This window comes from Pikeienuella piscinae (genome assembly GCF_011044155.1).
In the GTDB taxonomy this organism is placed as follows: domain Bacteria; phylum Pseudomonadota; class Alphaproteobacteria; order Rhodobacterales; family Rhodobacteraceae; genus Pikeienuella; species Pikeienuella piscinae.
Map to the genome: position 1 here is coordinate 2,980,001 of NZ_CP049056.1, position 54,317 is coordinate 3,034,317.

Sequence of the window (54,317 nt, forward strand, 5' to 3'; positions counted from 1 at the left end):
AACAGCTCACTGGTCTAGATAAGTTGTCCTGCGGCGAAGATGTAACGGGGCTCAAGCCATGAGCCGAAGCTGAGGATTATGCTTGCTTGCAAGCATAGTGGTAGCGGAGCGTTCCGTATGCTGTGAAGGGTGTCCGTGAGGTATCCTGGAGCGTACGGAAGTGAGAATGCTGACATGAGTAGCGACAAAGAGTGTGAGAGACACTCTCGCCGAAAGTCCAAGGGTTCCTGCTTAAAGCTAATCTGAGCAGGGTGAGCCGGCCCCTAAGCCGAGGCCGAAAGGCGTAGGCGATGGGAACCAGTTTAATATTACTGGGCCAGAGGATGGTGACGGATCGCAGGTGTAGTTCCTCCTTATCGGATTGGAGGGGCTGCTGAGTGGTTCCTGGAAATAGCCCCTCATATGACCGTACCCTAAACCGACACAGGTGGACTGGTAGAGAATACCAAGGCGCTTGAGAGAACGATGTTGAAGGAACTCGGCAAAATACCTCCGTAAGTTCGCGAGAAGGAGGCCCGGCTTGCAGGCAACTGTGGGTCGGGGGCACAAACCAGGGGGTGGCGACTGTTTACTAAAAACACAGGGCTCTGCGAAGTCGCAAGACGACGTATAGGGTCTGACGCCTGCCCGGTGCTGGAAGGTTAAAGGGAGGGGTGAAAGCTCCGAACTGAAGCCCCAGTAAACGGCGGCCGTAACTATAACGGTCCTAAGGTAGCGAAATTCCTTGTCGGGTAAGTTCCGACCTGCACGAATGGCGTAACGACTTCCCCGCTGTCTCCAACATCGACTCAGCGAAATTGAATTCCCCGTGAAGATGCGGGGTTCCCGCGGTTAGACGGAAAGACCCCGTGCACCTTTACTACAGCTTCAGAGTGACGTCAGGCATGTCTTGTGCAGGATAGGTGGTAGACTTTGAAACCGGAACGCTAGTTTCGGTGGAGTCAACCTTGAGATACCACCCTTGGCCTGCTTGGCGTCTAACCGCGAACCGTGAATCCGGTTCCGGGACCCTCTGTGGCGGGTAGTTTGACTGGGGCGGTCGCCTCCTAAAGAGTAACGGAGGCGCGCGAAGGTAGGCTCAGAGCGGTCGGAAATCGCTCGTTGAGTGCAATGGCATAAGCCTGCCTGACTGCGAGACTGACAAGTCGAGCAGAGTCGAAAGACGGCCATAGTGATCCGGTGGTCCCTCGTGGATGGGCCATCGCTCAACGGATAAAAGGTACGCCGGGGATAACAGGCTGATGATGCCCAAGAGTCCATATCGACGGCATCGTTTGGCACCTCGATGTCGGCTCATCTCATCCTGGGGCTGGAGAAGGTCCCAAGGGTACGGCTGTTCGCCGTTTAAAGAGGTACGTGAGCTGGGTTTAGAACGTCGTGAGACAGTTCGGTCCCTATCTGCCGTGGGTGTAGGAGATTTGAGAGGAGTTGCCCCTAGTACGAGAGGACCGGGGTGAACGAACCACTGGTGGACCTGTTGTGGCGCCAGCCGCAGTGCAGGGTAGCTATGTTCGGACAGGATAACCGCTGAAGGCATCTAAGCGGGAAGCCCCCCTCAAAACCAGATCTCCCTGAGAGCCGTGGAAGACCACCACGTCGATAGGCTGGAGATGTAAGCGCTGTAAGGCGCTCAGTTGACCAGTACTAATCGCTCGATAGGCTTGATTCGATCCAGTAGACGAAAGATCGGAGTGCACGCATTTGTGCATACGCCGATGATTGATGAAACTTGGAAAGTATTTGCGGTTTTTCTAGGTCTGGTGGTCACAGCACGAGGTAAACACCCGATCCCATCTCGAACTCGGCCGTTAAGACCCGTTGCGCCAATGGTACTGCGTCTCAAGACGTGGGAGAGTAGGTCGCCGCCAGGCCTTGAACAGCCGCAGGTAAGCATTTCTCTCTATTACGATATGATCGCGTGCTCTGTGTGCGTGTTCAACATCATACCCAGCGCGGGGTGGAGCAGCCCGGTAGCTCGTCAGGCTCATAACCTGAAGGTCGTAGGTTCAAATCCTACCCCCGCAACCAAATTTTCTGACAAGATGTCAAACACTTAAGCCGCCTCCGGGCGGCTTTTGCGTGTCGCGGCGCGTCGCAAACCCGTCCCGATCACTCCCCAAAGATTCCAAAGGCTTACGACCGGCCCCGATTCCTCCGTGCGACACGGATGCGACACGGGACCAGGACAATGTTCGCAAGGCGTTCACGGGTGACGGAACTTGCCCTCTGGGGGCGGCTGGGCGCGGCTCCGCTCGCGGAGAAACGCGTTGGAGCCAACAACGCGTTTTGCAGCGGGTCATACGGCCATTGCCGCGATATAATGCTCAGAGCCCTTTCGAGGATTGGATACGGACGACTGAGATGCCGTTGGTCGCCCCTGCGATCTGCCGGTTGAGGTCCGCGAGCGCCGCGGCCATCTCGCCGTCGCTGGCGTAGGTGACGCGCTTGCCGTCATATTCGACGGTGCGGACGCCCCGGTAGCGCGCGGCCATCAGGGCGTCTCGCCAGGCGGCGAGCTGGGCGAGGTCAGCCATGTTCATGCCCCGGCGTTCATGAACCAGCCGCGATGGTCGATGAACCCGGCACCGAAATCGAGGATCACCCGGATCTCCACCCCGTCCACGTCCCAGCCCGAGCGGCTCTCGACTTGCGGGCCCTCGGCGCCCGAGAGAGAGGCGAATTCAAGCCCGTCGATCTCGCCGGGGTCGGCAGTGACATACCAGCGCGTAGGCGAGGTCAGACGCGGCTCGACCACCAGCGAGAGCGACCCGGAAAACGGGTTCACATCCGCAGCAGTCGCAGGCGCGATGGAGGCCAGCCACTTCTCGGCATCGGTTTCCAGCGCGGGTGGTACCAGCAGGTTCTTCGGCGTCACCCGGATCGTGCGGTCCTCGATGCCCTTCTGGGTGCGCAGCGCCAGCCGTGCAGCCGACAGCGTCGCGTCGGAAATCGCAGCCCCGGCCGCGGCCTTGTTGCCGTGGTCGGCGTGGAACAAGGTCTTGCCGTCCGACATCGTAGGTCCATTGCCGTTTCCCGCCTCCAGCAGGGTGACGAGGATCCGTGCCTCGGTCTCGGCGGCGGCCTGGCCCATCCGGCGGGCGAGGTCCGCGAAGGCGCCGAGGTCGTCGTTCACCAGCACCTGCCGGGTGATGCCGATCTTGCGCGCCCAGGTCTCGACCTTGTATGCCTCACGCGCCTCGGCCATCGTCCCGGCCTTGATCTCGCCATGCTCGTTGAGCTTCTCCAGCAGCGGCGCCTCGCCCAGCATGATCTTGTTCACCGAGCGGAAGTCCCGCGCCATCGTTTGGCGGCCGAGGCGGCGGATGCCCGAGGGCGCCGCCTGGTAGGCGTCGCGCAGCACGCGGCTCACCGTGTCCCCGAGGATGATGGGGAAGTCGGACGTCGTGTGCAGCGCGCGGGTCACGAGGCTCGCGGGCGACAGGGCCATGGTGGATTCGCCGCGCAGTGTCAGCAGCTCCTTCGCCATGTCCACGGGCGTAGCGTAGGCATAGCGGCGGGCAGGCTCGCTCAGTTCGTGGCGCGGGTTGATACGGGCATAGAGCGCCTCGCCCATCTGGCGGGCGCGGACTGCAGGGTCGTCATGGCTCTCGCCCATCTCGACGCGGACCTGTTCGGTGCGGATCGCGGGCGCGGAGCGCTTGGCCAGCGCCTCGAAGGCCGCGCGGCGGGCGGTGTCGGGATCGGCCCCGGCGTCGATCTGGCTGTCGATCCAGGACTGGTCGAGCCCGGCGATGCGGGCGATGGAGCGGATCTCGGCGCGGGCCTCGGTGGTCGGCGCCGTGTCGGCGGCCTCTCGGGTGGTTGTCTCGGTCATCTCTGTCTCCATGCGAATGTGGGCGCCGGGGTCGGCCGGCGTCGGCACCAGGGAAATCTCGTGGGGCGTCCAGCGCTCGGCTGTCAGCACGCGCGCGCCGTTCTCGGTCGACTCGGACCATTCCTCGACCGAGTAGCCGACCGAGACATGCCGCAGGATGCCTGCCAGCACGTCCTGCCAGATCGGCTCCACCTCGGGTCGGGCCGAGAACTGGATGAGCGCCGTGCCGCGCTTGCCATCGACGGCGGCGCTGCGGACCGTGCCCAGCACGTCGCGCACCGCGGTCTGACGGTGTGCGTCGAGGACGCTGGCCCCTTCAAGGCGCGACAGGTCCACGGCCTCGGGCGCGAGGCTCAGCCGTTCGATGTATGGCCCTGCCATGTCGCGGCGGCGCACGGGCGCGCCCGTGGACCAGACGACTTCAACGTTGCGTTCTTCAACGTTGACCGTCTGTGGTCGGAGCGTCGCCCGGCGGGTGTGCAGTTCTACGGTATCAGCCATTTCCGGCCTCCTTCTGTTGCGACGCCACAGACTGGTCGAAACTCAGCCCCAGTTCCTCCGCACGCTCGCGGTCGGCTGCGATCTCGGCATCGACCTGTTCGGCGTCGTAGCCGCGCTCGGAGATCGCCTGGGACCGGCTCTTGAGCCCGGCGCCGATCGCCAGGATCTCGGCCTGCACGTCCTTTCATCGGATCGACGTAGTCGAACTTCGGCGGCAGCCATTCACAGCCCAGGTAGGCGTCCGGGTTGCGGTCAAAGTCCCGCGCGGGAAGTTCGCCGGTCAGCACCGCGAGCCGAACGAACCGCTCCCAGACCGGACGGCAGAACAGATGCACCACCACGTTGTGTTGCAGCTGCTCGACCCGGCGGCGGAACTCGATAAGCCCGGCGCGGATGGAGGAATAGGTGACGCCTTCGAGATCGCCCGAGACCAGTTCGTAGGGCAGGCCCAGCCCGGCCGCGACGGCGCGGAGGTGGTTCTTCACGAAGGGCGCGTAGGCGTCGTGCTCGGTCGGGTTCGAGAAGCGGATGTCGGCGCCGGGCGGCAGCGGGATCAGGCTGCCAGGCTCCATGCCCACGGTCAGCGCGCCGCCGGTGTTGGTGCCCGAGAGCCCGCCTGCCGTCCCATCGGGATCGGTGATGAACCCGGTGAACAGCGCTGCGACCTTGGCCTTGACCAGCGCGGCGTCCTCGAACTGGTCGAGCTCGTGCATCCGCGCATTCGCAGTCTCCATCTCACGCGACAACCGTCCGAAACCTCGGGCTCCAGCCTCGCCAACACCCTCCAGCTCGGCGCGCACCTGCCGTCCGCCCACCGCAGCAAGGCGGACGCTGACTTTCTTCTCAGCCATCGTGACGTTCCATCTGTTCGTTGAGCTTTGCCACCATCGCCGCCTCGATGACCGGCAGCAGTTCGGCTGCGGCAACCGGTGACATGCCCAGCGCATTGGCGAGCGCAAGGGCGGCGGTCAGATCCCAGCCGATCACTGCGCCGGGCAGTACCCGAAGCTGGCCGCCAAGACGACCGCCAAGGTCCCAGACCTGCCAGCCTTCAATCGTAAGGGGTTGGTTCAGCCGCGCGGGGCAGTCTTCGCAGCGCCTTGTGCAGGCCTCGCGGGGTTCGCAACCCTCGCAGTATCGGTTGCCCCCGCCGAAGGACCAGTCGGCGAGAGCGCGGAGGCGTTTTTTTCCTGTTCCAGCAGCAGGCCCTTCGAGACGTAGCTCAGCTGGAAGGCCTCGAAGATCGGCCAGATGTCGACAAGCGCGTCGATGGCCTCTGGGCTGGGCTCGATTGCATTGCCGTCGGCATCACCCACGCCCTCCCAGGCTAACACCGCGCGGCGGCCCAGCGCTTTCGCGAAGGCGACAGCGCGTTCCTCGTCGGTGGCCTCTTCGGGCACCGCCTCGACCTCGGGATCGCTGCGCGTCGCCACCATCAGTGCGGTTGTCAGTGGACGCAGCTGCACCCGCACGCTGGTAGCCAGGTCGTGCCAGCGCGGTTCATTCGTCAGATCGAGCGTCAGCATTAGTACGTCTCCACATCGTTGATCAGGGTGGCTGTGCACATCCGGCCGACCACGCTGTCGCGCGCCGCCTGCCAGTCGAAACTGGCCTGCACGCCTTGTGGCCCGGAGATCTCGATCCGCGGGCGCGGCAGGTAACGCACCAAAAACGCCGACATAGTTGGAAAGATGCTCTCAGACAAAACGCACAAGTCTCCGTTAGGTTGGGGCGCGCCGTCACTCAGGCGGTGCCGAAGCATCGCCACCCGGCGAGCGCGACGGCCCGGTTCTGCTTGAAGTCGTGTCGTCGGTGGAGGTGGCGCTCCATGTTGAAATGATTGTGGGCCGAGGAATGAATGGCGGCGAAAGTCTACAAGAATCTCATACGCCGGAAGCGAAGCATCACCCGCTCGCGTCGTCGAAAGGACTGATGCGAGTTCTCGATCCGGTTATTCAGCCAGCGGCCTGTGACCTGCTTGCCCGGAACACCGAGTTCCCGCATTGCAACCCGATATGACGCCAATCGGTCGGTCACAATCTCTACGGGCCGCCCATGACGCTTCATCAGTATTCTGAGCAATTTCAGAGCAGCGCGCCCGTCTCGGCGCTTGGTAACTACAGCCTCCAGCACTTCGCCCTCGTGATCGACAGCGCGCCAGAGATAGCGGCGCTCACCGTTGACCTTCACGAAGACCTCGTCGAGATGCCAGCGCCAGGTCGAGAAGGCGCGCATCCGGTCGAGGCGCTTGCGCCGGATCTCGGCGGCGAAGATTGGGCCGAAGCGGTTCCACCAGAAACGGATCGTCTCGCGGCTAACCTCGATCCCGCGCTCGTGGAGAAGATCCTCCACGTTCCGCAGCGATAGCGGGAAGCGGATGTACATCATCACCGCCAGGCGGATGATTTCCGGGCTCGTCTTGAAGTAGCGGAAAGGGCTGCGCGTGCTCATCGGAGGGCGCTGACGGTGGACACGACGTTCCGCAGCGATAGAGGGAACCAGACACACATCATGACCGCCAGGCGGATGATGGCGAGGCTCGTTTTGAAGTAGCGAAAAGGGGCGGCGTTTCATCATCTGCGAACGCTGCTCAACCCCTGACTCGCCGGAGGCTGAGTGCCCTTGAAAGGGCCTCTGGACAGATCAACTCGACTCAGCTAGGTAAAATATATGATATAAAATACCCAAGGGAGACGCTATGAGAACCTGGATCACACGAACCGCAGTCGCAGCCACAGCCGGAGCGCTGTTCACATCATCGTTCGCGTTCGCGGCACCGGCCGACCACTGGAAAAGTGGCGATAACTGGGATCTCGTTTTTGGCTCGGCGACGGCCACCGGCTCCTATTTTGCGGGGATGTCGGCGGTCGCGGCCCTGCTCTCCCAGGAACTGCCGGATGTGCGGGCGACCGCGACTGTCAGCCCGAACTCGACGACCGAGGTCTACCCGCAGATGATACGGGGGGAACGTGTTGGCGGCGTCGCCAGCATGGACCTGACCCTTGCGTATAACGGCAAGGGGCCGTGGGAGGGCCGCGATGTCCCGGTGCGCGGATGGGCGTTCGTGCAGGAGGGTTTCTTCGACGTCTTCCTGCTGAAGCGGTATGGCAAGACCAAGGTATCGGAGCTGGCCGACTCGGGGCTGACGATCGCCGCCGCCTGCGCCCCGCCCGAGCCCGACCGACCGGAACGCTGGGACCAGCCGTTCACCTTCTTCAAGATCCTGATGGAGGCGCACGGCCTCAACCCGTTCGAGGACGTGAACGTCGTCCCTTACTGCACGTCGCAGGCCATCGAGCAGCTTGCGAGCGCCAATATTGACGGGCTGTCCCATACGCGGGCTCTCGGCGACGCCGCGATGATGGAGCTGAATACAAAACAGGACCTGGTGCTGCTTCAGCCGGATGAGGACGCCATCGAAGAAGTGATGGCGAATTATCCGGTCTACACGAAGACAGTGCCCGAGGACGTCTACCCGCAGCTCACCATTCCCGATCCGAAGAAGGGTTTCTTCCACGGCGTCTACTTCTTCCTCCACGCTGATCTCCCCGACGATCTCGTCTACGATATGACGAAAGCCTTGTGGGAGAATATCGATGTGCTGAGGAACGCGCATCCGGCCTACAAGGCTGCGACGATCGAGAACGCGCTGCAGGGGATGCCGATTCCGCCGCATCCCGGGGCGCTCCGGTATTACAAGGAAATCGGCGTGCCGGGCGTCGAGCGGTTCATCGAGTAGCAGAAAGCCAGCAACTGACGTGGCGGCCGCTGTCACGGTTGCCTGGGCATGGCCCCAGCGCAGCCGTGACAGACGAACGTTCCATAGCCCCGGCCAGGGCGGCGAACACTCGCCGCTTCAGGAAGGGACGCCTCCAAAAGGCTGCTGGAAAAGTCCGAGACCGCTCATGATGACGCCGACCGGGACCGATTTCGTATTCTCTCGTGGCGTTGATGAATAACGTCTCACGGCGGGCGCAGAGCAACGAGATGAGGCCGGCGCTCCAAAACTGCCTTTCAGCAGTTCGTCAAGCCGCCTGCGAAGCGTTCGGCCCACCTGCGTCAGCATTCCCTCATCCCATTCTTGGGCAGGAATTCGCCGAAGGAACGTCCTATGACTGAAGTAACTAGCGACTCGAGCCCCGTATCGGTGCGTTTCCAACGCGCCATAGCGGTGGCGCTCGGGCTGGCCGTGTTGGGCGCGGCCCTCCATGCGGCGTTCTTCGGCGCGCCGATCGTCTACGTTCAGAGACCGCTTTTCCTCTTCGCCGTCGTTGCTTGCGCCACGCTCCTTTATCCAAGCGGCTGGCTGCGGGAGGGGTCGCTCCCGGAAATGGCGTTCAACCTGGCGATCATCGGCGTCGCCGCGGGCGCGACAGTTTATCTGGTCCTCAATTGGGATGACCTGTTGTGGGAGTCGTACCTGTCGAATAGCGAGCGCCTGATCGCCGCGGCGCTCCTCCTCACGGTGTTCGAGGGCGCCCGCCGCACGACCGCGAAGCCGCTTATTTACGTCGCCTCACTGTTCGTGCTGTACGCGGTTTACGGCAGATACTTTCCAGGCATCCTGCAGCACGCCGGCGTTACATGGGAGAACGTGCTCAGGGTCACCGTGCTCGGCACCGACGGTCTGTTCGGCACGCCTCTCGGCTTCGCCGCCGGCTTCGTCACGGTCTTCGTGTTCTTCACCGCCCTGCTCAACGTGTCGGGCGCAGGGGCCTACCTTCTGAACCTCGCCTTCGCTCTCGCCGGTCGATGGACCGGCGGGCCGGGCAAGGTCGCAGTGCTGGGAAGCGCGTTGATGGGCATGGTGAGCGGCAGCGGCGTGACCAACGTGCTGACGACCGGAACGATCACCATCCCGATGATGAAACGGGCGGGCTACACGCCCGCCTTCGCCGCGGGGGTCGAGGCTGTCGCCTCGCAAGGCAGCCAGTTCATCCCGCCGATCATGGGCGCCGCCGTCTTTCTGATGGCGGAGTACACCGGAGTGCCGTTCCTTGTGCTCGCCGGCTACTGCCTCGTGCCCGCCTTCCTCTATTATCTCAGCGTCTTTGTTCAGGTGCACCTGCGCGCAAGCAAGATGAATCTGCGCCCGATGAACGAGGACGAGATCCCGACCTTCGCCGACAACGCCTTCAAGAGCCTCATCGTCTTCGGGCCGATAACGCTTCTGATCGTTCTCCTTTTCAAGAACTTCTCGACGGATTTCTCGATCGCCGTCACCTTCCTCAGCCTCTTCGCGACAACCTGCCTGCTGCGCGAGACCCGGGTTTTCACCGGTGAGCGGGTCAAGGCGGTCAGCCTCGACGGAGTGCAGACGCTGGCGACGATCTCGGTTGCGCTGGCGCTCGCGGGCGTGGTCGTGGGCATGATCCTGCTTACGGGGCTCGGGGCGCGCCTCACAACCATGATCGGCGCGATCTCCCAGGACTCAATGTTCCTCGCGCTCCTGGCCACCGCCATCGTCGCGGTTGTCCTTGGCATGGGCGTCGTCACGGTGGGCGCCTACGTGATCGTGGCCAGCCTTACGGCGCCTCTGTTGACGGACATGGGCGTCCCGCTCGTCATCGCGCACCTCTTCATCTTCTACTACGCGACCTTGAGCGGCCTGTCCCCGCCCGTGGCCGTCGTGATCTTCGCGGCGGCCGGCGTCGCCGGCGCCCCGGCCATCAAGACCGCCTGGATAGCCATGCGGCTTGGCTTCGTGGCGTGGTTGGTGCCGTTCATGTTCACCTACTACCCGAGCATCATCGGCCTCGACGGGATCACGCTGAAAATGGTCATCCATGTGTTGACCGCGACGGTGGGGGTGATCGCGTTCGGCGTCGCCTTTGAGGGCTGGGCCTTCACCCGCGCGACAACGGTGCAGAGACTGCTCTGCGCCGCGGGGGGCGTCTTGCTGTTCTATCCGGCCGCTTACCTCCTGCCCGCCGGCGCGGGGCTGCTTGCGATCGCGCTAATCCTCAATCGCCGCAGCCTTCCTGCAGCCTCCGTAACCTGACCTTCGCCAAGGAACATAACAGATGACTAAGGTCCAACCATATTCGGGGATCAGAATCCTGGATCTGACCCATGACCTCGGGCGATACGCCACTCGTCTATTCGCCGACCTCGGCGCCGAAGTTGTCCGCGTCGAGCCGCCGCAAGGCTTGCCGGATCGGCATAGATCCGCCGAACGCGCGCGCGAAGAGGGCGAAAACACGCCCGACTGGGCATTCCTGTTCTTCAACGCAAGCAAGAAGAGCGTCGTTCTGGATTTCGACACGGAAGAAGGCCGCTCCGACTTCGCGCGCCTGATCGAGCCGACGCAGATCGTCTTCCTCGAGCGCGGCGGCCCGCTGGCGGATGAGCTTGGATGGGTGCGGTCGCTGAATCCGACGGCGGTCATCACGATTGTCTCGCCCTATGGTCTTGGAGGACCGCTGACGGACGCGCCGGCCTGCGACCTGACGATGCAGGCCAGCGGCGGCATCGCTTGGCTTTCCGGCCGCCCGGGCGAGCCGCCGCTCCGACTGCCGGTGGCGCAATCGGCGATGATCGCGTCTGTCTACGCGGCCTCAGCGACGGCGGTCGCCCTCTTCGACGCAGAGCGGGGGGGCGTCGGCCATCTGATCGACGTCTCGGCGCAAGAGTGCATCGCGCATTCGCTGCAGAACGCGATCCAGGTCTACGATCTGGAGGGGCGGGTCTCGCAGCGTGGCGGAGAGGGAACCCGCGATGCGAGCGAGGACATCTTCAGCTGCCGCGATGGGTACGTCTTCCTCGCCTCGCCGCCAACGCTCGGCGTGTCATGGAAGTCCCTGGTCGAATGGATGCGCGAGGTGGAGCACCCGTCAGCCGAGGAATTCTCAAAGGAGCGTTGGCTCGACCGTCCCTGGCGCACCACCGCCGAGGCGCGCACGATCTTCCGCCGGACCTTCGAGGCTTTCATCCGCGACTTCACAAAGGAAGAGGTCACACGAGAGGCGATCCGGCGGAAGATCGTGATGTCCTCGGTAAACCGCGTCAGGGACGTGCTCACGGACCCGCAGCTCCAGCACCGCGACTATTTCGTTTCGCTCGCCGATCCTCGCCTGGAGAAGCCCGTCCTGTTCCCCGGCGCCCCGTACCGGCTGTCCGAGGACGTGTGGTCGCTGTCGCCGGCGCCGGAGCTAGGTCAGCATAACGACCTTCTGAAGGCGGCGTCCACTGCATCGAACCGGTGAATGAAAATTACAAAGGAGTGCGCCATGAAACCCGATTTTCTCCGTGGAATCCGCTTCACCGACCTGACCTGGGCCGGCGCGGGCCCTTTCGGCACCAAGCTCTTCTCGGATTTTGGGGCCGAGGTTCTGAAGATCGAGAGCACCTCCCGGCTTGACCCCGTGCGCCGCGGCGGTCCCTTCAAAGACGCCAAACCCGGGGTCAACCGCAGCGGCTACTATGCTTCCCGCAACACCGGGAAGAAGAGCGTGTCCATCGACCTGAAGAGCGATGAGGGCCGGCGGCTGGTGCTGGATCTGGTCGCCCAGTCGGACGTCATCAGCAACAATTTCGGCCCGGGCGCGATGGAGCGGCTTGGGCTGAGCTATGACGACGTTCGCAAGGCCAAGCCCGACATCATTTATCTTTCCATGCCGATGTATGGCGAGAGCGGCCCCCGCGCGTCGATGCTGGGCGTAGGGATGACCATCAGCGCGGTGACGGGGCTTATGTGGATGACCGCCTACGGGCCGGATGATCCCGTCGGGCCCGGCACGCACTATCCGGACCATGCGGCGAACCCGTATCACGCCGCGTTCGCCGTCCTCGCCGCGCTGCGTCACCGCCGCCTGACCGGGCGCGGCATGAAGATCGACCTGTCCCAGGTCGAGTCGACCGCGAATTTTGCGGGCCCCGCGATCGTTGAGGCGGCCGCTTCAGGACAGGAGCCGGAGCAGATCGGAAACCGCTCGCGCACCGACGCGCCGCATGGGATCTATCGCTGCCAGGGTGACGACAGCTGGTGCGCCATCGCGGTGGAGAGCGATACCGAATGGCTGGCGCTCGCCGCCGTTATCAGGCGCCAGGACCTCGCGGCCGATGCCGACCTGCGGTCGTCGGCCGGGCGGTTGGCGCGGTCCGCGGAACTGGACGACGCGGTCTCCGCCTGGACGCAGGGGCGCCCGCCCCGCGAAGCCGCGGAGATCCTTCAGTCGGCGGGCGTCGCCGCCGCGCCCGTCGCCTCGTCGAAAGAGTTGATCGAGGAGGACCCCCAGCTCGCCGCGCGCGGCTACTGGCAGCAGGTCGACCACCCGGAGATGGACGAAACGCTCTTCACCTCTCCGCCCTACCGGCTCGACGGTGAGCGCGTCGAGTTGGCCGGCCCGCCCCTCCTTGGGGAGCACACCCGCGAGGTCCTCAGCGGCGTATTGCGCCTGTCAGACGAGCAGATTCGCGCGCTGGCCGAGAAGGGAGTGCTGGGATGACCGCCAATTACGGAAGCCGCCCTGGAACCGGGCTCAAGCGCACGGCCGCGATCGTCGGCGTCGGCCATAGCGACTGGGCGGGCGACTGGAGACGCGTGCGATCCGGCGAAAAGCCCTCCGACGCCTATGGCTACGGGGTCGCGGCGTTCAGGAACGCGCTGGCGGACGCCGGGATCGCGCGCGATCGGATCGACGGCCTGATCGTCGGGCCCACGACCGCCTACGAGCGCATGGCGGAGATTCTCGCCATCGACCCGCGATGGGGCGATCAGGCCGACGCCGTCCTCTCTGTCATTCAGGCCTGTATGGCGATCGAGAGCGGCATGGCCGAGGTGGTGGCTCTCGTCTACGGCAATGACCAGCGCTCGGCCCAGACGCAATATGGCGGCCCCAACGCCATGGGGGGCGACGCCTTCCTGTCCTATGTCTACCATTCCCCGTGGGGACTCACCTCGCAAGGCGCGCTCTACGCGCTGACGCTCCAGGCCTACAAGCACGCGCGCGGCTTCACTGAGGCGGAACTTGGCGAGGTCGCAGTCGCCCAGCGCGGCTGGTCGTCGCTCAATCCGAACGCGATCATGCGCAAGCGGATCACGGTCGAAGACTATCTCGCCTCTCCGTATATCTGCGAGCCGCTTCACCTGTTCGACTACTGCCTCATCAATGACGGCGGCGTCGCGCTGATCATCGCCGAGGCCGAACTCGCGAAGAAAATGACCGAGCGCCCGGTCTTCATCGAGGCGGTCGGGCGGCGCGACCTCAACCAGGCCGCCACGAGCCTGGAGCCGCGTCTCACAGACTTCTACCTGCCGGCGCAGCAAGACGTCGCGGAGCGCGTCTTCTCGACCGCGAACATCGAGCCCAGGGACGTAGACGCCTTTCAGGTCTACGACAGCTTCTCCGTGCATGTGCCCCTGGCGCTTGAGGGCTATGGCTACTGCGCCGTGGGTGAAGCCGGGCGGTTTCTGCGCGAGGAAGGCGTCGGCCCCGGCGGCAAGCTGCCGACCAACACCAGCGGCGGCCATCTGTCTGAATCATACATGCAGGGTTGGAATCACCAGATCGAATGCGTCCGCCAGCTTCGCGGCGAGTGTGGCGCGCGGCAGGTCCCCGATTGCCGCTACGTCCACTACTCGTCCGATGTCGCCGGCAAAGCGGTTTCCATCATCTACGGCCGTTGAGAGAGCCATGAACATATCCGAGATCCAGACGCCGCAGCCCGTCCTCGGGCTGTACGAAGAACCGATGTGGGAGAGCATCCGCGCCAGGAAAATGCGGCTCCAGCGTTGCAGCGACTGCGGCGCCACTCGATATCCGCCCGGGCCGACCTGCCCGGCGTGCCTGTCCGCGAACGCCGAGTGGGAGCCCATCTCGGGTCGGGGCGTTATCGTCTCCTGGGTGGTGTTTCATCGCCAGTATCTGCCCGCCTACAGCGCGCCCTACAACGTGATCGCGGTGAGGCTGGAGGAAGGGCCGATTTTCATCAGCAATCTCGAAGGCGAGGAACCCGAGGACTCGTGGATCGGCCGGCCGGTCAGGATGGTGTACAGGGCGATGCCCGACGGCTTTCTCCTTCCACGCTTCGTTCTCGACGATGCGACAGATGCAGGATCCCCCCATGTCTGATGAAAACCGGACCGTCATCATCACCGGAGCTTCGCGCGGCATCGGGGCCGCCACCGCCCGACTGGCCGCGGCGCGGGGCTATCGCGTCTGCGTCAATTATTCGAGCGACGCGGCTGGTGCCGCCAGCGTCGTCGACGATATCCGGAAGGGCGGCGGCGGCGCCCTCGCTTTTCGAGCCGACACCTCCGACGAGGCTGCGGTCGTCTCCATGTTTGACGAGGCTTCGGCGCGGCTTGGCCCGGTCACCGACCTTGTGAACAACGCCGGGCAATCCGGCGGGACGACGCGCCTCGAGGATCTGGACGCAGCGACGCTGAGGCGGATTTTCGAGGTCAACGTCATCGGCTACTTCTTATGCTGCCGCGAAGCGGTGCGCCGCATGTCCACAAGAAACGGCGGAGAGGGTGGCCGGATCGTCAATGTGTCGTCAGTCGCCGCCGTAAACGGCTCGGCGGGCGAGCGCATCCACTATGCCGCCACCAAGGGCGCTGTGAACAGCATGGGTGTGGGGTTGGCGAAGGAGGTGGCGCGCGAGGGTATCCGCGTCAACACATTTAGCCCGGGTCTGACCTGGACATCAATGAACCCGCCCGGGCGACTCGAAAAACTGGAATCGGCAGTACCGGCTTGTCGCGCCGCGCAACCCGAGGAAATGGCGCGGGGCGTTCTCTGGCTTTTATCGGATGAGGCGGACTATGTACTAGGTGCAAATCTTGTGATGTCGGGCGGACGCTGACCGATACGGCGCTACGCCGTTGATGAGAGGACCCCATGGCCTTCAGAACGAAACAGGATCACGTCTCCGAGATACTTCGGGAACGCATCATTTCGGGCTTCTACAAACGGGGCCAAAAGCTGAAGCAGTCCGACATCGCTGACGAATTGGACGTCTCGGTCACGCCGGTGCGCGAGGCTCTGCGCAATCTCGAGGCCGAAGGCTACGTTCTCGGATTGTCGCATCGCGGCGTGCTTGTCCCTCACTTCATCATCGAGCAAGCTGAAGAGCTTTACGAACTGAGGCTGATGCTGGAGCGGGACCTCACGGTGCAAGCGTTTCCCGCGGTGACGCAGCAGGCGCTTGCCGAACTTAAGGAACGTCACCGTGAATGCCTTAGGGCCCACCGTGCTGAAGAGCGCCTTGAACTTCGCGCCGCCAACTATCGCTTCCACTTTCGCTTCTACGAGCTTGCGAACCGGCCCCAGACCTTGCAGTTCGTGCGGGTTCTCTGGGCCAAGTACCCGTTTCATCTGCTCGATGCGATAGATCTGCGCGTGACGCGCGTCATCGGAGAGCATGAGGAGTTCTTAGCGACACTCGAGTCGGGCGATGTGGATGGCGCCGCCGCGGCGATGGTGAAGCATATCAAGCGCGGCTGGGAGGAGTTCAGCAGAGCTCACCCGCGCAAGCATGTCGACGGCGCCGCCGCAGCGGAGACGACGCCGCGGATCGCTACAAAGACCGGTCTCTGAACGTGAGAGACATGCAGTGCGTGAATCTCAGGCGCGCGCGGTTGTGGCGCATTCCGGATCAAACCGCTGGCTCCCTCCCCACTATTCTCTTCGTCCACGGAGCGTGGCTGGGCGCCTGGACGTTTGAGAATTTTCTCGGATATTTCGCCGAACGCGGCGTCGGCTGCGCGGCTATCGATCTGCGCGGCCATGGCGGTCTCGTCCAGGATGACGTGTTTCTCACGTCGGGTCAGAGGGAAATGGCGGAGGATGTCGTCGAGGCATGCCAGGCCATCGGTGGTGAAGTGGTCGTTGCCGGTCACAGCGCCGGCGCGGCCGTGGCGGCGATAGCCGCAAGCCGCTTCCCGACGGTCGGGCTTGTCCTGCTCGCACCGTCGCCGCCCGGGCAGCTTCCCGGGCTTGAGCCTCAGGCGCCGGTGCCGGACGGACGACCGTTCGCGCCGGGCTCGATCGAACATGTCAAGCGCAAGTTCGTTCCGAACTTCTCGCATGAAGACGTGGTCGACTTCGCGGAGCGGCTGGTCCACGAGAGCCCGGCTCTGCTCAATGATCGCCGCTTGCTTCGTGTAGAGATCGACCGTTCGCGCATCAGCGGCCCTGCGCTCTGCCTCTCGGCTGAAAAGGAGTTGGGCGACTTTCACAAACCCGGTCAAGATCTCGCTACCGCCAGATTTTACGATGCCGAGTATTGGTTCCTTACGGGTGCCGGACACTGTTTCTCGCTGGAGCCCCATTGGCGCGATGCGGCCTTTGTGATCGAGCGATGGTACGGTAGCCACTTTCTCATTCCATAAGTTTGGGGCACCCGAAATGTGCGTTGGTCTGCTGTAGGAGGGTGCAATTACATCCAGCCATGGAGCCGCCGGCATGTTGCTGGCGCGAGAGGCGTAAAATCCCCCCAAATGGCAGCGTCAAGCCGATAGAGTTTGGTTCGAAGCGAGGATGTAAAGTTTGGAGGTTTATGGGCGCATGTATGGACGGGCGCGACGGTGCAAGTATTTTCTTTGAGATTTGACGTGGTCAGTTGCAGTCATGTGTCCGGCCTGTTTGCGCAGCACATGGCTGCTGGCCTTGATGAAGTCCGCGGACCAGATCCCAGAACACTCCATCGCGCTTTTCGCACCGGCGCTTCTACCAACGGGCGCAGTCTATGACCGATGCGCCCAGTCCCGCATTCCGATTGTTCTGATGCGCCACGGCCGTCGATGAGCTTGTTCCATGCTTAACAGCAATGGGCGAGGATGTCGTCGTAGCCGGCGAAGACGCGGTTCGACAGCCAGTTGTCCCTCATGAATTGCCAGATGTTTTCGGTGGGGTTCAGTTCCGGTGCGCGGGGCGGCAGCTCCATGAGGGTGATGTTCTCAGGCACGACAAGTTTCGGCGTCGTGTGCCAGCCGGCCTGATCGAGCAGGACCACGGCATGGCAGCCGGGACCGACCTCTGCGCCGATCAGCGTCAGGTGCTCGTTCATTGCGTGGGTGTCGGCATAGGGCATCACGAGCCCGGCGCCCTTGCCCTTCGCGGGGCAGATGGCGCCGAATATGTACGCCCATTTCGTGCGCTGATCCTTTGGCGCAGAGGGGCGTGAGCCCATCTTCGCCCAGCGACGGGTGAACTTGTTCTTTTGGCCGACGCGGGCTTCATCCTGCCACCAGATCTCGATCCCTATGCCGGAGTCGAGGCGCGCGTGGATCTTCGCCAGTTCGGCGGGGAAAGTTTTTTAAAATCCTCCACCGCGTATTCGTTCTGCGCGCGGTGGCGAGGGCGGGCGGAAAGCTTGCGGTAGCCCATCTCCCGAAGCGCCCGGCCAATGGTGGTCTCATCCACCGAGACGCCGAACGTCTCGTTGAGTTCCCGAGCCAGATCGCAGCGCCGTCAGCGCACGACGCCATGAATGGCCGGAATGGGGCCGCGCTCCACCATCCCGGCGAGCGCCTGACGATATTCGGCGGTCAGTTTGGGCTTCGGGCCGGCTCCGCAGCGGTTCTTCAGGCCCTCCGGGCCGTCCGCGTTGAACCGTAACCGGCCGGTCTGGGCCGCCTTGCGGGTTCCTGATTTGATCTGCGAACTGGATCTCAATTGACGTCGTTAACGACGTCGCTTGAGAGGTATGGACATGTCGCAAGAGGTTCTTGTCGGGCCCGAGCGTCGGCGGCGATGGTCGGACGCGGAGAAGATTTCGATCCTGATGTGAACCGGCATGCAAGATTGACCCCTGTATTGGGGTAATCGGCGTCCAAAGGTGAGCCGGAGCTTCGTCGCGGAGGCTTCGAGCCGCCAGCCGCCGTCGACGGCCATCAGCGTCGAGGGCGTCTCGCGCAGCAGCCATGGCTCGACATAGAGACTGGCGAGCAGGCGCGGGGCGGCGAAATGCGGGCTGGCCGGAACCCGCGCGTAGGAGCCGGGCCGCGCCGGCTGACGCCGGGCCGGATAGCGCCCGCCGAGCCCCGCGACCGGTTCGAACTTCACCCCGGGCCCCTCCGGGTTCGGGTCACCGCGGCCCCCGGCGCCAGTCATCAAGGTTGGCGTAGATCGTGACTGCGATCCCGCCGAGGGTATCCGCGACATGATGCTGGACGCGGTCGAGCGGCGGTTCGGGGACTACAGGATACCGCATCCCGTCGAGATGCTGAGTGACAACGGCTCATGTCACGTCGCACGGGAGACGTGCAGACTCGACGATCGAGTCGCTTGCGCCGACCGATGCATTGGCTATAGACAACCACCCAATGGAGAGGTGGCCGAGTGGTCGAAGGCGCACGCCTGGAAAGTGTGTAGGCGGGAAACCGTCTCGAGGGTTCGAATCCCTCTCTCTCCGCCACTTACCCTCGCGAAAGCGTTCTCCCGATCCGGCTGCGGCCGGATTTTCTTGTTGTTTTCAAGGGTTATGCAGGAGGGGCTGAGCACCGGCCCCAGCGCCAGGCCGCCCGGAAGCGGTCTCTCTGGGCCGATATTCTCCGGACCTCATGACTGCGCGAATTTAGTGAATAGCCTCTAAATATCTGGAATATAGTGGATCTTTCCCTCGGCGGCCGAGCACTTCGAAGCTGGTCCCGGCCGGTCTAAACGCGACCATGATCCAACTCCGATCGTCGCTATCTGACGTAGGCTACGCTTGTGTTTTTAAAGGGAAAATCATTACATAACGCCTCGGCACGTAGGTTGCTGACTTTCTGCGACTACTCCGCGACTGTCGCTGAAGCTCCGAAATTTCCACGATCATCGCAGGATTGACATGCTTATCTTCCCGTGAGAGAAGCTGGCAGACGCAGTTGCTTAGGAGCTGGCAATGACATCAGGTCGAAAGAATTTTCTCAGCCACGAGACCGTCGTCGCCGGCCTGCGGTCTCTCGCCTCACAGTCGTTCAAGCGTTCCGGCCGCACCGCCGCGATGGGTTATCTTATGCTGAAAGCAAAGGAGCCATCCAAGGGGGATGCATTCGAGCTGTACTCTAATGGCAACGATAGTGTTGAGCCGGAGCTAAAGCGCTTCTTCCGGATCCTCCCAGGAACGCCGCTGCCCGACGTCAACCCATTTGGCCAGCGCGAAGGCGCTATCGAGTTCCTTGCACCTGGATATGAGCGCCGTGGCACGTACACCCATTTGTACGAAGGGCGAAATTTGAACTCCCTATTGGAAGTGAGCCCGACCGACGGGCACTTCTCGATACGCATACCCGATGACGCTGCAGAAAAAATCGCTGAATTGCTGGGAGACAAGATTCCGCTGAAGGCAGCGGCTGCCTTTCTGCTTAGGGGAGAGCCATTTGATGATGGCGTGACGGACAAGGATGTGGTCGAACGTTTCACGTCGGTCTTCAATCTGTCCGACAAAGAGGTGAACGCTCTCTTCAAAAATGATGCTCTCGGCTTCACATTCTCTGAGCAGAAGTATGATGAGAGCTTGGCATCTCTGCCCCCGGATCTTCAACCGCGCTCACAGAGTACGAGCCATGCTACCACGGCTAGAGCAGCCAAAGAGCTGGTTCCAATGGCTGCTTCGAGTGAACTCGATCTGGTCATCAGCGATGATGTGCGCCGCCGGATTTGTAGGGCAGTCGCATCGTCGAAAGCGGTGGCGCTGGTGGGTGCGCCAGGTACTGCGAAGTCACGGCTTTGGGCTGAGCTTCTAGAAGAAGCTGTTGCGGACCCCTCCCTGCTCGGCTTGGACAACCCGCCAAGCTTCGTGTGCTATACTGCGGAAATCGACTGGACGGCTCGCACCCTGATTGGGGGTTACTATCCCCAGGAGGGCGGTCGCCTCGTATTCCGCGAAGGCTATCTCCTTCAGGCAATCCGCGACAACCAGTTGTTCTGGATCGACGAGATGAACCGCGCAGACCTCGATCGAGTACTAGGGCCGGTACTAACGTTCCTCGCAGGTCAAAGCGTTGACTTGGGACTTACGCACCTTGGTGGAGGCGACGGCGCAGACGCTCCGAAATCAATGGTCTTGATGTGGGCCAAGGGCGAAAAGAGCGGCGTGAAAGAGGATGACGACCAGCGGGTCTATTATGTTGGCTCTGATTGGAGATTGCTGGGCACCTATAACAACGTCGACCGCGGGCGTGTCTTCCCAATGGGATCAGCCTTGCTGCGGAGGTGGGCGCTCGTTCCAGTACCGCCGATCGATATTGCAGCCTTCGAAACGCTGATCGCGAAGATCACCAAACTTCGTGCGCCAGTCGCAAAACTCCTCTCCGCTGCTTATGCGCTACACCTTGAAGCCCTTTCTATCGGGCCAGCTCCTTTTCTGGACATGGCACGGTATGTCTCAAAAGAAGCAGAGGCATCCTCGGACAGTACAGTCACTGTACTTGAGAAGCAGCTGCTTCAGGACGCCTACATCCTTTACATGGGTCAACAGCTGATGAGGTTGGACCCCGATAAGAGGGAAGCTTTCTTTGATGGCCTCGGTGGAATTTTCGGACATGACCTCGCCAGTGAAGCCGCCAGCCTTTGAAGGTGCTTCCGCCTCCATCCCTTGGAGAGGGGTATCAGCACTTTCCTCTCATTGGGCAGGTGCCGGCTCTCTATACGATTGGGTCCGGCCTGATGAGCTCGATATCGCGAGGGATTGGGCGCCGGAAGTCGTTCGAGCGAGGATGGTCGAGGTCGCTTTGCTGCATATTCAGACCAACTTGGGAAAACACCTTCCCAGACATGCTGGCGAGTGGCTGGACCTCATCGGGCAGCAGACGCAGCGTGCGGTAGAGTATGTGGATGCACCTTCAGCTCATACTGATTGGCAAGCAACAATCGCCGTGTTCGGCAGATATCCCTCTGAGAGCTACATCGAAAAGCGACCCGTCTACACGCACGACACGAGCTTCACGCGATTGCTGAAATGGACCGCGATATCCATAGCGCGCGCCGAAACACTCGTTTGGGCTCAGTTTGGCCGGCGCGCTCTTGAGCCTTCTATGCGGCAACGTTTCTCTTCCGCGCTCGAACTTCCGGAAGTCGCGACTGCCGCAGATGAGTTTGACGGCCTGTCTGAATATGATCGCGATGCGTGCCGCCAGTCAGGGGGTGTTTGGCTTGTGCTGGCCAGGATAGCGGAAATCCTGATGGGGCTTTGGACTGGAAGTGCATCGGCTCAGCTGCTCGCCCTGAGACCAATCCTCCCCGAATTCGCGCACCAGTTATTCGAACTCGGTACGCTTGGCACGATTTCATCAAGGCTGAGAGAAACTGCGACCGAGCAAGTGTGGACTTCAAAGGCTCCCTTCGCTGCGGCACAGGGTGGGCGCCCATCGCTGAGCCTCACTGCCAAACAAGGTGAATGGCACGCCTTCTACCAGACAGTTCCGCGGGAGTACCGGAGCGTAGTATCACCTTACCTTTCCCTTACGCGGGATTTAGAGGGAGCTCCTCTGCGGCCCGACATCTGGATTGAGCAGGCTGTGGCGGGCAAGCGCACCGAATTAATCCTCGAGTGCAAATACTCACTGAACTCCTCTTATGTGTCGACTGGCGTGACTCAGTGCTTTGCATATGAGGTCGAGTTTCCGCCCCAAGACGGAGCTAGGAGACTTCATGTTGTTGTCGGACCGGAAGAGGTCGTTGCGAGGCCAAGGTCTTGGGGTGGGCGCTTTGCGGTCACCAACCCTTCCGCGGCGAGCGAGCTTTGTGCTCAGGCGCTCGAAGGAAGCCTCGAAGCGATAGTGACTGCTTGGGAAGGGTGATGACTTCTCACTCCATCGGGTCAGGAGAAGTATCCTCCACACGATCCGGCAAATCAGAGAGCGGAACTTCCTCACGCTTCGTTCTCGCTGCATTCAGCTTCTTGCGCGCAGTCTGGAGATACTTTTCGGAAACGTCTATTCCGACAAAGCGACGCCCAAGTGCAAGGGCTGCTACGCCGCTATTTCCTGCGCCGACAAACGGATCCAGGACGATGTCGTCTTCATCGGTAGTGAGTGCCAAACATCTTCCTGGCAGCGCGACAGGAAACTGCGCCCCGTGGCCGTCTCGTCCGCTAGAGGTTGGCAGCGTCCAAACATCCGAGAGTTTATCCGTCTCCCATCCGTTATTTCTGCCGCCAAGCGCCGCTGGAAGGTGCCGGTATACTTCCTTGTTAAATTTCGGAGTGCGCACCTTCGACAGATGAATGACGTATTCAAGATTTCGACTTACTCTTGAGTTCTGGGGCTCCGGGAGAGTCGCGGTCTTAGCCCACGTAATCATGGACTTTACGAAGAAGCCCATGTGGGATGCGCGCTCCGCAATCCTGCTTGGGATTAGGCATTGCTCCCCGTCCTTCAGGTAAGCATGCCCTGCGCTGTAGCGACGGCAATCGTGCTCGCTCCACTTCCTCTTATCTTTGCCCTGCATTGCTCGCAAAGCTTCGACTGCATTCCCTCTGATTTGAGTTCGAGTATTGAAGGAATCCATCACATTCCACCAGACCGAACCGTCGTCCTTTAGGACCCGCAGGATTTCATACAAAATTTCGGCGGTGTGGCGGATGAAGCCCTCAGGAGTCTGCTCATGGCCGTATGAGCACCGGTCGCCATCGGCCCATTTGCTCACAACGGCGGTGTCGTAAAGCCTCAGACCCCAATACGGTGTTGATGTGACAACGCACTGAATTGAAGAAGATGGCAATGATCGCAAAGTTTCAAGCGCATCACCCTTGAGTAGGCAAAATTCATTTTTCAGATCCGGCTCTCTCTCGTCAGTCTCTTTGTTTCTATTCTCCATCAAATATTGAAGAATCTTGCTTCGAGGGACGAATGTTTCGCTGAATGCATCTTGGTCGAGAAGCTTGACAACGTCTGAAACGTCGAGGTTTTGCTTCCGCCCCACAACTTTGTTGATAAACGTTCGAGAGAACCCAACCACAGGGACAACATCGTCGACTGCAAAAGCCAAATCACTTTCCGCGACGGGCGTGCGATCGAATGAGCTCACGGGGGTTGTTGGCTTAATATCCGGAAGCGGCACTTCTTCTCTGCTATCAGTGAGTTCGGTTTTCTCAGGGCTCGCTTCCGGAGCGACACTGTCGAATTTCTTAAGCATCAAGAAGTTGTCCCTCGTAGTCGCGGCGTTTCCGGAAGCATACCGTATGTAGTTTTTCTATCAAGCCAATAGGCCAGATATGGCCCCAAGTGCAGCGGAGCGAACGCCTCGTGCTCCAGACACCGACCCATGCAAGGTCTCAAATGCCTGTAGCCGACCGTCATCCGGGGCGCACTACCGTTGGCAGCGGTGTTCCCGCTTCTGTGTCTACAGGGCTTGGAGCTGTTCCGAAAGCGGGGTTTCAAGGCGCTGACTCCCCCACTCAGCCGGGAAAGGCTCCAGCAGGCGCGCCAACGTCACCCCCGGCCCTTGCTTCCCGTCCAGGATCGCCTCGACGATGTCGGGCGCGAGCAGGGTCAGGCGCAGGACGCGGGTCATGTAGGAGGGCGCGATGCCCTCGCGCTCGGCCAGTTCGGCGATGGTGGTGAACTCGCCGGATTCCAACATCCGCTTCCAGCGGAATGCGCGGGCCAGCGCCTTCACCTGCGTGTTGTCCGTCCGCCGCGGCTGCGTGGCGCCCTCGGGCAGTTGCATCTCCTTCCTCCCGCCGCGCTTCACGATGCGGAATGGGACGTGCAGAGTCACCGTGCCGGGGATCGGAGCGCCGCGTGTCATGCTGCAGCCTCGATATCACCGGCCAGCATCTCGCGCGCGAGGCCGCCGAGCCCGTCGATGCGTAGCCGGACGTTGAGCCCGTCAGTGCCGATATCCACCCGCTCGACCAGCAGCGCCACGATGCGCGCCTGCTCGGCGGGGAAGAGTTCGTCCCACAGTGGATCAAGCTGCTGCAGGGTCGCACGCGCGTCGGCCTCGGTGACGTCGTCAGCATGGACGCGCGCCACCTTCCAAGTCCCTGCCACGACCTCGGGCTGGCGAAAGACGGCACGCAGTTGGTCGATGACGGCAGCCTCAATCTCGCCCGCTGGCACGCGTCCCACGGGGCAAGCCCCGGCGCCGTGCTTCAGCACCGTCTGGCTGACATAGTAGCGGTAGAGTTTGCCGCCTTTGCGAGTGTGGGTCGGCGAGAACGCGGCGCCATCGGGACCGAAGAGCAGCCCCTTCAGCAGCGCGGGCGTTTCGGCGCGAGTCCGGGCGGCGCGCTTGCGGGGGCTTTCCTGCAAGATGGCGCGGACGCGGTCCCACGTCTCGCGGTCGATGATCGCGTCGTGCTCGCCGGGGTAGCTCTCGCCCTTGTGGACCGCCTCGCCGATGTAGGCGCGGTTGCTGAGCATCCGATAGATGTATTTCTTGTCGATCCTGTTCCCGCGCGGCGTGCGGATGCCGCGTCTCGCGACCTCGCGCGCCAGTTCCGTGCCCGAGCCGATCTCGAGGAAGCGGGCGAAGATCCAGCAGACGTGGTCGGCGGCATCGTCGTCGATCAACAGTTTCCTATTCTCGACGCGGTAGCCGTAGGGCGGCACGCCACCCATCCACATGCCCTTCTTCCGACTCGCGGCGACCTTGTCGCGGATGCGCTCGGCGGTCACCTCCCGCTCGAACTGGGCGAAGGACAGCAGGATGTTCAGCGTAAGCCGCCCCATCGACGTGGTGGTGTTGAAGGACTGCGTCACGGAAACGAACGTCACGCCATTGCGGTCGAACACCTCGACCAGCTTGGCGAAGTCGGCGAGCGAGCGGCTGAGGCGGTCGATCTTGTAGACCACGACCACATCGACCAGCCCGTCATCGATATCCTCCAGCAACTGCTGCAGGCCGGGCCGTTCCAGCGTGCCGCCGGAGATGCCGCCGTCGTCATACTGATCGCGGACCAACGCCCAGCCCTCGGATCGCTGGCTGGCGATGTACGCCTCGCAGGCCTCGCGCTGGGCATGCAGGCTGTTGAATTCCTGCTCCAGTCCTTCCTCGGAGGATTTCCGGGTGTAGACGGCACACCGCAGCTTACGGACGACCTTCGATTTTTCGGGCGGCTTCGTCATTTCCGCCTCCTGTGGTTCTTGAGGCCGAAGAAGACCCACCCGTTCCAGCGGGTGCCGGTGATCGCGCGGGCGATGGCGGACAGCGACTTGTAGGGCCGCCCCTGCCATTCGAAGCCGTCGGCGGTGACGGTGACGATCTGCTCGACGCCCTGCCATTCGCGAAGGAGGCGCGTGCCAGTGATCGGGCGGTCACGGTCGAGGCGGACACTGCGCTTGGATCGGTCGCCGCCGTCCAGTTCCTCACCGAGCCGCTCAAGTCGCAGGATCGTCTCCGGCTTCAGCCCGCCATAGGCGAGTTCCTGGATGCGATAGGCCAGGCGGGCCTCAAGGTAGCGCCGATTGAATGGTGGCGGCTCGCTGTCGAACAGGTCGCGCCACTGTTGCTTCAGGTCGGACGTCGGCGTGGTCTTGAGCGCGGCCAGACGCGCGGGGATGGGATCGAGCTTGTTCATGCATTTCTCCGGTGAGTTGGAGTTGCATGACGGCATTGGTCGGGCGGAGAGTGTAGGCAACGTTCTCCAGTATCGTCAGATACTTCGCCCCCATCCCGCATCCGTAGCCGAACCAGCCCGGACGCCAGCAGGCCGCACAACTCGGCGCGGCGTTCTGCGGGCGTCATCTTGTCGGGCGGGAGCGGATTGGGGCGTTTCATGCGGGCCTCGGAGCAGTCGTCTCCTCTGGCCTCTACTCGTCGATGTCGGAAAGCGTCCCAGCCGATCCCGCGCAGGTTGATGAATCACACGAAAGAACGTATCAAGAACACTGGTTTTGCAGGAAAGGGGATTCGTCGTGGCCGGCAATTTGAAGAAGTTCGTGAACCCCCGGTTCATCAAGACCATCGATCTTGCCCTTATGAAGCCGCTGCTGGCGCGGCACGAGGGCAAGTACAAGGGCTTCTCCGTCGACCTGCTGGACCAGGAGGAGGATGCCGCCCGCGAGGCGCTGGAGAAACTGCTGACCGGCGCCGAGGACAGCTATCCGGAGGGGCTGCGCGGCGATCTGCACCGCATCGCGGAACTTGGCGATGCCCGCGGCCTCGAAATCATTCAGGCGCAGGCCGCCCGTCAGGGCGTCGATCTGTTCCCCGACATGAAGACCGGCGACGAGGACGCGCCGAACAAGGCGCATGATCCCAAGCACATCGCCGTCCGGGTCTTTCTGGAGCATCCTGACCTCTTCGACGCGGCCGCCGACCATATGGCGATGCTCACTGCCGACCGCCTGCATGAATATGCCGGACGGGAACGGGGCGTCGCGATCGACCTGACTGAGGATAAGGTCGAGGCGTTCCGGACGGCCGTCGCCGCGCTCTTCCGTGACGCGTTTCTCGGAGACTACTGCCGGGTGGGCGACTACGACGACGATGACGAGATCAACCTCGTGGTCAGCCACGGCTCCATGGTCTCGACCATGCCGGTCGTCGAGGGCCAGGTCGAACGGGTCATCAGCGTACGCCAGATTTCTCACGCCGTGTTGCGATACTCCGAGAACACCGGCATGTTGCGGCTGGCCCGCATCCGGAAGGCGCATCAGCCCGAGATCGCGGAACTCTTCGCCTCGATCATCCTAGACAGGCCCGGCTTCTTCGACGGCGACGATGCGCAGGACCTCTATACCCTGCGCCCGGTCGAACTGGCCGGACCGGGCTTCGCCTTCGATGCCGCCTACGATCCGCTGATCGACAAGGTGCTGATCATCGAGGCGGCGGCCGACCTGATGGCACCCGGCAAGAAGGGGTATCCCCGCGTGGTGCGCACCCTGCGGTCGCGGGATCTCAGCGGTGACGCGCTCCAGCATTTCGGCGGCACGCCGGTCTCTTTCGGCGGCGCCTGGAGGCTGGGCGAGCTCGTGTTCCGGATCCTGTTCAAGGGCGACGGCAAGCGCCAGCCGCAGGTCACGGTCAAGCTGCGGCCCCCGGGCGTCGTGCAGTTCCGCCGCACCCAGCACGAGGCGCGGGTGATGAAGCTGATCGAACGGAACGGGCTGATGAATGACCGAGACGATTTTGAGGTTGTTGACGCGGCTGAGTGAGGCTGGCAACGACGCGATCCTGTCCGGCGAGCTTGCCGCGCCGTTTTTCGGTCCGGTTTTCGACCGGCTGCTGGCGAAACGTGTCCTCGTCGAACAGGCGCCGCTCTCCGATTGGGACGTCTGCGACGGCTGCGAATGCGGGCTCCCCTGTCGGCCGATCCGGAAAATCGGCGATGCGTTTCGGGCTGAGTGCCCGTTCGATCATCGACAGGACATCGAACTCACCGAAGATGATGTGCGCGTGTTCCGCATCGGCGCTGATGGGCTGGCATCCGTGATCGGCGCCGCAGCAGGGTTCGCTGCAGCCCCGAAACGCGCCGCGGAGAAGGTCTGGCGGCTCGGCGACACGCCATCAGGTCGGGCGGTGTTTCTTGCGCTGGAGCCCGCAGCCCTGACCGGCGACGGCATCATAGCATCGTTGCGCCAGGCGGCGCAGGGCCCGGACGTCACGATCCTCGCGCCGCAGTTGCCAGCGGAGATTGCCCGGCGACACCAGGATGCGGGCTTTCATCTCGTCGAAATCCTCGAGGTGCTGACGCCCGCCACAAATGGCCTCGGCGGCACAATCGACATCGCGGCTCTGGCGCCGATCCCGCTGGCGCCCGTGCTTCGTGTTCGGAGGGCGGCGGCCGAGGTTCATTGGGACGGTCGTTCCGTCATCCTGTCGCGTCAGATTTTCCCCGTGTTCGAACGCCTGCTCGAGAAGGCGCTGTCGCGCGATCAGGTCGCCTCCGGGTCTCATGTCGAAGGCACCACGGCGCGCGAAGCCAAGGATCTGATCCGGGAGCTGCGGGATGCCTTCAAGGCTGCCGGGTTCACCGATGGCGAGAGCAAGGCCCTGATCGAAACGGTGCGCAACCGGGGCTACCGGCTGAGCGTCCATGCATCAGACATCGTGGTCGACGGTTGAAAAGGTAACCAGCAGCGTCTCGCGCGCTTCCTTCCTTGAGTCCGCATTCGTCAGCTGGAGTCGGGTCGGTCCAGCTCGCATTTAGCCGATCATTGCCATTCGCTTCCGCAATGCCGCCGCCAGCTCCGCTGCTCCGTCGATCTCGGCGATGACCGGCTCGAGATCCAGACCGTGATACTGGCCGTATTCCTCACGCACGGCATCAGCCACCGAGAGTTTCCACGAGGTAGGATCGATCATGATGGCGCCAGCGTCGAAGAGCCTGTGCAAGTCGGCGCGAAGAGGAATGCCATTCCATCCTTCATCGCCGCCGCCGCTGGACACAGGCAGAACGTGTGCGGCTTCCAACGCCATCAGCGTCTCGCATCCTGTCACAACACAGCGCGCGCCGAACATCTCAAAGACGGCGCGGCGAAACCGAGCTTGGCCCGGGCGCTCCCAAACTTCGGCGAGGCGGCGCTGTCGCTCAGTCGCGTTTTCCGCCTCGTCCTCGGGGTTGTCGATCAACTGGAACCCCAACTTCTCGAAGTATTTCCTGAAAACATTCGTGATGGGATTTGCGGTCATTGGGTTGCCGGCAATCTCGTTTGCCAGACGTCCCAGCGGTTTTACCGGGTAGGCCGCGCCTTCGTGCATCAGAAAACCCGTGCTCGACCGGCGCTTCTGTCCGTTTGGCTTGGGATAGCTTTCATATAGCCATTCCTGCCCGTTGGTTTTTGCCAAGCGGATCGCTTCCATGGCGTGCTTCCGGTCAAAAATTAGGTCTGCCATCGTCGAGCACGCCTCCGTCGCTATAAATGTTCATGGAACTTATCCCGGCACTCTCAAGTCGCGCAATCATCAGCTTCACGCGGTCGAAGTACAGTATTCACCGCGGTGATCCGCCATCGACAGCAGATATAATGAGCGCGTTATCCATGCGTGGTTTGGCGATTTATGGTTGCAGTGGCCGCTAAGCGGTCCGCGTCGGCCCTTCTATTCTAACCCGACGACCGGAAATGGCGCGACCCACCAAACCCCCACCTTATTCCCACCCCGTTCCCACCTGCGCGCCGACCGCATCCGGCACCTTGGGCTCATCAGAAACGATGACCGAGGCGCACACCGATGCAGATCGAACTCTCCCCCGACGACATTGAAACCATCATCCGCGAGGCCGATGCGGCGGCACAGCGGCTCCGGCACAAGCTGTGCCTGCCGGTCTGCGAACGCCAGGATCTGGGCCAGGACCTCCTGATAGATCTGCTGCGCCGCTTGCCCGCCTACGATGCCTCGCGTGGCAGCATCGGCGCCTTCGCCAACATCGTCGTGCGCAACCAGTCTTCGCGGATCGCGATGCGCCATCACCGCCAGCGCCGTGCGCAGGGTGGGTCGCTGCTCTCGCTGGAGGTGCCGCTGGCCGGAGCCCGCGAGCCGGTCGGCGACACGCTGACCGAGGACGACGGGCTTGCCGCTTGGCACGGCCAGACCTGCTGCCCCGCCGCTGTCACCGAACTTCACCACGCCCTGCAGGCCGCCCTCGCGCGGCTCCCGGCCGAGGATCGCCGCTTCTGCGCGGCGCTGGCGCATCGCCACGTGACCGCGCTCGCGGCCGAGGGTTTCGGCAGCCGGTCCGCGCTCTACCGCCGCCTCGCCGATCTCCGTCACGTGCTCACCGCCCACGGTCTCGGTCCCGCCTGGGACGATCTCGCGGCGGCCTGAGTAGAGGCGAAAGGAGGAGATCATGTCCATGGGCACCACCCCCTTTATCACGGTCCGCGCCCGCCGACCGCTCACCGAGATCGAGTTCTGCGCCTGGGTGGCGCAGGCCGTGCCGGGCGACCGGCTGGAATACCATCGCGGCTTTCTGGTCCTCGACATCTTCCCGATGTTCGCCCGGCTCCCGGATCAACAGCGCGCGGAATTGGCCCGACTCGGGTCGCGCGCCTTCTGGGCCGCCGAACAGGGCCTCGTGCACCTGGTGCAGGAGCGCACGGGCCCCGACCAGTTCGCCTACATCGCCGTCGCCCGCCCCAAACCGAAGGCCGCAGCCGTGTCGCTGTCCGCGCTTCTGCTCGCCGAGCGGGAGGCCGCGTGATGACCGCCTTCCAATTCCTTTTTGCCGATCATGGAGACCCTTACATGCCATTCCCCGCGAACACCCCCACCGTCGACGACCTGCCGGGCCTCGGCTTGCAGGACATCGCCCAGCTGCCCGTCGAACTGCTGGCCATCCTGCAGCGCGACGTCGACGAGCGCATCAAGCGCGACAAGGCCGCGAAGGCCCGCCTCGATGGCGCGCTGACCGTCCGCTACGCCACCCGCGCCGCCGAGGAACGGCAGGCGGCGGGCAAGGACACCGGCACGATCCGCTTCGACGACGGTGATTTCACCGTGGTCGCCGATCTGCCGAAACGGGTCGATTGGGATCAGGATCGCCTCGCCGCCATGGTCGAGCGCATCCGCGCCGCCGGGGACGATCCCGCGCAGTACGTGGACATCGCCTTCAAGGTGCCCGAGCGCAAATTCGCAGCCTGGCCCGACGCCATCCGTGCCGGTTTCGAACCCGCGCGCACCGTCCGGCCCGGCACACTGAAGATCGAGATCGTCCCGCAGGGGGGCGATCAATGAGCCTCCCGATCATCAGCGCCGACCAGCGGCTGGCCGAGCCGCGTGGGATCAAGGGTTGCATCTTCGGCAAGTCCGGCATCGGGAAGACCTCGCTCCTCTGGACGCTGAACGCATCGACGACGCTGTTCATGGATCTCGAGGCGGGCGATCTCGCCATCGAGGGCTGGGCGGGCGACAGCATCCGGCCGCGGACATGGACGGAATGCCGGGATTTCGCGGTGTTCATCGGTGGGCCGAACCCGGCGCTGCGCGACGAGCAGCCCTACAGCCCGGCGCACTACAAGGCGGTCTGCGACCGTTTCGGCGATCCGGCCGCGCTCAACCGCTACGACACGATTTTCGTGGACTCGATCACCGTGGCGGGGCGGCTGTGCTTCGGATGGTGCAAGGGCCAGCCCGAGGCGCTGTCGGAGAAGACCGGCAAGCCGGATGTGCGCGGGGCCTACGGGCTGCACGGCCGCGAGATGATCGGCTGGCTCACCCATCTCCAGCACACGCGGGCCAAGAACGTCTGGTTCGTCGGAATCCTCGACGAGAAGCTCGACGACTTCAACCGCAAGGTGTTCCAGCCGCAGATCGACGGCTCGAAGACCGGGCTCGAACTGCCGGGGATCGTCGACGAGGTGATCACCATGGCGGAGCTGAAGGCCGATGGCGGTCCCTATCGCGCCTTCGTCTGCCACACGATCAACCCCTGGGACTTTCCGGCCAAGGACCGCTCCGGTCGGCTGGATCAGGTCGAGGAGCCGCATCTCGGCCGCCTCATGACGAAGATCCGCGCCCCCGTCGCGCCAGCGCCCAAGCGCCTGACCTACTCCCCGCCGCCCGCCGATCCGGCGGCTGACGCCGAATCCCCATCGCAATCCTGATCAGAAAAGGAGGTTCCCCATGGGTTCCTGGAACGATTTCAACGACGCGCAGAGCAACAGCAACCTGATCCCGAAGGGCACGCTGGCCAAGGTGCGCCTGACCATCCGCCCCGGCGGCTTCGACGATGCCTCGCAGGGCTGGACTGGCGGGTATGCCACGCGCGGCTCGACGGGTGCTGTCTATCTGAACGGCGAGTTCACGGTGACCGAGGGGCAGTACGCCCGGCGCAAGATCTTCACGCTGATCGGACTCTACAGCCCGAAGGGGCCGGACTGGGCGAATATGGGCCGCAGCCTCGTGCGCGGCATGCTGAACTCGGCCCGCGGGATTTCCGACAAAGACATGTCGGCCGAGGCGCAGGCAGCACGACGGATCAACGGCTTCGCCGATCTCGACGGGATCGAGTTCATCGCCCGCATCGACATCGGCACCGACGCCAGCGGCGACGACAAGAACGAGATCCGCAGCGCGGTCACGCCGGATCATCGCGACTACGCGCAGATCATGGGGACTGCACCGCTGCAGTTCGGCGGACACGGTGCAGCCGGACATGCCCCGCAGCAGACCACCCCTGCGGCGGCGCCACATCAGCCCAGCCAGCCCGCTTCCGCCCCCGGGTTCGCCGGTCGGCCGAGCTGGGCGCAGTAAGGGGGAGACCGGCCATGCGCCTGCGCCCCCGCCAGAAGACCTTCGTCGAGCGCAGCGTGGCTGCGCTCGCTTCCCGCGGCAACACGCTGGGCGTGGCGCCCACCGGCGCGGGCAAGACCATCATGCTCTCGGCGGTCACCGGCGAGATGATCGGCGAGGGCGCCAAGGCCTGCGTGCTCGCCCATCGCGACGAGCTGACGGCGCAGAACCGCTCCAAGTTCCAGCGCGTGGTGCCGGGCGTCGCCACCTCGGTGATCGACGCCACCGAGAAGTCCTGGGGCGGCCAGGTCGCCTTCGCCATGGTGCCGACGCTGGCGCGGGCCTCGAACCTCGCCGAAATGCCGCGCCTCGACCTGCTGGTTGTCGACGAGGCCCACCATGCCGTCGCCGACAGCTACCGCCGCATCATCGACCGGGTGCGCGAGGCCAATCCCGACGCCCGGATCTTCGGGGTCACGGCCACGCCGAACCGGGGCGACAGGAAGGGCCTGCGCGAGGTCTTCGACAATGTCGCCGATCAGGTGCGGCTGGGCGAGTTGATCGCCTCGGGCCATCTCGTGCCGCCCCGCACCTTCGTCATCGACGTGGGCGTCCAGGACGAGCTGCGCTCGGTCCGCAAGACCATGTCGGATTTCGACATGGCGGAGGTGGCGGGCATCATGGACCGCGCGCCCGTCACCGACGAGGTGATCCGCCACTGGAAGGAGAAGGCGGGCGACAGGCAGACCGTGGTGTTCTGCTCCACCGTCGCGCACGCCGAACACGTCACCGACGCCTTCAGCGCGGCGGGCGTTTCCGCCGCGCTGATCCATGGCGATCTGGCGGCAGAAACCCGCAAGGCGATCCTCGCCGACTATGCGGCGGGCGACATCCGCGTCGTGGTCAACGTGGCGGTGCTGACCGAGGGCTGGGACCATCCGCCCACCTCCTGCGTCGTGCTGCTGCGCCCGAGTTCCTACAAGTCCACGATGATCCAGATGGTCGGGCGCGGCCTGCGCACCGTCGATCCCGAGGAATACCCCGGTGTCGTGAAAACCGACTGCATCGTACTGGACTTCGGCACCTCGAGCCTGATCCACGGCACGCTGGAGCAGGATGTCGATCTCGACGGGCGCATTCCGACGCCGGGGGAAGCCCCGACGAAACTCTGCCCCGAATGCAAGGCCGAGATCCCGATCGCGGTCACCGAATGCCCGATCTGCGGGTGCGAGCTGCCGCGCGAAGGCGCGGAGCCCATCGACAGCTTCGTCATGACCGAGCTCGATCTTCTCGAGCGATCGAGTTTCGCGTGGGTGGACCTGTTCGGCGACGACGCCGCGCTGATGGCCAACGGCTTTCACGCCTGGGGCGGCGTGTTCTTCCTCGAGGGCCGCTGGCACGCGGTCGGGGGCGCCAAGGGCAAGGCGACGCGGCTCCTGAGCGTGGGCGAGCGCATCGTCTGTCTCGCGCAGGCCGACGACTGGCTGAACACCCATGAGACCGACGAGAGCGCCTTCAAGTCGAAGGGCTGGCTGAAGCAGGACGCGACGGAAAAGCAGCTGAATTGCCTGCCGCCGGAGTTCCGGCGCGATTACGGCCTGACGCGCTATCGCGCCTCCGCGCTGATCTCGTTCCAGTTCAACAAGCGCGACATCCGGCGCCTCGTCACGGCGGCCGAGCCCGAGCGGAGGGCGGCGTGAGCCATGTCGCGCAAGTCCCATCCCCGCCCGCAGCGCCTGCGGATTGCCCGGAGCGTATTCGGCTCTGGCACCCGCGCCTCAAGCCTTGCGCCGTCTGTCTGCGCCCCGCGCGCGGCTTCGGTTTCTTCAACCCCAACAAACCCCGGCCCCGCGAACACCGCTGGTTCTGCTCGATGCACTGCCAGGCGTTCTTCGCGGCCCGCCACCGGAAAGGACTGACCATGCAGGGAACCACTGATGAAGAACGCCTCGCCATTGCACTGGTGATGAAGCGGCTGGGCCAGACGATGGAGCTGATCGGCTGGGACAAGCGGCTGCGCGATCTCACCGAAACCGATGTCACCGCCCTGATTGAGGAGGTGCTGGAGGGCTATGGCGCCGAGATGTCGCGCATCGCCGCCGGGAGCGAGGTGCCGTTCTGATGCTGGATTTCAACCCGCGCCCCTCCATGGCCGAGCGGATCAACACCCTGGTCGACGCCGCGCTGATCGCCGAGCGGGAGGCTACGCCGCCCCGAACCTATCTCGGCGCGTCCCGTCTGGGGCATGCCTGCGAACGCGCGCTGCAGTTCGAGTTCGCAGGCGCGCCCAAGGATGAGGGGGCTGATTTCAGCGGCCGGACGCTGCGCATCTTCGCCATCGGCCATCAGCTCGAGGATCTGGCGATCCGCTGGCTGCGGGCGGCGGGGCTCGACCTCTATACCCGCAAGGGCAATCGGCCCGATGGGGATCAGTTCGGATTCTCCGTCGCGGGCGGACGCATCCGTGGCCATGTCGACGGGATTGTGGCCGCAGCCCCGGCCGCGCTCGGTCTCCGCACCCCGGCGCTCTGGGAATGCAAGACCATGAACGCGAAGAACTGGCGCGCCTGCGTCAAGGACGGCGTCACGGTCGCGAAGCCCGTCTATGCCGCGCAGATCGCGATCTACCAAGCCTACATGGAGCCGTCGGTGCCGGGGATATCGACGGCTCCTGCGCTGTTCACGGCGATCAACAAGGACACGGCTGAGCTGCACCACGAACTGGTGCTCTTCGATGCGGATCTGGCGCAGCGCATGTCCGACCGCGCGGTGCGGATACTCCAAGCCACCGACGCCGGCGAGCTGCTGCCCCGCATCGCCACAAGCCCCGACTTCTTCGAATGCCGGTTTTGCGCCCATGCCGAACGGTGCTGGGGGTTGGCTGCATGAGCGACGACAAGATCATCCACTTCAACCCGTGGCGGGATTTCAACGACGCGGCGCCGCTGCCCGATCCCTTCGCCGTGGAACCGGATCCCGCGCAGATCGCGCGCTTCGTCGACGTGGTCTTCGGCTATTCCGAGGGACTGATCCCTGTCCGTGGCTTCGTGGACAAGGGTCAGGGCAAGGACGGTCGGCCTCACAACATCTGGATCGACGCGGACGGCGCGGCGCCCGACAAGCTCGCCACCTTCGCCGCCTGGGGCGCACGCGAGGGTGCTGCGGTCTATGTCATTCCCGGCACGGTGGCGGCAACCGGACAGGCGCGTGCCGCCGATGTCCTGCAGATGCAGAGCGTCGTGGTCGATCTGGACGCAGGCGACATCCCCGCCAAGCTCGATCACCTCGTCCGCCACCTCGGGCGACCGACGCTGATCGTCGAGAGTGGCGGACGCACAGCCGATGGCGCGACCAAGCTCCATGTCTGGTGGAAGCTGACCGAGCCTGCCGAAGGCGCCGATCTCGCGCGGCTTTGCCAGTTGCGGGGCGATATCGCCCTCAAGGTCGGCGGCGACATGCATTTCCGCTCGGCGCACCAGCCGATCCGCGTGCCCGGCACGGTATATCACAAGGGCGGACAGGAACGGCTCGTCCTGATCCGTGAAGCCAGCGATCTCGAGTTCGATCTGGCCGACATGCTCGAGCGCGCGAGCGAGATGCCGCCCATGCCCGGTGTCGGCATGGCGACGGCCGAGCCGCGCGAGAAACCCGGCGTGGACGCGGCCCTTACCACGCCGGTCCGCGAGGGCGGCCAGGACGCCTGGACGCGGTTCGAAGGCGTCAGCATGGCAATCGGACACTATGTCCGCATGGCGCATGAGGGGCGGATGAGCCGGGAGGAGGCCTGGCGCGCGATCGGCGAATACAACGCGGCGATGATCCGGCCGAATTGGCCGAAAGACCGTCTCTGGGTCGAATACGAGCGGCTCTGGTCGCTGCACATCGCGAGGAACGGCCCGCCGCTCATTCGGAACGACGGCGCTCCTGCGGCAACGAAGATCGCCACCTTCACCTTGGGGGCGCTGCTGGACGACGGCACGCCGATGCCTGACGACATCATCGGCCCGCGCGTCCTGACCCCGGGCGGCATGCTGGTGCTCGGCGGCGCGCCCAAGGTTGGCAAGAGCGATCTCGTCATCAGCTGGCTGGTGCACATGGCTGCCGGTGTGCCGTTCCTTGGCTTCACGCCGCCACGGCCGCTGCGCGTGTTCTATCTGCAGGCCGAGATCCAGTACCATTATCTGCGCGAGCGCATGCAGCAGATCGGCCTGCCGCCCGAGGTGATGGCCGCCGCCCGCGAAAATCTTGTCGTCACGCCGAAGCTGAAACTGCTGCTCGATGAGGGTGGCAGCGCGCTGGTCGCGCAGGCGATCCAGCAGGCGTTCCCGGCCGAGCCTGTCGACATCCTGTGCATCGACCCGATCCGCAACCTGTTCGACGGCGGACCTGACGGCGGTGGCGAGAACGACAACGCCGCGATGATGTTCTTTCTCAAGGACCGGGTCGAGGTGTTGCGCGACCACGTGAACCCCGACTGCGGGATCATCCTGATCCACCACACCAAGAAGCTGAGCAAGCATCAGGTCAAGGAGGATCCGTTCCTCGCGCTTTCGGGCGCCAGCGCGCTGCGGGGCTTCTACACCTCCGGCCTCATCCTGCACCGCCCCGACGAGGACGCGTCAGAGCGCAAGCTGGAGATCGAACTGCGCAACGGCCCCGCGCTGCCCTCGAAGCTGATCGACAAGGTGCGCGGCCAATGGGTCGAGATCAACCCGATGAACGAGCGCCTCGTGCGCGCCGAGGTGGGCGCCAAGCATGACGCCGAGCGCATGCGCAAGCACGACGTCATTCTCGGCCTGCTCTACGAGGAGGCGCGACGCGGCAAGCTCTACACATTGGCGCAGTTCTCCGAAGCCTTCGAGAATACCGGGGGGCTTGGCGGGCGGACCATCGTCCACGACCGGCTCAGCGTTCTCGCCACCAAGGGCAAGGTCAAGTTCATCCGCGGCCCCGCCGCCACGCGCATCGGCCTGGCCGCGGAGCGGAGCAAATATGGCTATCTCTGCGTCGAGGGAATGCTGCTCGGCACGGGCGGCGAGACCGTCGATCCCGACACGGGCGAGGTCAAGCCGGAGCTGATCCCGGCGCTGCCCAGCCACTACAAATGCCCGCAGACCGGGGCCGTCCTGCCCGTCGAGAACCCCTCCGTCTGGGTCTATCAGGAGGAGGACGAGGCATGAAAACTCACGCCGTTCCGCGCCGCGAATTCTGGCTCCGCAGCCTCGGATTCTGGCCAGAATCCGCAGATTCTGCTTCCCGCGCGAATTCTGGATTCTGGCTTTTCCGATTTCATTTCAGTGGCTTGGAAGGTGCTTTCCAGAATCCGGAAGGTTCTTTCCGAATTCTGCTCCAGATTCTGGAAGTTCTGTTTCGGATCAATGCCTTGGAGCAGATTTCAGAATCCGGAAAACGCCCCCCTAAAGGGGTAGGTGACCTCCCCGCCAAGCGCGGGAGGGTCACCACCTACCCCTGGGCAATCTCAAGGGCTGGATGTCCCGCCCATCACCCCATCGAGCACCAATCCGGAAAGGAGCCGATCATGGCCCACGTATCTCTGACCCCGACACCCATGAGCGCCCCGTGCCCCGGCGCGCCTGTCGTCCTCGCCCTCGATCTCGGCACCACGACCGGCTGGGCCCTGCAGGCGGCGGACGGTCTGATCACCAGCGGCACCGTGTCCTTCCGGCCCAGCCGCTACGACGGCGGCGGGATGCGCTACCTGCGGTTCCGGGGTTGGCTCGATCAGCTGGCCCACGATGCTGGAGCCATCACCGCCATCCACTTCGAGGAGGTTCGCAGGCACGTCGGCACCGACGCGGCGCATGTCTATGGCGGGCTGCTCGCCACGCTGACGTCATGGGCTGAGACCGCGGGCGTCGCCTATCAGGGCGTACCGGTCGGCACCATCAAGCGCCACGCTACCGGCAAGGGCAACGCGAACAAGGACGCCATGATGGCGGCCGCCCGGGCGCGCGGCTTCTCGCCCGCCGACGACAACGAGGCCGACGCCATCGCGATCCTGCTCTGGGCGCTGGAGACCCGGGGAGGTGTGCAATGAGCGGCATGTGGTTCACGCCCAAGGGTTATGGCGGTCACCGCCGCAACCCTGACGAGGTCAAGCGCGACGGCTGGAAGGAACAGGGCCTGCTGGCCGTCGCCATCGATGACGACCGCCTGACCTGGCCCGAGCGTGAACTGGTTCGTCAGCTCGGCGAGCGGCTCTACGGCAAGCGGGAACGGGAGGCGCGCCATGGGTGAGTGGACCACTGCACAAGTACAGGATCGGCTTGAACTTGCGGCGGGCGTGATGCGGCAGATGCCGGGCGTGATGCCGCAGGGCTTCTTCAACGCCTGGCCCGAGTACTTCCACAGCTTCGCCGACAAGGTCGGTCAGGAACCGCAGATGCGGCGGCCAAGGCCGAGCCCGCGCCAGATCACGCAGGCCGAAGAGGCGATGCTGTGGCTGCGCTGGCTCGAGAAGGACGACGCAAGGCTCGTCTGGCTTCGAGCGAATGGTACGCCTTGGAAGCCGATCTGCTGGGAGCTCGGGATCAGTCGGGCAACGGCGAACCGACGCTGGCAATATGGGATCGCCGTGATCGTATGGCGGCTTAACGGCCGGTCGGCACCGCGGAACAGGTCGATGCAGTTCGTTGTGCGCGGCGCAACGTGACAACGGCGACAGTACCGAGCTCTTGTCACGTGGTGTCTGCAGCAGGAATGATTATTGGCAGTTTATTATGCTGGATAGCTCTTTCCGTGCACCTCAAAGAGCATGATCTCGAAGCGGAAGAGATTGATTATCTGCAGAAAAAGGGTTGAGCATTTCGCAAGATATGCAGCATAGCCTAACTCCTGTTCCGGTCCGGTGCCACCCTTCCCTGACCTATAAACTATCCTGTTGTCCGGGGTGACCAGCTTGATAGACGCATGATGAGACGCGTTTCGAAGCTGATTATCTCGTTCAAAGCAGAGGTTCGCGAGCGCAGGGGTTCCATCAAATGGGCCAAACCGACCTGACTTGTCTAGCTCGAGATACTTCTTTCTGGTCAAGGTTTGAAACTGGTCGAAAGAACGCCCTGAGGCGACGTTGTTGATGTAGGCTAGAATATCTACGAGAGAAGAGAACGTCTCAAATGCGTTGCCATAAAACATCTTCGTCTTATCGAACTGTACAGAGTTGACGCCAGCGTTGTCATCGATTTCAAGCCCTTGCTTGACGCGGAAAATGACTTGGGAGAAGTCGTTATAAGCTAGAAAAAATTCGCGTATTATGGCAAGGTATGAATCTGCTCGATTTGGAGCCAGGTTGTTCTCGTACTCCTTGAAGAACGCCTTAAACTCAGGTTTCTCACGGTTATCCTGTACGATCTTGAACGCATCGCGAAACGGCTTCTCAAATGCTGGCTGGCTGAACAGCAGGCAAAATCTCCATAACCAGTCTTGAATGTTTTTCAGCGGCTCGTCGACGTAAAATTCTGCAGATCCTTCTTCGATCTTTCTCTTGCTTAGTTTCGTGTGCCCATTGCGATGTAGGTTCCAGGATTTCTTCAGGACCTTCCACTCCTCGCCAAAGTCAGCCGGACGGTAGGGTCGAGTGTTCTGCCACTTTTCAGGGAAATCCTTGAAGGAAACGAGCGACCCATGCCCCTCCGCCACCTCCATCATTTCCTGCATTTGAGTGATCCGCGGAAAGACTACATCCTTATGCTTTTCTTCCAAGGGGATAAGGAAGTTGGCATCGACGTTTACAATTGGCGCATCAGTTTCCTCGTCTGACTGCTCTACGTTTTCTACGGGCTCGCCAAGGAATTGCGGGATTGGACTGCCTTCAGGCTTAATCACGCGCAGACCCACGGTCAGTTCTTCTCCACAGCCGGTGCATTGAAAAGTGTGGGTTTGATATGGCTCGTGACCGAGGCCGATCCGAACAGTGTGGTTCTGGCCGCACGTGGTGCAACGAAATGATGTCCGGACGATCATGTTTGGCCTACATTCTTCTTTGTGGCGGTGCTCGGCTCCGCTTCATCGTCAGGCTGATAGGCCTTCACCAGGCTCGGGCGAGCGTCCTCATCGGCTAAGTGTCTAGTGCTGGTGTTGGCGCACCGCAAGAAAGCAGCACGGAACGAGAAGCCTCGGTGCAAATCGTCAACGCGTTCTGTCAAGTCTTGCTTCTCCTGTGAGACAATTTCTTGCGAGACATCGGACCGCGAGACGGATCGCCCCAAAGCCGCTATCTGTAGCAATATACTCGGGAGAGGATCGCGCAGGCACAAGCCGCGCCGCGGCTTCCGGGATCCAGCGAGGGGTCCAGCCGGGGTCCGATGGGCTAACCCATTGAGTTCGCGGTTCCTTCCTGGCGATATTCGTATGCTGGCGGGCGAAGCGCGCAATATCGCCAGCGACAGGGCCGGTTTTTTGGGAAGCCACCCCAGCGGGTATCCACCCGCGATCTGCTCAAAACTACAACAAAACAAACTCTTCAAACCGGACACGCCCGGTGGCCGCTGGACCCTTTGCGGAGTCCAGGCTGGCTGCCGGTGTCCGGAGTCCACCCCATTGAGGCGAACCGACATCATGACGCTGAGCTTTGCCCCGGACGCGATTGAGACCTGGCCGCTGGCCAAGCTCCAGCCCTATGCGAAAAACGCGAAGGCGCATGGCGCGGATCAGGTCGCGAAGATCGCCGCGAGCATGGCGGAGTTCGGCTGGACCGTGCCGTGCTTGGTCGCCGACGATGGCGAGCTGATCGCGGGCCACGGGCGGGTGCTTGCCGCTACGCAGCTCGGGCTGACCGAAGCGCCAGTGATCGTGCTCGGGCATCTGACCGAGGCGCAGCGGCGGGCTTACCGGATCGCGGACAACAAGCTGACCGAACTAGGCACCTGGGACGAGGCGCTGCTGTCTGCGGAACTGAACGACCTGCTGGCGGAGGACTACGATCTATCTCTGGTCGGTTTTTCCGATGGTGAGTTGGACAAGCTGCTGGCCTATGTGCCGGAGGAGGATGGCGACGAAGTTGGTGCCGGGGGCTCTGTGCCGCCGGTGACCATTCCCGAGCCGCCGCGCAATCCGACATCGCAAACCGGCGACCTGTGGATCCTCGGCGATCACCGGTTGCTCTGCGGCGACAGCACCAGCGTTGCCGATGTACGCCGCCTGATGAATGGCGAGCGGGCGATCCTGTTCGCGACCGATCCGCCGTACCTCGTCGACTACGACGGCTCGAACCATCCGACACGGAACAAGGATTGGTCGGCGTCTTATGGCACCACCTGGGACGACAGCAGCCAAGGTGCGGAACTGTACGATGGCTTCATCGCCGCCGCAGTGGCTGAGGCAATCGCCGAGAACGCTGCCTGGTATTGCTGGCACGCCTCGCGTCGTCAGGCGATGCTGGAAGCCTGCTGGGAGAAGGCTGGGGCATTCGTTCACCAGCAGATCATCTGGGTGAAAGACCGCGGCGTGCTGACCCGGTCCCACTACCTCTGGAAGCACGAGCCTTGCTTCATGGGCTGGCGCCGTCCCAATCGGCCGCCGAAAGTGGCCGAGGAAACCCTACCGTCGACTTGGGCGCTGCCCAGCTTCGCCAAGGACGACCGGCCCGACCACCCAACGCCGAAACCACTCGACGCCTTCGGGATTCCGATGCGCCAGCATGTGGCGCGCGGCGGCCTTTGTTACGAGCCGTTCTGTGGCTCCGGGTCGCAGATCATGGCTGGCGAGGCCAACGGTCGTCGTGTCTTCGCGATGGAGATCAGCCCAGCCTATGTCGATGTCGCCGTGGAGCGCTGGCAGGCCGAAACCGGTCGCGAGGTGATCCTTGATGGGGACGGTCGGACCTTCGACGAGTCCAAAGCCGAGCGGCTGGGCCAGTCAGCGAACGAAGAGGAAGCGGCCGCATGAAGCAATCACGGGCCATGTCGCTGATCGAGTCCGTCGCCAACGTGATCGTCGGGTACGGCGTCGCGGTCGTGACGCAGATCATGATCTTCCCGGTCTTCGGGCTGCACACGACGCTGGCGCAGAACTTGAAGATGGGCGCGGTGTTCACGGTGGTGAGCATCGCCCGGTCCTTCGCCTTGCGGCGGGTTTTCGAGTCGATCCGGATGCGGAGCGCCAAATGATCGACCGCCGCCCCGGCGGGACGGCGGTCATGAACTTCTCGGGGTCGCTTGCGTCAGGCTGCAGGCAGTTTGTACACGCGCCCTCGATCCTCGACCTTCTCCGAGGTCACCTCGAGCCCGAGTTTCTTCTTCAGCGCCCCGGCCATCGCGCCGCGCACCGTGTGCGACTGCCAGTTCGTGGCGGCCATGATCTCCTCGATGGTCGCGCCGTCCGGTGCCCGCAGCATCGCGATCAGGGTGGCCTGCTTGGTGCCCTCGCGCGGCGTGCGCGTCTTGGGCGCGGCTTCGGGTCCGGTGGGAGCGTCCGGCGCGGCCTCCTCGGTCGGCGCGTCCGCAGGCGCGGTGTTCGCGTCGTCGGGCTCGACGCCGATGGCGGCGAGGCCTGCGTCGGTGGCGATCAGCGTGACGCCATGGCCGTCGCCGGTCTCGCGCCAGACGAGCTCGCCCTTGCGCATGTCGGCGTCGACCTCTTCGATGAAGCCCTTCGCGAGCATCGCGCTGGCCACCTTGGCAGCGGCCCCGCCGCGCAGGCTGTTAGGCAGCGGCAGGGCCATGCGGTCCTCGTTCTGGGCCGCGCGGGACAGGATGATTGTCTGCGTGTCGGAAAGCTTGGTCATGGGGTCGTCTCCGTGTTCGGACCGCGACCGTCGCGGTCTTCTACGACCCCAAGCCGCGCAGGGTGCGCGGCCGGAGTTTGGGCGTCTGCCCGAGGTCAGATCAGCCCGAGATCCCGCAGGAGCGCAGTGGCAGCTGGCAGCCGGTCGGTGGCTACGTCGATGGCGATGGTCATGCTGTCGGCGGTGATGCGTGCGGGAATGTCGGCTTCCTCGCGGAGCGATGCTTCGATCTCGTCCAGAACCGCCGGGATGCGGCTGGTATCCCAAGGCTCGTTGAGGCCGCGAATGGCGATGCGGATGGTGCTGGTTTCCATGGCGTTGGCTCCTGTCATTCGGTGTGCTCGCCTTCGCTGAAGGCGCTGTCGGTGATGCGCTTTAGGAGGCTCGCGTAATGTTCAAGGGTGCCCACATGGCCCCAGTTGATCTCGTCGGGGTGGGCGTTGAAATGCTCGTCGCTGAGGCTTGCCAAGCGGGCGAGCATCTCGTCGATCTCGGCTTTCTTGCCCATGAAGGCGTTGAGCGCTGCTTCCTTGTTCCGCGCAACCTTCTCGGCGCGCAGTTGGTGGCGGGGCGTTGTCTGGGGATTCAGGTGGGTCATCGTGGCGGCTCCGTTGTGATTTGCATCGTTTTCGTAGGATCACGTTCGCTCTGGTGCGGAGGCTTATCAACTACATAAGCACATGATTTTGAATGATAATCGGAGCGCGCAATGGAGGGTCTGAGCGAGCGCCAATACGCCGCCCGCGTCGGCCTTTCACGCGGTGCAATCCAGAAGGCCAAGGCGACTGGGCGGCTGGTGCTGCATGCCGATGGCAGCATCGACGCGGTGGCCAGCGATGCTCTGCGCGCTGAAGCGACCGATCCGTCGAAGACCCGGAAAGCGCCGCAGCCGAAACTCAAACCCGTCCCCGAGGCGGCCGTATCAGCCGTTGGCGAAACCCTGCGTGAACAGGGTCTAGCGGCACCGCCCGTTGGCAGCGGAACCACCTTCCTGCAGGCCAAGACGGCAAATGAAGTGCTGAAGGCGCAAGAACGCCGCCTCCGGCTGCAAAAGCTGAAGGGCGAGTTGATCGACCGGGCGCGTGCGCTTTCACTGGTCTTCCGCATTGCGCGGCAGGAGCGCGACGTCTGGGTCAACTGGCCCGCGCGGGCGGCGGCGTTGATGGCGGCTGATCTGGGTGTGGAGCCCGCCGCGATGCAGAAGGTTCTGGAGAAACATGTCCGTGCCCAACTCGACGATCTTGCCGAGGTCAAACCTGATCTCCGGTGACGATGCCTTTGAGTTCGACGGTGCGGTAGAGATCCTGCGCGCCTGGGGCGCGGGCCTTACGCCGGATCCGGATCTGACCGTGTCGGAATGGGCAGATCGGCACCGCATGTTGTCGGGGCGCGCTTCGGCAGAACCGGGTCGGTATCGCACCGCCCGCACGCCCTACATGGGCGAAATCATGGACCGGCTTTCGCCCGGCGACCCGACACAGCGGATCGTCTTCATGAAGGCCGCGCAGGTTGGCGCGACCGAGGCCGGAAACAACTGGATCGGGTTCGCGATCCACCAGGCGCCGGGCCCGATGCTCGCGGTCCAGCCAACGGTGGAGCTTGCGAAACGCAACTCGCGCCAGCGGATCGATCCGCTGATTGATGAGAGCCCGGAACTGCGGGAGCGGGTGAAGCCCGCGCGCTCGCGCGACGCAGGCAACACCATGCTGTCGAAGGAATTCGCGGGCGGCATCCTGATCATGACGGGCGCGAACTCGGCGGTCGGGCTGCGCTCGACCCCGGCGCGCTACATCTTCCTCGACGAGGTCGATGCCTATCCAGCCTCGGCCGACGAGGAAGGCGATCCGGTCACGCTGGCCGAGGCCCGGTCGCTGACTTTTGCCCATCGGCGCAAGGTGTTCCTGGTCTCAACTCCGACCATCCGGGGGCTGAGCCGGATTGAGCGGGAGTTCGAGGCAAGCGATCAGCGCCGGTTCTTCGTGCCATGCCCGCATTGTCAGCAAATGCAGTGGCTGAAGTTCGAGCGGCTTCGCTGGCAGAAAGGTCGCCCGGAGACGGCGGAGTATCACTGCGAGGGCTGCGAGACGCCCATCGCGGAACATCACAAGACGGCGATGCTGGAGGGGGGCGAATGGCGGGCGACCGCCAAGGCCGCCGATCCGACCACGGTCGGGTATCACCTCTCGGCGCTCTATTCGCCGATCGGCTGGCTGAGTTGGGAGCGGATCGTGCGCGCATGGGACGCGGCCCAAGGGTCGGACGAGGCGATCAAGGCCTTCCGCAACACGATCCTTGGCGAGACATGGGTCGAAACCGGTGAAGCGCCGGACTGGCAAAGGCTTTATGACCGGCGCGAGCGCTGGAAACCGGGCATGGTGCCTGCGGGTGGGCTGTTCCTGACCGCTGGAGCCGACGTTCAGAAGGACCGGATCGAGGTCGATGTCTGGGGCTGGGGCCGTGGGTTGGAAAGCTGGCTCGTCGATCATATCGTGATCGAAGGCGGTCCCGACCGGCATGAGGCTTGGGGCGACCTGACGGCGCTGCTGGACCGGACCTGGCCGCATGAACATGGCGCGCATCTGAAGATTGCGCGGCTTGCCATCGATACCGGCTACGAGGCCCCGGCGGTCTATGGCTGGTCACGGGCGCAAGGGTTTGCACAGGTGGCCCCCGTAAAAGGCGTCGAAGGCTTCAACCGCGCGAGCCCGGTTTCTGGGCCGACTTATGTGGACGCGACGGAGGGCGGCAAACGTTTGCGGCGTGGTGCGCGCCTCTGGACCGTGGCGGTGTCGACCTTCAAGGCCGAGACCTATCGCTTCCTGCGGCTGGAACGACCAACCGACGAGGAACGCGCCGACGGCGCGGTATTCTCACCCGGCACGGTTCACCTGCCGAATTGGGTCGAGAATGAATGGCTGAAGCAGTTCGTCGCCGAGCAGTTGGTCACCGTGCGCACCAAGCGCGGCTTCGCGCGGCTGGAATGGCAAAAGCTGCGCGAACGCAACGAGGCGCTGGATTGCCGGGTCTATGCCCGCGCCGCCGCCTGGATCGCGGGGGCAGACCGCTGGCCCGACGAGAAATGGCGCGACCTCGAGGATCAACTCGGCGTCGTCGACGCCTCTGCAGATCCCGCAGGGCAGATCAACAGGCAAGCGCAGAAATCACAGGGCAAACGCCAGTCCGACTGGCTCGGACGGCGCGGAGGATGGTTCTGAACATGACCGATTGGACGGAAACCGAACTGTCGGCGCTGCGCAGGGCCTATGCCAGTGGGACGACCCGGGTCAGCTATGACGGCAAGTCCGTCGACTACGGCTCATCCGAGGATTTGCTGTCGCGCATCCGCACGATTGAGCGGGCTTTCGCGGGGACGACTCGGCCATTGCCGATCGCCGGTCTCGCGGGCTTCTCGCGGGGAGATCGCTGATGTCCGCGAACTGGTTTGACCAAGCGATTGCCGCGGTGGCCCCGCGTACTGCGGCCCGCCGTGTTCTCGCCAGGCAAGCGTTCGAGTCGCTGACGCGGGGCTATGATGGCGCGGCCAAAGGGCGGCGCACCGAAGGCTGGCGCGCGCCGGGCACCTCGGCCGACACCGAGGTTGGCGTTGCCGGAGCGCTCTTAAGGGACCGGATGCGCGATCTGGTGCGTAACAATCCGCATGCGGCAAAGGCCGTGGCGGTTCTGGTGAACAACATCGTCGGTGCGGGCATCATGCCGCGCGCCGCCAGTGGCAATGATACGCTGGACCGTAAGGTCGATGCGCTTTTCGCGCGGTGGTCGGACACGGCCGATGCCGATGGCCAGCTCGACTTCTACGGTCTGCAGACGCTGATCTGCCGCGAGATGATCGAGGCGGGCGAGGTGCTGGTGCGCCGCAGGCTGCGGCGCGCGAGCGACGGCTTGCCGGTCCCGCTGCAAATGCAGGTGCTGGAGGCCGATTTCCTCGACGCCACGAAATCCGGCGCGCTCGGTGCTGGACGCCTTGTGCAAGGGATCGAGTTCGACCCGGTCGGAAAGCGCCGGGCCTATTGGCTCCACGCCGAGCATCCAGGTGATGCCTATGGCGCGCTGCAGAACGGCCTGCAGAGCCGTCCGGTCCCAGCGACCGAGATCGCCCACGTCTATGAAAAGCAGCGGACGCAGGCGCGCGGCGTTCCCTGGGGCGCGCCGGTGATCCGCAGCTTGCGCGACCTCGACGACTACGAAGTCGCCGAACTGGTCCGCAAGAAGACCGAGGCCTGCGTCACGGCCATCGTCTTCGGCGACGACGAGGCCCAGCAGGGCATTGCGCCCTCCGTGGTCGACGCCGACGGCAATCGGGTGGAGCAGTTCGAGCCGGGGCTCATTGCCTATGCCCGCGGCGGCAAGGACATCCGGTTCAACCAGCCTTCGGCCACAGGCGGCTATGGCGAATACAAGCGGGCCAGCCTCCATACCATCTCGGCCGGGTTCCGGGTGCCCTACGAGCTGCTGACCGGCGATCTCAGCCAGGTCAACTATTCCTCGATCCGGGCGGGGCTGGTGGAGTTCCGCCGCCAGATCGACGCGGTGCAGTGGCAGCTCTTCATCCCGATGTTCTGCGCACCCGTATGGCGCTGGTTCACGGAAGCCGCTTGGGCGGCGGGACAGATCCCGACGCCGGATGTGCCGGTCGAATGGTCGCCGCCGAAGTTCGAAGCAGTCGATCCGCAGAAGGACGCGATGGCAAACCTGCTGTCGATCCGCTCGGGCACCATGACGCTGGCCGAGGTGATCGCCCGGCAGGGCCGCAACCCCGACGCGGTGCTGGCGGAAATCGCAGCCACAAATGCCAAACTCGATGCGCTTGGGCTGGTGCTCGACAGTGACCCGCGCCGCGTCACCAAAACCGGCAGCGCGCAGTCCGGAGACACGTTCGAGGCTGCAACGCGCGAGCAAAAATAAACTAAGCCTTCGGTCACTTGCCCTTACAGCGCTGCTCTTAGTTCGTGCCGTTGATTGGCTGGAAGTATGTCGGCAACAGCGAGCATTAGTTCGAGGAGCCTCCTGTCTTCATCTGCGGAGGATGTCGGTTCACGAAACTCCGGCCGCAATACCATAAGCCGAACCTTTTGCGCATCTCCGCCGCGGGGGCGCTTGCCAAATTCGGCAAGCCAAATCGTGAGTTTCTCGAAGAGATCCTCATAGGCTGGTGAGCCAAAACGGAGCTCATCAAACCATTTGGAAAGAGCGTGCTCGGTGTTGCGGCCATCGAGTGACTTGTAGTCACGAAGGTAGTCGTCTGGGGACAACCCATCATAGCCGACAAACTTGGAGAAGCCGAAAAGTGGTCCGCCTGCTTCTTCCAAGACATAGAATGCGTGGGCTTGGCCCAATCGGTCCGCCAGTCCCGGATACTCCGGCAGGCTGTCATTTAATGTCTTGATTGCTTCGAGCGCGCTGCCTGGATTTGTGACGAGGTTCGGCATTTTGTTTCTCCATTCTTAATCATTTAAATCCGATCTAGATGAAGTAGGATGGAATGTCAATCTAGATCGTCTAGATCAGATTTAGTGACTAGCCAGCGGTTTACTCAGACCCAAGGGCATTAGGACCGGCAACTCAGGAACCCCTTATGGACACAATGATCGAACTACCGGCCCTGCGCCGGTCGGCGGAGCTTGCGCCAAACTCAGCTGATTCCGACTCCCGCACCGTCGAGGTGATTTGGTCAGCGGGGGCTCGGGTCCGCCGTTCGACACTGTTTGGCGAGCCCTATGACGAAGAGCTCAGCCTTGACCCGACCCATGTGCGGCTGGATCGGCTGAACGCGGGCGCACCGTTTCTGAAGGTGCACGAGATCGACACGCTGGATGCGGTGATCGGCTCGGTCGTGCCGGGTTCGGCGCGGATCGAAAACGGTCGCGGCATTGCTCAGGTCAGGATCAGCGAGCGCGCTGATGTCGAACCAATCTGGCGCGACATCCAGGCCGGCCACATCCGCGCGGTCTCCATCGGCTACCAGGTCCATCGGTTCGAAGTGTCCAAACCCGAAGCGGCCCGCGAGCTTTGGCGCGCGGTGGACTGGACACCATTCGAGGTGTCCGCCGTGCCCGTTGGCGCGGACCCTGCCGCGGGGTTCCGCGCCCAATCCCCACTTCACGACTGCGTCCTCCATCGCCGGGACGTCTCACCCACCCAAACAGGAGCCATCCCGATGAAGGACAAACCCAACGCCCCTGCCGCAGAGGCCAAAGACCAGCCCAGCGACACAGTCGCGACCGAGGACACCACTATGACTGAACCCAAGACGCCTGTAGCTGAGCCGAAGGTCGCTGCCGCCCAGACCCGCGCGCAATCGAAACCGCATAAACCCGAAGCCGCCGCAGCACCCGATACCGAAGCTGTCGCGACCCGCGCCCGCGAAACCGAACGCGACCGAGTCTCCACGATCTATGACCTGGCGGGCCGCCTGAACCTCGAACGCAGCTTTGCCGAGGATCTGGTGAAACGCGGCACGGATATCGGCGAGGCCCGCCGTCTGATCCTCGATCAGGTGGCCGCGAAATCTGAGGAAACCCGCACCTTCAGCCAGGTGTCGATTCCGCTCGGCGGCCGCGACGAGCAGATCACCCGCCGCGATGCCGTGGCCAATGCGCTGCTGCACCGATACAGCCCGACGCTCTTCCAACTCGAGGACGCCGCGCGCCAGTATCGCGGCATGACGCTCATGGAACTGGCCCGTGAAAGCCTCGGCAATGCCGGGGTGAATACGCGCGGCCTGTCTCGCGATGAGGTGGCGACGCGGGCGTTGCATTCGACGTCCGACTTCCCGGAGATCCTGTCGGCGGTCACCAACAAGACCCTTCGGCAGGCCTATGACGCCTATCCCCGGACGTTCATGCTGTTCTGCCGCCAGGTGCTCGCCACGGACTTCAAGGCGATGCACCGGGTGCAGCTCGGTGAAGCCCCACAGCTGCTGGAGGTCGGTGAGAGCGGCGAGTTCAAGCGCGGGACGCTCGGCGAGAGCAAGGAGAGCTACAAGGTCAAAACCTATGGCCGGGTGGTCGCGATCACCCGCCAGACGCTGATCAACGACGATCTCGACGCCTTCACCCGGATCCCGGCGATGTACGGCAACTCCATCGCGCAGCTGGAGTCGGACGTGGTCTGGGGCATCATCACCGCCAACCCAGCCATGGCCGATGGCAGTGCGCTGTTCCACACCAGCCACAAGAACCTCGCAGGGACCGGCGCGGCGCTGGCGGTGGAGGCGGTTGGCGCGGCCCGGGCGGCAATGGCCAAGCAGACGGGTCTCGACAAGAAAACGGTGCTGAACGTCCGCCCCGCCTTTCTGATCGTGCCCGCCTCGCTGGAACTGAAGGCCGAGCAGCTGGTCGCGCAGAACCTCGTGCCCGCCGCGACGTCCAGCGTCGTGCCGCAGTCGATCCGCACGCTCGCGCCGATCAGCGAGCCCCGGCTCGACGCCGCCAGCGAGACCGCCTGGTATCTGGCGGCCAGCCCGAACCAGATCGACACCATCGAGTACGCCTATCTCGAGGGTCAGCAGGGCGCCTACATCGAGACCCGCAACGGCTTCGACGTCGACGGGGTCGAGATCAAGTGCCGCCTCGACTTCGGCGCCAAGGCCATCGACTGGCGCGGCCTCTACAAAAATCCGGGCGCATAAGCCGCACCCTATGCTGAACCCTGACACACGGGTGGTCCTGACGGGCCGCCCTTCGTCTTTCCCAGAGGATCCTCCCCATGAAAAACTTCGTCCAGCCCGGCAACACCATCACCCTGACCGCACCCTATGCAGTCACTTCCGGCGATGGCCTGCTCGTAGGTTCCATCTTCGGCCTTGCCTCGGGCACCGCCGCCCTCGGCGAACCCGTCGAGACCGCTCTCACCGGCGTCTTCGACATCACCAAGATCGGCTCGCAGGCCTGGACCGCGGGTGCCAGGATCTACTGGGACGACACCAACAAGCGCACCACCAACGTGGCCACCTCGAACACGCTTATCGGCGTCGCCACCGAGGCAGTCGCGGGCGGGGCCGGTGACACCACCGGCCGAGTGCGGTTGAACGGCGCGTTCTGATGAGCGCCTTCGCCGCCGCCGTCAGCGCGCTCTTCGCCGATCTGAACATTGGCCGGGATGCGGTCTACACGCCTGAGGGCGGCGCGCCTCTTCTGGTGCGCGTCGTCGCCCGCCGTGCGGACGCGGTCACGGATTTCGGCGATACAAGGATCTGGTCCGAGACCACGCGCGTTGATCTGCAGGTGGCCGAGGTACCGGAACCGCGCCCCGGCGACCGGATCGAGATCGAAGGAGAGGCCTTCCTTTTCCAAGGCGAGCCCGTCCGCGACCGCGAGCGACTCGTGTGGACCGTCGATCTGAGGCCCGCTTGACCGCTATGAAACTGAAGCTCGACATCGATCCCGACATCGTCGCGATGATGCAAGCCGAGGTGACAGCGGGCGAAAGCGCCGTGACCGCCGCGATGCGCGAGGCCGGGACAGGGCTGAAGTCGGCCTGGCGGTTGCAGATCACCGGCGCGGGGCTCGGCCCCCGGCTCGCCAACTCGATCCGCAGCCAGAACTTCCCGAGGTCGGGCGAGAGCCTCGACGCCGCGGCGCTGGTCTGGTCGAAAGCGCCGGTCATCGTCGGCGCGCATGACACCGGCCCGCTGATCCGCTCGAAAGACGGGTTCTGGCTGGCGATCCCGCTGCCAGCTGCTGGCAAATCCCTGCGCGGCGGCCGCATCACGCCCGGCGAATGGGAACGACGGCGCGGGCTGCGCCTGCGCTTCGTCTATCGCCGCACGGGCCCGAGCTTGCTGGTGGCGGAAGGACGGTTGAATACGAAGGGTCAAGCGGTCGTGTCGCGGTCGAAGACCGGCCGCGGCAAGGTCACCGCGCCGATCTTCCTGCTGGTGCCGCAGGTGAAGCTGCCGAAGCGGCTGGACCTGGCGCGGGATGCGGAGCGCGCAGTGGACGGTGTGCCGGGGCTGATCGTGGCGAGCTGGGTGGAGCAGAGGTTCTGAAGATGACTGCTGTGGCGGGCCTTGCGCTTATTCGACGATGTCCGCGATGGCCGCTTCGAACTGATAGCATCAAGTTGTCTTCAGATCAGCCCGCGCGTCGCGGATAATCGACCAGGACGAATGCAGGAATAGTCCCGCAATCCCGAACGCGACGATCAGGTCGGGCCATGCGCTGCCCAGCCACGCGACGAGGGCCGCGGCCACAACCACGGCCGCATTGCCGATCGCGTCGTTGCGCGAAAAGAGCCAGACGGCCCGCATGTTCGCGTCACCCTTGCGAAACCGCAGCAGCGGCAGGACCGCGAGGACGTTGACCACGAGAGCGATGAGACCGAATAGCCCCATGAGACCGGCGTCCGGCGTCGTCTGGGTAAAGGCGCGCCAGATCGTCGTCCCAAGAACCCCAAGGCCCAGAACGCCAAGGAAGATGCCTTGGATCAGGGCGGATCGCGCCCGCCAGACAATGCTCCAACCGATTGCCAGAAGGCCCAGAAAGGTGATGAGGCCGTCGCCAATGAAATCGAGCGCGTCGGCCTTCACGGCCTGCGATCCGGAAATGAAGCCGCCGATCATCTCCGCAATGCCATACCCGACGTTGAGAATTACCACGATCCAGAGCGCGCGCCGATAGGCCGGGTCTTGGTAAGCTGCGCCCTCCTGCGCTTCGTCGTCGCCCGCTTCGATGCGATCGAACCCGTAGCCGGTCGCGGCCACGGCCCGTTCGATCTCGGACAGCCGCGCTTCGGGGACGTTCAACGTCAAGATGTGGGTGGCGGAGGAGACCTTTACTGCCTCCGGCGCCACGCCCGCCGACTGCGCGGCCCGCTCGATCTGGGCGGCATCCTTGGCGCAATCCATTCCGGAGACGCGGTAGCGGAAAGATGCGACATCTGCGGTCGGTTCGGCGCCTTGGGCATTGGCCATGCTTGCATTGGTCCTGCTATCTTGATGTGCGAAACACATCAGCGGAGAATGATATGGAACAAATCGCCGCGGACCGCAATGCCGTCGCGACGGCCACCGAGCGGCGGGCGAAGTTCTTTCGCGGCCTCGCGGACCAGAGCCGGTTGGCGATCCTGGATGCTCTGTGCGCCGGGCCGCTGGTCGTTCACGAGATCGTCGGGCGCACGGCCCTGACACAACCCAACGTCTCGAACCACCTTCGATGTCTGTCGGAGTGTGGCCTCGTAACCAGCATGCGCGATGGTCGTTTCGTGCGCTATCGGATTAGCAGCCCCCGGATTGCGGATCTTCTGCACGATGTGGAGGCTCTGCTCGACGCGGTGGCTACAGGCGTCGAAGCTTGTCGCAATTATGAGCCTGACGAGGATGAGTTCCACCGCTGACCCGCGTCACGACCTTAGCACATTGGCGCCGTCCGTGAATGCTGCTGCATTGGTCCGACTGGGCTTGAGGCGTATTCTTTCCGCAGTCGCCAATCGTGGTCCATCTCCATGCCCAGCCCTCGTGAAACCATCCTCACCGCGCTGCACGCGCGGCTCTCGGCGCTGTCTGCCACCGCCCTGCGCGGGGAGGTGCTGCCCGAGCGCATTCCGGCCGAGGGGCTCCTGATCCTCCGTGATGGTGAGCCGGGGGAACCCGAGGTCACGCTGTCGCCGCTGGCTTACCACTACCAGCACCGGGCCGAGATCGAGGCTGTCGTTCAGGGCGCCGATCGTGACGCCGCCTTTGACACGCTGATCGCCAGCATCGGCACGGCGCTCGCCGCCGACCGCACGCTGGGCGGGCTCTGCGACTGGGTTGAGGCCGAAGCCCCGCGCCCGGTCGATCTGCCGGTCGAGGGTGCGGCGAGCCTGAAGGCCGCCGTGATTCCGGTGGTGCTGCACTATTCCACGGCCGATCCGCTGGCCTGACCCCGACAACCCGAGGAGAACACAATGGCACGAGCCCAGGGGGCGCGGGCGCTGATGGCGCTTGCGTTCGAGACGACCTATGGAACGCCGCCCGCCAGCGGCTTCACCCGCATGCCCTTCGCCAGCACGTCGCTCGGCGCCGAGCAGCCGCTGCTGAACTCGGAGTTGCTGGGCTATGGCCGCGATCCGCTGGCGCCGATCAAGGACGCGGTGACGGCTGACGGCGATGTCGTGGTGCCGCTCGACGCAGAGGCCTTCGGCTTCTGGCTGAAGGCGGCGTTCGGCGCGCCCACGACAACGGGTG

General features: G+C 63.7%; 55 protein-coding genes, 2 tRNA genes, 2 rRNA genes and 4 pseudogenes (2 of these 63 running past the window's edge). 42 read left to right on the plus strand and 21 right to left on the minus strand.

Going from position 1 to position 54,317, the window contains the following annotated elements; genetic code table 11:
* From G5B40_RS14130 to G5B40_RS14140, 3 genes are all read left to right on the plus strand, one after another.
* Positions 1-1,669: ribosomal RNA gene (locus tag G5B40_RS14130) — 23S ribosomal RNA — on the plus strand; it begins 1,133 nt to the left of the window's first position.
* 87 nt (positions 1,670-1,756) lie between these two features.
* Positions 1,757-1,871: ribosomal RNA gene (gene rrf, locus G5B40_RS14135) — 5S ribosomal RNA — on the plus strand.
* Between the two features lie 80 nt (positions 1,872-1,951).
* Positions 1,952-2,028, plus strand: a tRNA-Met gene (locus G5B40_RS14140).
* 296 nt (positions 2,029-2,324) lie between these two features.
* Here G5B40_RS14140 and G5B40_RS14145 read toward each other — a convergent pair.
* The 8 genes and pseudogenes from G5B40_RS14145 to G5B40_RS21255 all read right to left on the minus strand — a co-directional run.
* The gene (locus G5B40_RS14145) at positions 2,325-2,534 is read right to left on the minus strand and encodes a phage head-tail joining protein (protein ID WP_165099820.1); all 210 of its coding nucleotides are present in this window, start codon (positions 2,532-2,534) and stop codon (positions 2,325-2,327) included.
* A gap of 2 nt (positions 2,535-2,536) precedes the next feature.
* On the minus strand, positions 2,537-4,336 hold the full coding sequence (locus tag G5B40_RS14150; RefSeq protein ID WP_165099822.1) for a prohead protease/major capsid protein fusion protein: 1,800 nt from the start codon (positions 4,334-4,336) through the stop codon (positions 2,537-2,539).
* Positions 4,321-5,187: a phage portal protein gene (locus G5B40_RS14155; protein WP_246209530.1), complete on the minus strand. Its 867-nt coding sequence runs from the start codon at positions 5,185-5,187 to the stop codon at positions 4,321-4,323. The genes G5B40_RS14150 and G5B40_RS14155 overlap by 16 nt, the downstream gene beginning before the upstream one ends.
* Complete coding sequence (locus G5B40_RS21250) at positions 5,180-5,323, minus strand: DUF7697 family protein (RefSeq protein WP_246209531.1); 144 nt, start codon at positions 5,321-5,323, stop codon at positions 5,180-5,182. The genes G5B40_RS14155 and G5B40_RS21250 overlap by 8 nt, the downstream gene beginning before the upstream one ends.
* Positions 5,324-5,406: 83 nt before the next feature.
* Complete coding sequence (locus G5B40_RS14165; protein WP_165099824.1) at positions 5,407-5,862, minus strand: hypothetical protein; 456 nt, start codon at positions 5,860-5,862, stop codon at positions 5,407-5,409.
* Positions 5,862-5,996 (minus strand): annotated as a pseudogene (locus G5B40_RS14170) (phage tail tube protein); the annotation flags it as partial. The gene G5B40_RS14165 and the pseudogene G5B40_RS14170, both read right to left, overlap by 1 nt.
* An 83-nt stretch (positions 5,997-6,079) precedes the next feature.
* A pseudogene (locus tag G5B40_RS14175) lies at positions 6,080-6,787 on the minus strand (IS6 family transposase).
* A 23-nt stretch (positions 6,788-6,810) separates the two neighbouring features.
* Positions 6,811-6,900 (minus strand): annotated as a pseudogene (locus G5B40_RS21255) (IS6 family transposase); the annotation flags it as partial.
* Between the two features lie 134 nt (positions 6,901-7,034).
* On the opposite strand from G5B40_RS21255, the gene G5B40_RS14180 reads away from it, so the two are divergent.
* The 9 genes from G5B40_RS14180 to G5B40_RS14220 all read left to right on the plus strand — a co-directional run bounded on the left by G5B40_RS14180 (position 7,035) and on the right by G5B40_RS14220 (position 16,673).
* Entirely contained in the window at positions 7,035-8,075 is a 1,041-nt protein-coding gene (locus G5B40_RS14180) for a TAXI family TRAP transporter solute-binding subunit (protein ID WP_165099826.1), read from the plus strand.
* A 372-nt stretch (positions 8,076-8,447) separates the two neighbouring features.
* Positions 8,448-10,337, plus strand: a complete 1,890-nt coding sequence (locus G5B40_RS14185) for a TRAP transporter permease (protein ID WP_165099828.1) — start codon at positions 8,448-8,450, stop codon at positions 10,335-10,337.
* Between the two features lie 22 nt (positions 10,338-10,359).
* Positions 10,360-11,541 carry a CaiB/BaiF CoA transferase family protein gene (locus tag G5B40_RS14190; RefSeq protein WP_165099830.1) on the plus strand — a complete coding sequence of 394 codons (1,182 nt, stop codon included), beginning with the start codon at positions 10,360-10,362 and terminating at the stop codon, positions 11,539-11,541.
* 24 nt (positions 11,542-11,565) lie between these two features.
* Complete coding sequence (locus tag G5B40_RS14195) at positions 11,566-12,783, plus strand: CaiB/BaiF CoA transferase family protein (RefSeq protein ID WP_165099832.1); 1,218 nt, start codon at positions 11,566-11,568, stop codon at positions 12,781-12,783.
* The gene (locus tag G5B40_RS14200) at positions 12,780-13,964 is read left to right on the plus strand and encodes a thiolase family protein (RefSeq protein WP_165099834.1); all 1,185 of its coding nucleotides are present in this window, start codon (positions 12,780-12,782) and stop codon (positions 13,962-13,964) included. The genes G5B40_RS14195 and G5B40_RS14200 overlap by 4 nt, the downstream gene beginning before the upstream one ends.
* A gap of 7 nt (positions 13,965-13,971) precedes the next feature.
* A complete protein-coding gene (locus G5B40_RS14205; protein ID WP_165099836.1) occupies positions 13,972-14,409 on the plus strand; it encodes a Zn-ribbon domain-containing OB-fold protein in 438 nt (145 codons plus the stop codon).
* Positions 14,402-15,145, plus strand: a complete 744-nt coding sequence (locus G5B40_RS14210) for an SDR family oxidoreductase (protein WP_165099838.1) — start codon at positions 14,402-14,404, stop codon at positions 15,143-15,145. Before G5B40_RS14205 ends, G5B40_RS14210 begins: the two co-directional genes overlap by 8 nt.
* Positions 15,146-15,180: 35 nt before the next feature.
* Complete coding sequence (locus tag G5B40_RS14215) at positions 15,181-15,879, plus strand: GntR family transcriptional regulator (protein WP_165099840.1); 699 nt, start codon at positions 15,181-15,183, stop codon at positions 15,877-15,879.
* An 11-nt stretch (positions 15,880-15,890) separates the two neighbouring features.
* Positions 15,891-16,673, plus strand: coding sequence for an alpha/beta hydrolase (locus tag G5B40_RS14220; protein ID WP_165099842.1), 783 nt, complete (start codon positions 15,891-15,893; stop codon positions 16,671-16,673).
* A gap of 354 nt (positions 16,674-17,027) precedes the next feature.
* Here G5B40_RS14220 and G5B40_RS21260 read toward each other — a convergent pair.
* Both G5B40_RS21260 and G5B40_RS14235 read right to left on the minus strand, forming a co-directional pair.
* Positions 17,028-17,964: pseudogene (locus tag G5B40_RS21260) on the minus strand (IS630 family transposase); the annotation flags it as partial.
* Positions 17,965-17,967: 3 nt separating this feature from the next.
* On the minus strand, positions 17,968-18,348 hold the full coding sequence (locus G5B40_RS14235) for a hypothetical protein (protein WP_165099844.1): 381 nt from the start codon (positions 18,346-18,348) through the stop codon (positions 17,968-17,970).
* Positions 18,349-18,610: 262 nt separating this feature from the next.
* Between G5B40_RS14235 and G5B40_RS14240 the strand changes: the two genes are divergently transcribed.
* The 3 genes from G5B40_RS14240 (at position 18,611) to G5B40_RS14250 (ending at position 22,067) form a co-directional block, all read left to right on the plus strand.
* Positions 18,611-18,700: transfer RNA gene (locus G5B40_RS14240), tRNA-Ser, on the plus strand.
* 468 nt (positions 18,701-19,168) lie between these two features.
* Positions 19,169-20,842: an AAA family ATPase gene (locus G5B40_RS14245; protein WP_165099847.1), complete on the plus strand. Its 1,674-nt coding sequence runs from the start codon at positions 19,169-19,171 to the stop codon at positions 20,840-20,842.
* Between the two features lie 142 nt (positions 20,843-20,984).
* Positions 20,985-22,067, plus strand: a complete 1,083-nt coding sequence (locus G5B40_RS14250) for a hypothetical protein (RefSeq protein WP_165099849.1) — start codon at positions 20,985-20,987, stop codon at positions 22,065-22,067.
* A gap of 7 nt (positions 22,068-22,074) precedes the next feature.
* Here the strand turns inward: G5B40_RS14250 and G5B40_RS14255 are convergent, their stop codons facing one another.
* The 4 genes from G5B40_RS14255 to G5B40_RS14270 all read right to left on the minus strand — a co-directional run bounded on the left by G5B40_RS14255 (position 22,075) and on the right by G5B40_RS14270 (position 25,792).
* The gene (locus G5B40_RS14255) at positions 22,075-23,403 is read right to left on the minus strand and encodes a DNA-methyltransferase (protein ID WP_165099851.1); all 1,329 of its coding nucleotides are present in this window, start codon (positions 23,401-23,403) and stop codon (positions 22,075-22,077) included.
* Between the two features lie 207 nt (positions 23,404-23,610).
* Positions 23,611-24,018 carry a hypothetical protein gene (locus G5B40_RS14260; protein ID WP_165099853.1) on the minus strand — a complete coding sequence of 136 codons (408 nt, stop codon included), beginning with the start codon at positions 24,016-24,018 and terminating at the stop codon, positions 23,611-23,613.
* Complete coding sequence (locus G5B40_RS14265) at positions 24,015-25,340, minus strand: recombinase family protein (RefSeq protein WP_165099855.1); 1,326 nt, start codon at positions 25,338-25,340, stop codon at positions 24,015-24,017. Before G5B40_RS14265 ends, G5B40_RS14260 begins: the two co-directional genes overlap by 4 nt.
* Positions 25,337-25,792, minus strand: coding sequence for a DUF2924 domain-containing protein (locus G5B40_RS14270; RefSeq protein WP_165099857.1), 456 nt, complete (start codon positions 25,790-25,792; stop codon positions 25,337-25,339). The genes G5B40_RS14265 and G5B40_RS14270 overlap by 4 nt, the downstream gene beginning before the upstream one ends.
* Before the next feature lie 337 nt (positions 25,793-26,129).
* On the opposite strand from G5B40_RS14270, the gene G5B40_RS14275 reads away from it, so the two are divergent.
* Positions 26,130-27,371 carry a hypothetical protein gene (locus tag G5B40_RS14275; protein WP_130989321.1) on the plus strand — a complete coding sequence of 414 codons (1,242 nt, stop codon included), beginning with the start codon at positions 26,130-26,132 and terminating at the stop codon, positions 27,369-27,371.
* Positions 27,331-28,281: a helix-turn-helix domain-containing protein gene (locus G5B40_RS14280; RefSeq protein ID WP_130989320.1), complete on the plus strand. Its 951-nt coding sequence runs from the start codon at positions 27,331-27,333 to the stop codon at positions 28,279-28,281. The genes G5B40_RS14275 and G5B40_RS14280 overlap by 41 nt, the downstream gene beginning before the upstream one ends.
* 81 nt (positions 28,282-28,362) lie before the next feature.
* Here the strand turns inward: G5B40_RS14280 and G5B40_RS14285 are convergent, their stop codons facing one another.
* Positions 28,363-29,052, minus strand: a complete 690-nt coding sequence (locus G5B40_RS14285) for an HNH endonuclease (RefSeq protein ID WP_165099859.1) — start codon at positions 29,050-29,052, stop codon at positions 28,363-28,365.
* A 336-nt stretch (positions 29,053-29,388) separates the two neighbouring features.
* Here G5B40_RS14285 and G5B40_RS14290 point away from each other — a divergent pair, with 336 nt between their 5' ends.
* From G5B40_RS14290 to G5B40_RS14345, 12 genes are all read left to right on the plus strand, one after another.
* On the plus strand, positions 29,389-29,982 hold the full coding sequence (locus G5B40_RS14290) for a sigma factor (protein WP_165099861.1): 594 nt from the start codon (positions 29,389-29,391) through the stop codon (positions 29,980-29,982).
* A gap of 22 nt (positions 29,983-30,004) precedes the next feature.
* On the plus strand, positions 30,005-30,358 hold the full coding sequence (locus G5B40_RS14295) for a hypothetical protein (protein ID WP_165099863.1): 354 nt from the start codon (positions 30,005-30,007) through the stop codon (positions 30,356-30,358).
* A complete protein-coding gene (locus G5B40_RS14300) occupies positions 30,358-30,891 on the plus strand; it encodes a hypothetical protein (protein WP_211907334.1) in 534 nt (177 codons plus the stop codon). Before G5B40_RS14295 ends, G5B40_RS14300 begins: the two co-directional genes overlap by 1 nt.
* Positions 30,888-31,760: an ATP-binding protein gene (locus tag G5B40_RS14305; RefSeq protein ID WP_165099865.1), complete on the plus strand. Its 873-nt coding sequence runs from the start codon at positions 30,888-30,890 to the stop codon at positions 31,758-31,760. The genes G5B40_RS14300 and G5B40_RS14305 overlap by 4 nt, the downstream gene beginning before the upstream one ends.
* A gap of 19 nt (positions 31,761-31,779) precedes the next feature.
* Positions 31,780-32,409: a hypothetical protein gene (locus tag G5B40_RS14310; RefSeq protein WP_165099868.1), complete on the plus strand. Its 630-nt coding sequence runs from the start codon at positions 31,780-31,782 to the stop codon at positions 32,407-32,409.
* A 14-nt stretch (positions 32,410-32,423) separates the two neighbouring features.
* Positions 32,424-34,088: a DEAD/DEAH box helicase gene (locus G5B40_RS14315; RefSeq protein WP_165099871.1), complete on the plus strand. Its 1,665-nt coding sequence runs from the start codon at positions 32,424-32,426 to the stop codon at positions 34,086-34,088.
* Positions 34,089-34,309: 221 nt separating this feature from the next.
* Entirely contained in the window at positions 34,310-34,510 is a 201-nt protein-coding gene (locus G5B40_RS14320) for a DUF6511 domain-containing protein (RefSeq protein ID WP_139084982.1), read from the plus strand.
* Positions 34,510-35,277, plus strand: a complete 768-nt coding sequence (locus G5B40_RS14325) for a hypothetical protein (protein ID WP_165099873.1) — start codon at positions 34,510-34,512, stop codon at positions 35,275-35,277. Before G5B40_RS14320 ends, G5B40_RS14325 begins: the two co-directional genes overlap by 1 nt.
* Positions 35,274-37,568, plus strand: coding sequence for an AAA family ATPase (locus G5B40_RS14330; RefSeq protein ID WP_211907335.1), 2,295 nt, complete (start codon positions 35,274-35,276; stop codon positions 37,566-37,568). Before G5B40_RS14325 ends, G5B40_RS14330 begins: the two co-directional genes overlap by 4 nt.
* Positions 37,565-38,446, plus strand: a complete 882-nt coding sequence (locus tag G5B40_RS21555) for a hypothetical protein (protein ID WP_425500065.1) — start codon at positions 37,565-37,567, stop codon at positions 38,444-38,446. The genes G5B40_RS14330 and G5B40_RS21555 overlap by 4 nt, the downstream gene beginning before the upstream one ends.
* Positions 38,443-38,646, plus strand: coding sequence for a hypothetical protein (locus G5B40_RS14340; protein ID WP_425500066.1), 204 nt, complete (start codon positions 38,443-38,445; stop codon positions 38,644-38,646). The genes G5B40_RS21555 and G5B40_RS14340 overlap by 4 nt, the downstream gene beginning before the upstream one ends.
* Complete coding sequence (locus G5B40_RS14345) at positions 38,639-39,061, plus strand: DUF6362 family protein (RefSeq protein ID WP_165099878.1); 423 nt, start codon at positions 38,639-38,641, stop codon at positions 39,059-39,061. The genes G5B40_RS14340 and G5B40_RS14345 overlap by 8 nt, the downstream gene beginning before the upstream one ends.
* 65 nt (positions 39,062-39,126) lie before the next feature.
* Here the strand turns inward: G5B40_RS14345 and G5B40_RS14350 are convergent, their stop codons facing one another.
* A complete protein-coding gene (locus G5B40_RS14350; RefSeq protein WP_165099880.1) occupies positions 39,127-40,371 on the minus strand; it encodes a hypothetical protein in 1,245 nt (414 codons plus the stop codon).
* A gap of 594 nt (positions 40,372-40,965) precedes the next feature.
* Between G5B40_RS14350 and G5B40_RS14355 the strand changes: the two genes are divergently transcribed.
* Together G5B40_RS14355 and G5B40_RS14360 are read left to right on the plus strand one after the other, a co-directional pair.
* Complete coding sequence (locus tag G5B40_RS14355) at positions 40,966-42,294, plus strand: site-specific DNA-methyltransferase (RefSeq protein ID WP_165103692.1); 1,329 nt, start codon at positions 40,966-40,968, stop codon at positions 42,292-42,294.
* Complete coding sequence (locus tag G5B40_RS14360; RefSeq protein ID WP_165099882.1) at positions 42,291-42,515, plus strand: DUF7220 family protein; 225 nt, start codon at positions 42,291-42,293, stop codon at positions 42,513-42,515. Before G5B40_RS14355 ends, G5B40_RS14360 begins: the two co-directional genes overlap by 4 nt.
* 53 nt (positions 42,516-42,568) lie before the next feature.
* Here the strand turns inward: G5B40_RS14360 and G5B40_RS14365 are convergent, their stop codons facing one another.
* From G5B40_RS14365 to G5B40_RS14375, 3 genes are all read right to left on the minus strand, one after another.
* On the minus strand, positions 42,569-43,132 hold the full coding sequence (locus G5B40_RS14365) for a DUF3489 domain-containing protein (RefSeq protein WP_165099884.1): 564 nt from the start codon (positions 43,130-43,132) through the stop codon (positions 42,569-42,571).
* Positions 43,133-43,227: 95 nt separating this feature from the next.
* On the minus strand, positions 43,228-43,446 hold the full coding sequence (locus G5B40_RS14370; RefSeq protein WP_165099886.1) for a hypothetical protein: 219 nt from the start codon (positions 43,444-43,446) through the stop codon (positions 43,228-43,230).
* Positions 43,447-43,460: 14 nt separating this feature from the next.
* Positions 43,461-43,730: a hypothetical protein gene (locus G5B40_RS14375; RefSeq protein ID WP_165099888.1), complete on the minus strand. Its 270-nt coding sequence runs from the start codon at positions 43,728-43,730 to the stop codon at positions 43,461-43,463.
* A 111-nt stretch (positions 43,731-43,841) separates the two neighbouring features.
* Here G5B40_RS14375 and G5B40_RS14380 point away from each other — a divergent pair, with 111 nt between their 5' ends.
* The 4 genes from G5B40_RS14380 to G5B40_RS14395 are packed head-to-tail and all read left to right on the plus strand — an operon-like array spanning position 43,842 to position 48,055.
* Positions 43,842-44,402, plus strand: coding sequence for a hypothetical protein (locus G5B40_RS14380; protein ID WP_165099890.1), 561 nt, complete (start codon positions 43,842-43,844; stop codon positions 44,400-44,402).
* Positions 44,350-46,347: a phage terminase large subunit family protein gene (locus tag G5B40_RS14385; RefSeq protein WP_179961582.1), complete on the plus strand. Its 1,998-nt coding sequence runs from the start codon at positions 44,350-44,352 to the stop codon at positions 46,345-46,347. Before G5B40_RS14380 ends, G5B40_RS14385 begins: the two co-directional genes overlap by 53 nt.
* Positions 46,348-46,349: 2 nt before the next feature.
* Positions 46,350-46,559 carry a phage head-tail joining protein gene (locus G5B40_RS14390; protein ID WP_165099892.1) on the plus strand — a complete coding sequence of 70 codons (210 nt, stop codon included), beginning with the start codon at positions 46,350-46,352 and terminating at the stop codon, positions 46,557-46,559.
* On the plus strand, positions 46,559-48,055 hold the full coding sequence (locus tag G5B40_RS14395; protein WP_165099894.1) for a phage portal protein: 1,497 nt from the start codon (positions 46,559-46,561) through the stop codon (positions 48,053-48,055). The genes G5B40_RS14390 and G5B40_RS14395 overlap by 1 nt, the downstream gene beginning before the upstream one ends.
* Before the next feature lie 23 nt (positions 48,056-48,078).
* Here the strand turns inward: G5B40_RS14395 and G5B40_RS14400 are convergent, their stop codons facing one another.
* Positions 48,079-48,579, minus strand: a complete 501-nt coding sequence (locus G5B40_RS14400) for a hypothetical protein (protein WP_165099896.1) — start codon at positions 48,577-48,579, stop codon at positions 48,079-48,081.
* Between the two features lie 146 nt (positions 48,580-48,725).
* Here G5B40_RS14400 and G5B40_RS14405 point away from each other — a divergent pair, with 146 nt between their 5' ends.
* The 4 genes from G5B40_RS14405 (at position 48,726) to G5B40_RS14420 (ending at position 52,139) form a co-directional block, all read left to right on the plus strand.
* Positions 48,726-50,780 (plus strand): prohead protease/major capsid protein fusion protein, encoded by a 2,055-nt coding sequence (locus G5B40_RS14405; protein ID WP_165099898.1) that lies wholly within the window; start codon positions 48,726-48,728, stop codon positions 50,778-50,780.
* A gap of 77 nt (positions 50,781-50,857) precedes the next feature.
* Positions 50,858-51,193, plus strand: coding sequence for a DUF2190 family protein (locus tag G5B40_RS14410; RefSeq protein WP_165099900.1), 336 nt, complete (start codon positions 50,858-50,860; stop codon positions 51,191-51,193).
* A complete protein-coding gene (locus G5B40_RS14415) occupies positions 51,193-51,504 on the plus strand; it encodes a head-tail joining protein (protein ID WP_165099902.1) in 312 nt (103 codons plus the stop codon). Before G5B40_RS14410 ends, G5B40_RS14415 begins: the two co-directional genes overlap by 1 nt.
* Before the next feature lie 5 nt (positions 51,505-51,509).
* Positions 51,510-52,139 (plus strand): DUF6441 family protein, encoded by a 630-nt coding sequence (locus tag G5B40_RS14420; RefSeq protein ID WP_165103698.1) that lies wholly within the window; start codon positions 51,510-51,512, stop codon positions 52,137-52,139.
* A 69-nt stretch (positions 52,140-52,208) separates the two neighbouring features.
* On the opposite strand, the gene G5B40_RS14425 is transcribed toward G5B40_RS14420, so the two are convergent.
* Positions 52,209-53,063, minus strand: coding sequence for a cation efflux transmembrane domain-containing protein (locus G5B40_RS14425; protein ID WP_093359427.1), 855 nt, complete (start codon positions 53,061-53,063; stop codon positions 52,209-52,211).
* A 53-nt stretch (positions 53,064-53,116) separates the two neighbouring features.
* Between G5B40_RS14425 and G5B40_RS14430 the strand changes: the two genes are divergently transcribed.
* The 3 genes from G5B40_RS14430 to G5B40_RS14440 form a co-directional block, all read left to right on the plus strand.
* Positions 53,117-53,485: an ArsR/SmtB family transcription factor gene (locus G5B40_RS14430; RefSeq protein WP_093359426.1), complete on the plus strand. Its 369-nt coding sequence runs from the start codon at positions 53,117-53,119 to the stop codon at positions 53,483-53,485.
* Positions 53,486-53,593: 108 nt separating this feature from the next.
* Positions 53,594-54,013 (plus strand): acyl-CoA transferase, encoded by a 420-nt coding sequence (locus tag G5B40_RS14435; protein ID WP_165099905.1) that lies wholly within the window; start codon positions 53,594-53,596, stop codon positions 54,011-54,013.
* A 24-nt stretch (positions 54,014-54,037) separates the two neighbouring features.
* A protein-coding gene (locus tag G5B40_RS14440; protein ID WP_165099908.1) for a phage tail tube protein crosses the window boundary here: on the plus strand, positions 54,038-54,317 show its start. 662 nt of this gene lie beyond the right edge of the window; only the first 280 of its 942 coding nucleotides appear in the window; its start codon is at positions 54,038-54,040; its stop codon lies off the right edge, out of view.

What these genes read in the sequence shown, in the direction of transcription:
- G5B40_RS14410 (WP_165099900.1), top strand. Translation starts at nt 50,858, where the DNA reads ATGAAAAACTTCGTCCAGCCCGGCAACACCATCACCCTGACCGCACCC.
- G5B40_RS14330 (WP_211907335.1), top strand. Translation starts at nt 35,274, where the DNA reads ATGAGCGACGACAAGATCATCCACTTCAACCCGTGGCGGGATTTCAAC.
- G5B40_RS14155 (WP_246209530.1), bottom strand. Translation starts at nt 5,187, where the DNA reads ATGGCTGAGAAGAAAGTCAGCGTCCGCCTTGCTGCGGTGGGCGGACGG.
- G5B40_RS14340 (WP_425500066.1), top strand. Translation starts at nt 38,443, where the DNA reads ATGAGCGGCATGTGGTTCACGCCCAAGGGTTATGGCGGTCACCGCCGC.
- G5B40_RS14375 (WP_165099888.1), bottom strand. Translation starts at nt 43,730, where the DNA reads ATGACCCACCTGAATCCCCAGACAACGCCCCGCCACCAACTGCGCGCC.
- G5B40_RS14320 (WP_139084982.1), top strand. Translation starts at nt 34,310, where the DNA reads ATGCAGGGAACCACTGATGAAGAACGCCTCGCCATTGCACTGGTGATG.
- G5B40_RS14185 (WP_165099828.1), top strand. Translation starts at nt 8,448, where the DNA reads ATGACTGAAGTAACTAGCGACTCGAGCCCCGTATCGGTGCGTTTCCAA.
- G5B40_RS14220 (WP_165099842.1), top strand. Translation starts at nt 15,891, where the DNA reads ATGCAGTGCGTGAATCTCAGGCGCGCGCGGTTGTGGCGCATTCCGGAT.
- G5B40_RS14205 (WP_165099836.1), top strand. Translation starts at nt 13,972, where the DNA reads ATGAACATATCCGAGATCCAGACGCCGCAGCCCGTCCTCGGGCTGTAC.
- G5B40_RS14345 (WP_165099878.1), top strand. Translation starts at nt 38,639, where the DNA reads ATGGGTGAGTGGACCACTGCACAAGTACAGGATCGGCTTGAACTTGCG.
- G5B40_RS14245 (WP_165099847.1), top strand. Translation starts at nt 19,169, where the DNA reads ATGACATCAGGTCGAAAGAATTTTCTCAGCCACGAGACCGTCGTCGCC.
- G5B40_RS14255 (WP_165099851.1), bottom strand. Translation starts at nt 23,403, where the DNA reads ATGCTTAAGAAATTCGACAGTGTCGCTCCGGAAGCGAGCCCTGAGAAA.
- G5B40_RS14380 (WP_165099890.1), top strand. Translation starts at nt 43,842, where the DNA reads ATGGAGGGTCTGAGCGAGCGCCAATACGCCGCCCGCGTCGGCCTTTCA.
- G5B40_RS14145 (WP_165099820.1), bottom strand. Translation starts at nt 2,534, where the DNA reads ATGGCTGACCTCGCCCAGCTCGCCGCCTGGCGAGACGCCCTGATGGCC.
- G5B40_RS21555 (WP_425500065.1), top strand. Translation starts at nt 37,565, where the DNA reads ATGAAAACTCACGCCGTTCCGCGCCGCGAATTCTGGCTCCGCAGCCTC.
- G5B40_RS14150 (WP_165099822.1), bottom strand. Translation starts at nt 4,336, where the DNA reads ATGGCTGATACCGTAGAACTGCACACCCGCCGGGCGACGCTCCGACCA.
- G5B40_RS14425 (WP_093359427.1), bottom strand. Translation starts at nt 53,063, where the DNA reads ATGGCCAATGCCCAAGGCGCCGAACCGACCGCAGATGTCGCATCTTTC.
- G5B40_RS14270 (WP_165099857.1), bottom strand. Translation starts at nt 25,792, where the DNA reads ATGAACAAGCTCGATCCCATCCCCGCGCGTCTGGCCGCGCTCAAGACC.
- G5B40_RS14355 (WP_165103692.1), top strand. Translation starts at nt 40,966, where the DNA reads ATGACGCTGAGCTTTGCCCCGGACGCGATTGAGACCTGGCCGCTGGCC.
- G5B40_RS14360 (WP_165099882.1), top strand. Translation starts at nt 42,291, where the DNA reads ATGAAGCAATCACGGGCCATGTCGCTGATCGAGTCCGTCGCCAACGTG.
- G5B40_RS14300 (WP_211907334.1), top strand. Translation starts at nt 30,358, where the DNA reads ATGACCGCCTTCCAATTCCTTTTTGCCGATCATGGAGACCCTTACATG.
- G5B40_RS14280 (WP_130989320.1), top strand. Translation starts at nt 27,331, where the DNA reads ATGACCGAGACGATTTTGAGGTTGTTGACGCGGCTGAGTGAGGCTGGC.
- G5B40_RS14165 (WP_165099824.1), bottom strand. Translation starts at nt 5,862, where the DNA reads ATGCTGACGCTCGATCTGACGAATGAACCGCGCTGGCACGACCTGGCT.
- G5B40_RS14430 (WP_093359426.1), top strand. Translation starts at nt 53,117, where the DNA reads ATGGAACAAATCGCCGCGGACCGCAATGCCGTCGCGACGGCCACCGAG.
- G5B40_RS14435 (WP_165099905.1), top strand. Translation starts at nt 53,594, where the DNA reads ATGCCCAGCCCTCGTGAAACCATCCTCACCGCGCTGCACGCGCGGCTC.
- G5B40_RS14295 (WP_165099863.1), top strand. Translation starts at nt 30,005, where the DNA reads ATGTCCATGGGCACCACCCCCTTTATCACGGTCCGCGCCCGCCGACCG.
- G5B40_RS14365 (WP_165099884.1), bottom strand. Translation starts at nt 43,132, where the DNA reads ATGACCAAGCTTTCCGACACGCAGACAATCATCCTGTCCCGCGCGGCC.
- G5B40_RS14315 (WP_165099871.1), top strand. Translation starts at nt 32,424, where the DNA reads ATGCGCCTGCGCCCCCGCCAGAAGACCTTCGTCGAGCGCAGCGTGGCT.
- G5B40_RS14405 (WP_165099898.1), top strand. Translation starts at nt 48,726, where the DNA reads ATGGACACAATGATCGAACTACCGGCCCTGCGCCGGTCGGCGGAGCTT.
- G5B40_RS14215 (WP_165099840.1), top strand. Translation starts at nt 15,181, where the DNA reads ATGGCCTTCAGAACGAAACAGGATCACGTCTCCGAGATACTTCGGGAA.
- G5B40_RS14385 (WP_179961582.1), top strand. Translation starts at nt 44,350, where the DNA reads ATGTCCGTGCCCAACTCGACGATCTTGCCGAGGTCAAACCTGATCTCC.
- G5B40_RS14350 (WP_165099880.1), bottom strand. Translation starts at nt 40,371, where the DNA reads ATGATCGTCCGGACATCATTTCGTTGCACCACGTGCGGCCAGAACCAC.
- G5B40_RS14395 (WP_165099894.1), top strand. Translation starts at nt 46,559, where the DNA reads ATGTCCGCGAACTGGTTTGACCAAGCGATTGCCGCGGTGGCCCCGCGT.
- G5B40_RS14290 (WP_165099861.1), top strand. Translation starts at nt 29,389, where the DNA reads ATGCAGATCGAACTCTCCCCCGACGACATTGAAACCATCATCCGCGAG.
- G5B40_RS14200 (WP_165099834.1), top strand. Translation starts at nt 12,780, where the DNA reads ATGACCGCCAATTACGGAAGCCGCCCTGGAACCGGGCTCAAGCGCACG.
- G5B40_RS14415 (WP_165099902.1), top strand. Translation starts at nt 51,193, where the DNA reads ATGAGCGCCTTCGCCGCCGCCGTCAGCGCGCTCTTCGCCGATCTGAAC.
- G5B40_RS14305 (WP_165099865.1), top strand. Translation starts at nt 30,888, where the DNA reads ATGAGCCTCCCGATCATCAGCGCCGACCAGCGGCTGGCCGAGCCGCGT.
- G5B40_RS14250 (WP_165099849.1), top strand. Translation starts at nt 20,985, where the DNA reads ATGGTCGAGGTCGCTTTGCTGCATATTCAGACCAACTTGGGAAAACAC.
- G5B40_RS14285 (WP_165099859.1), bottom strand. Translation starts at nt 29,052, where the DNA reads ATGGCAGACCTAATTTTTGACCGGAAGCACGCCATGGAAGCGATCCGC.
- G5B40_RS14210 (WP_165099838.1), top strand. Translation starts at nt 14,402, where the DNA reads ATGTCTGATGAAAACCGGACCGTCATCATCACCGGAGCTTCGCGCGGC.
- G5B40_RS14260 (WP_165099853.1), bottom strand. Translation starts at nt 24,018, where the DNA reads ATGACACGCGGCGCTCCGATCCCCGGCACGGTGACTCTGCACGTCCCA.
- G5B40_RS14420 (WP_165103698.1), top strand. Translation starts at nt 51,510, where the DNA reads ATGAAACTGAAGCTCGACATCGATCCCGACATCGTCGCGATGATGCAA.
- G5B40_RS14370 (WP_165099886.1), bottom strand. Translation starts at nt 43,446, where the DNA reads ATGGAAACCAGCACCATCCGCATCGCCATTCGCGGCCTCAACGAGCCT.
- G5B40_RS14310 (WP_165099868.1), top strand. Translation starts at nt 31,780, where the DNA reads ATGGGTTCCTGGAACGATTTCAACGACGCGCAGAGCAACAGCAACCTG.
- G5B40_RS14190 (WP_165099830.1), top strand. Translation starts at nt 10,360, where the DNA reads ATGACTAAGGTCCAACCATATTCGGGGATCAGAATCCTGGATCTGACC.
- G5B40_RS14195 (WP_165099832.1), top strand. Translation starts at nt 11,566, where the DNA reads ATGAAACCCGATTTTCTCCGTGGAATCCGCTTCACCGACCTGACCTGG.
- G5B40_RS14265 (WP_165099855.1), bottom strand. Translation starts at nt 25,340, where the DNA reads ATGACGAAGCCGCCCGAAAAATCGAAGGTCGTCCGTAAGCTGCGGTGT.
- G5B40_RS14390 (WP_165099892.1), top strand. Translation starts at nt 46,350, where the DNA reads ATGACCGATTGGACGGAAACCGAACTGTCGGCGCTGCGCAGGGCCTAT.
- G5B40_RS14180 (WP_165099826.1), top strand. Translation starts at nt 7,035, where the DNA reads ATGAGAACCTGGATCACACGAACCGCAGTCGCAGCCACAGCCGGAGCG.
- G5B40_RS14400 (WP_165099896.1), bottom strand. Translation starts at nt 48,579, where the DNA reads ATGCCGAACCTCGTCACAAATCCAGGCAGCGCGCTCGAAGCAATCAAG.
- G5B40_RS14325 (WP_165099873.1), top strand. Translation starts at nt 34,510, where the DNA reads ATGCTGGATTTCAACCCGCGCCCCTCCATGGCCGAGCGGATCAACACC.